Consider the following 57,671-nt stretch of genomic DNA (forward strand, 5'->3'; position numbering starts at 1 on the left):
CCGAAAGAGTGGATGGTGGCGGGTCGCCAGCCTGAAGCGCCTTTGCGATGTCGGCCGGAATGGTTCCGGGGAAATTGGTGTGGATGCCCAGCAATTCAGGTGGCGCCTGCCTGGCCATCTGGGTGCAGACACCTGCACCCAGATCCCCGCCCTGTGCCACGAATTGTGTGTAGCCAAGGCGCTTCATCAGCTCGGCCCAGGCCCGCGCGGTGCGATCCGGGCCCCAACCTGTCGTGGTTGGCCTCTGTGAGAATCCGTAGCCTGGAAGGGAGGGAATGACGAGGTGGAAAGCATCCGCGGCACCGGCGCCATGTGCCGTCGGATCGGTGAGCGGATCTATGATCTTGATCTGCTCGATGATCGAACCCGGCCAGCCATGGGTGACTATTAGCGGCAACGCCTTGTCGTGTTTCGAGCGAGCGTGAATGAAGTGAATGTCCAGTCCGTCGATCTCAGTGACAAATTGCGGCAGAGCGTTCAATCTCCCTTCGCATTTGCGCCAATCGTAATCCGTACCCCAATAGGCTATGAGCTGTTTCATCGTCGCCAAGGGGACACCCTGCGATTCATCCGCGACAGTTTCCTGGTCGGGCCAACGGGTTGCAGCCAAGCGCCGGCGCAGATCGACAAGCGCCGTTTGTGGAACGTTGATCCGGAACGGACGAATTTCCTCGCCTTCATTCGGCTGCGCCGCCTGCGCGGAGAGAAGGCCGATGGCGCCCGCGGTTGCAACGCCCATGGCAGCGGCGGTCAGGATGTGGCGGCGGCCCTGATCGATTATTTCCAAGTCTCGTCGTGCCCGCATCGCGGATCTCCACAGCTTGGTTTGGCGGTCTCCCTACGCCCAAGCTATTCCCGGGAAGAGCGGACTACCCGTTATATGTTATTAGATGTCATCAAGTCGCTGATGAGTGATCTTTCGAGCGGACTTTGATCCTGCGTGGCCAGCGAGACGTCGGATCGTGATAGTTTTTGATGTGAGAAAATACCTGAGCTAGTTTGCCGATTGCATGCAGGAACATATCCAAGGCGCGAAAGCGATGGCTGTGGATCAGATCGAGGGCTGCTTGTCATTTGGCCCCTTCAAATTGTCCGCCTGCGAGAGATTGCTTACAAAAGACAGTACATCCATAGAATTGGGTGCGCGTGCTCTCGATTTACTTATTGTCTTGATCTCCTCTCCCAACCAGGTCATCGGCAAGAATGAACTAATGTCACGCGTCTGGCTCGACCTCAACGTGGAGGTCGGCAGCTTGCGGTTTCATATGAGTGCGCTGCGCAAGGCGTTGGGCGATGGCCAGGAAGGTGCGCGATACATCGTAACTGTCCCGGGCAGGGGCTATTGCTTCGTGGCGCCGGTTTCGCGAGAGGGCAATCAGGCTCATGAACCAGCGGCAATCGCCGCCGACTTTCCGTTCGCGAAACTGCCAAGCCACCCGCGGTCCATGATCGGTCGCGCCAGCGATGTTGAAAAGATATCTGAACGATTAACCGCTTCGCGCTTCGTAACGATCGTTGGTGCGGGCGGCGTCGGCAAGACCACGGTTGCGGTCGCGGTTGGGCAGGAGCTGTCTGAGGCCTTTGCCGGTCGCGTCGTTTTTGTAGATCTTGGCACCTTGAGCGATCCCCGGCTGGTTGCGATGGCGCTGGCTTCGATTCTCGGGCTGACGGTCCACTCGGAAGATCCAACGCCCAACCTGATCGCTCACTTGCGCGAAAAGCGAATCCTTCTGATTTTCGATACCTGTGAGCATCTCATCGAGGCGGTAGCCATCCTGGCTTTCCGCATCTTCATGGCGTCGCCAGGTGTTCACATTCTGGCGACAAGTCGGGAGGCGCTACAGGTCGAGGCAGAGCACATCTATCGTCTGGATTCGCTCTCCTGTCCGCCGGATGACCCGACGATGACGGCGGCGGTCGCGCTGACCTTTCCCGCGATCCAGCTATTTCTGGAACGCGCAGTGGCGGGTGGCGCACATGTGAACGTCAGCGATGCCGAGGCAGTGGTGCTGGGGGATATCTGCCGCAAGCTTGATGGCGTGGCGCTCGCGATCGAGCTGGCGGCCCGACGTGTCGAGGCATATGGCCTCCAGCAGACCGCGGAGCTTCTCGACAAACGGCTCGCGCTGTTATGGGTGGGTCCTCGCACGGCGCCGCCGCGGCACAGAACCCTGCGCGCTACATTGGATTGGAGCTACAGCCTTCTTTCCGATTTGGAACAGTTCGTGCTCCGTCGGCTCGCCGTCTTCGTCGGGCATTTTACAATGGATGCAGCGCTGGCGGTCACAGCGAGCCCGACCGTGGATCAGGCACTCGTTTTCGCGGCAATCGACAGTCTCGTCGCCAAGTCCATGATCGCGACCAGACCCGTCGGTGCGATGATGCGCTATCGGCTTTTGGACACGACGCGCACCTACGTCCTGGAAATCTGTCTCGATGATATAGAGGCGGCCAAGGCGGCTGCAAACCATGCCAATTTTTTTCAGCAGTGGGCGCAGCAGGCCGTCGTCGAATGGCCTTTCTTATCCAGCCCAGCCGAGCGAGCGCTCCGCTTTACGGATCTGAACAATGTCCGCGCCGCTTTGGCGTGGTGCTTCGGCACGGATGGCGATACTGAGTTGGGCGTGCGGCTGGCCGCTGCCGGGGTGCCGATTTTCCTTGTCATGTCCCTGCTGCCCGAATGTCATCAGTGGGCTGATCGAGCCATTGCCGCCATCGCCGCCGACTCGCGCGGCGGCGTCGACGAGATGCGCCTTCAAGCAGCACTGGGAATGTCCCTGATGCTCACGCGCGGCAACAGCGAAACCGCGCGCCTGGCATTGCACAGAAGCCTGACAATCGCCGAGCACCATGGCGATGCGCTGGCCCAAATAAAGGTGCTTGGTCCCCTTTACTCGTTTCATTTGAGGATCGGGGATTTCAAGATGGCGTTGCATTATGCCGAGCGCAGCTACGCGTTGTCGGAAGACATTGACGACCCTAGCAGCACGGCATTGGGCCATTCGCTCCTGGGAATTTCATTTCACCTCATGGGTAATCTTGCGCGCGCCCGTCAGGAGATGGAGGCAATAAGGCAGCCTCGGCCGCATCTGCAGCGCACCAGCGCAATTTATTTCGGCTATGATCACTACAATTGGGCCCGTGGCGCTCTGGCGCGGACACTCTGGCTTCAAGGTCATCCCGCTGAAGCGCTGGAGCTGGCGCATGCGACGATAGAGGATGCCACCCGCTTGGGCCACCCGGTTACGCTTTCCTTCGTCCTGAACTGGGCGGTTTCCGTGTTTCTGTGGGCAGGCGACCTGGGCAATGCGCAAACGCATATCGACCACCTGATCGCCCATGCCGAATCTCATTCTCTCACGCCCTACCTTGCTCTCGGGCGCGGCTTTCGGGGTGAATTGGACATTCGGCAAGGCGATGCGAGGGGCGGCGTAGAAAGCCTTCGCACTTGTCTCAACAGCCTTCATAAGTCGCGTTACGAAGTGCTGACCACAGGTCTCAACATTTCCCTTGCGCAGGGGCTTTCCGCGCTGGGCGAGTTCGCGGAGGGCATGGCCGTGATCGACGGCACGATCCGTCTCGTCGAAGCCAATGGCGACGTTTCCTATCTGGCGGAGTTGTTACGCGTGAAGGCTGGCCTTTCCATCGCAATGCAATCATCTGCTTTCGCCGACGCTGAGACCATGCTCCTGCGCTCGCTTGCGCTCAGCCGTCACCAAGGCGCACGCGCATGGGAATTACGCGCCGCGACTGACTTGGCAGCACTCTGGGCTAATCAGGCACGTTTCGATGAAGCACACGCGCTGCTGCGCCCAATCTACAGGCAATTCGGCGAGGCCTCGGACACGGCAGACCTCAGGGCGGCAGCAGCACTGATAGCGGGGCTGAACCAAAGCAAAATGCGTTCAGGCAGAAGCGAGTCTCCAAGCTAACGCATTGGACTAAAACGCATTTTTCTCTACAGCGTAATGACATTAGGTTGGATCGCTGATCGCCGGGGCCGTCGTAACGCCATCACGCTCCAGCGCGTTTTACTTTCAGATCAAATCACCAAGAATCGCAAAATGCTTTTGATCCCAGTGGGTTAATTTCGAAATCCGCTCCTGCCAGAACGCATTTTGCTCTAGATGTGAGCTTTCAGGAGGTTGACGCAGAGTCAGCCCTTCGACAACCCCGATAATGGCTCGAAGGAAAGGGCTCAAGCAGCTACGCCGCTGCGCCCGACAAGAGCGGAGTTCGGATCTCTTCCAGCGCCCGCAGAATTTCATTGCGGAGGATGGCCTGCATCGGACCGCTCTGATGGACCGCGTCTGGCAAATGTTCAGCGCCGCCAATTTCCGCCGCTATGGCGTCGACATCGATGATGGCAATGTCGCGCGTTTCGGCGATGTCATGCAGCATCAGGTTCATTTCCTTCGCGGCGATATTGGCCAATGTATTGCTCATTGGCGCGTCGAAGGGAGCATAGCTTGAGATGTCCTCGTGGCCCTGCGTCGACATGCGATTTATGATCACGAGCTTCGCACCGGTCGTCCGCGCCACGGTGTCAATCAGTTTTTCATAGTCGCTGCGGATGTCATCAAGGGATCGTTTGACCGCCTCGAATGCGCTGCCAAGCCATTCGCGGATGGCTGGGCCAGCCGCCGTCTGATAGTGGCGCAGAATGTTGAGATGGTAGCCGAGTTTCTTGTGCCGCAGAATTGTTTGCGGCTCTGCGACCAGCGATAGAAGTATTGCCTCCGCTGGGGCCAGCCGAACAGAACCGGATGCTGAAAAAATCGGATAGGAATCCGTAATCGGAGATCGCTGCAATGCCTGCAACAAGGTGCCGGCGAACACCAGGTCGTCTGGTGAGGAAGTTGCCGCTGCTTCGGTAAGTACGGCTTGGATGTCTGCCGCAATGGCCTTGTACTGCGCCGGTGTTCGGCTCAACTGATCGAGCAACAGCTGCGTCGTATACGCTATTGGATGGTCCGGAACATAAACCATCTGCGCGGCCTGTGACGCCGCCTCGAATGTCTCAAGGAATGCGCCCTTATCTCCGGTAACGACACCCGCGGCATCGCAAACACCAAGGCTCAGCAAACTGATCGGAGTTTCGCCTTCGTCACACCACCAGCCACGGCTTCTGCCATGCCAACTTGGCAACAGCCCGGCGTGCTGAAGGTCGGCAAGACCTGTCATTCTACGTCCCGCCAGCATAAGCAGACGCACCTTGCCGACACCTTCCTGCTCGACTTCGACGCCCGTTTCCAGATGTGCGACAATGTCGTCCGCGTTCCAGGTTTCGACGCTATGCATGCTCAGATAGCCACCGCGAAGCAAATCCGAGTTGATAAAAATTCGTCCCGGAAGGCGTGGTGCAAAAGCTATCTGTAGTTCCTGCTCCTCCGCGAACGGAGGCGGGCCGCTCAGCCTCAGGCCAGACGGCTGTAAGGAAATATTGCAGAAGCCTATGACTTGATTGGCGCGGACTTCCTCTCCCTGCGCGCAAAGCCAGTGCACGCCTGACCGGAAGATCTTATGGCCGTCCACGGACAGCGGACCCAAATGCAATGCAAGGCTGCTCATGACGCGCCACCCGACCACATGCCAGGATAATGCATAATACCGGCTACCGTCGTCCGTACGCCTCGCGTCGCCGATTGATCCAGACTTTCCTGCGGTTCGGTGCTGAATACCGCCAACAACTCATCGACGGCACAAAGCTGTCCGGGAGCCACCTTGATCTCCCGCAAAAATGCGGGCTCGCGCATCACAAAGCGATAGTAAGAAACTGGCGGACAATCCTGCGTAAAGGCGCCGCCAAGATCGACGCTGATATCCATAATTTTGGCGCCAACCTTCAGGGCCGCAGCCTGTGAGTGAAGAAATTCCACGGTCGCGCCCGACATGTGCGGGCTAATCTTTGGCAATCTGAATTCTAAAATCATCTTGGGAGCCCAACAACCTTCCTCGATAGAGTGCGATATCATCAAAAAAAAGATAAGTCATTATTGCGGGTGTTTTCTAGAGCAATATTGAGAGAAAATGTCCGCCAAAAATCGCAATCTTAAAGGCATGCCTACTTTTGATAAGGGGTTGCGCCATCCAAATGAGGTAGAGCAATGCCAATAATTGGCATGACGCAACGTCTATCGTAAAAATAAATTCAAATATTCATTTATATTGCTTTGTGCCATAGAGACCAACCTCATAGCAAAAAATTTATACAGAGCTACTAGATAATTTACTCACTGCTTTCATGCCAATTGACAGGGTAAGACCGCCTACCAGTGACATGCCTCAAAACAGTCTGAGGTCCCCACAACATGGCAGCTTTGACTCGGCCCAGCCACATCGCCAATACCATAGGCAGGGCCACAGCCTGATCCGAAGTCCGCGGACGCGCATCTTCAAGCTAGCGCATTGGCATCAAAAGCATTTTACGATTCTTGGTGTTTCAATCCGAAGGTAAGTCACCTTAGGGGCCGTCTCGACCGTCCGCTCTGGATCAGCGAAGCTCGTGAAGAGGCACCCTAGGGTAAGCTATATGCAATTATGTAGTCACCGAATTTGGTGCCGAAGGAACCATGGCCGCCTGCTGCCGTGATGACGAACTGTTTCCCGTCCGCCTTGTAGGTCATCGGTGTGGATTGGCCACCGGCGGGTAGCCGATCTTCCCAGATTTTCTCGCCGGTGCTGACGTCATAGGCTCGAATATAGGCGTCCATGGTGCCGGTCATAAATGCAACGCCGCCCGCGGTAACGATCGGGCCCCCGAGCGCAGGCACTCCCAGCTTGAATGGCAGGGGAAATCTCGTGCTGTCCCGTACCGTGCCATTTCGAAGCTTCCAGATGATCTTGTGAGTACGCAGGTCGATGCCCGCAATGAAGCCCCAGGGCGGCTGATTGCACGGTAGACCCAGCGGTGATAGCAGCGGGCCTAGCTTAAGGCCAAAGGGAACGCCAAACTGGGGTTGAATGCCAATCTCCGAGCCCGGCAAATCGCTCGGTCCGGGCTTGTCCGGATTGCTCTCACTTCGCGGAATAAGGCGCGAAACGAAGGCAACTGAGATCGGATTGGCTATCGCAATCTGGCGCGTCGGATCGACGGCTATGCCGCCCCACTCGAAGATGCCGAGGCTACCGGGGAACACCAGGGAGCCTTTCAGGGACGGCGGCGTGAAGGGGCCGTCATAACGCAATCGCTGATAGATAATCCTGCAGGCAAGTTGATCCACGGGGGTGATACCCCACATATCGGCACCCGTCAGTTTCGCCTTGGGTCGGAAGGTAAGCTCCGAAGCAGGTTGTGTGGGCGAGGTATGATCGCCAGGTGCCGGATCCTGCGGTGCCGCCAATTCCGGAGCTGCAACGATAGGCTTGCCGTCGCGCCGATCGAGCACGAAGATGTCACCTGTCTTCGCCGGGGCATAGATCGCCGGCACCACATCGCCGTCGGGCCCCTTGATGTCAACGAGGCTTGGCTGGGCCGGCAGATCCATGTCCCACAAATCGTGGTGGACGGTTTGATAGGACCACGCCAGTTTTCCGGTATCCGCATGGAGCGCCAGCAACGAACTTGAATAGCGTTCGGCATCCGGCGTGCGGTTGCCGCCCCAGCTATCGGGAGTCTGCACGCCGGTCGGAATGTAAATCAGGCCCAACTTCGCGTCATAAGCGGAGATAGTCCAGGAGTTTGGCGAATTGGCGACGTATTGATGTGTCTCCGACGCCGGTTGATTGGGATCGGGATTACCCGGATCGAAGGCCCAGAGCAGCCGGCCCGTGTACACGTCGAAGGCGCGAATTACACCGGAGGGCTCCTTGGTGGAATAGTTGTCTATCACGGCACCGGCGACGATAACCGCCTTTGAGGTTACGACCGGCGGCGAGGTAGCTTCATAGAAGCCATTGGTTGTAACACTCATGCCCTCCTTGAGATTTATTGCACCCTTGTCGCCAAAACCCGGGCACGGAATGCCGCTGGAAGCATCCAGCGCAAACAAGCGTCCGTCATTCGTCGGCAGGAATATGCGGGCGGGGCAGTCGGCCGGGCCAGCGGAGCTATCCGGACGCACCTCTCCCGGAGGTGTTTCGAAATAGGATACACCGCGGCAGGTCATGTGCTGGAAGGCACGGTTGAAGACGATCTTGGGGTCGAACTTCCACTTGAGTGTGCCATTTGCGGCATTGAGCGCAAACGCGATCTGGTGGGGCGAGCAAAGAAAAAGCGTATCGTTGATTTTGATCGGAGTGACTTCGTCGGTCGTCTCGGTGGGATCATCCGGACCTTTGAGATCGCCCGTGCGAAATGTCCACGCCACTTTCAGGTTCGCGACATTCTTTGGCGTGATATCGGCCAGCGGCGAGAAACGATTGCCGAATTGTGTCCGTCCATAGGATCGCCAGTCGGCGTCAGGCATTTCGCGCGAGTCGGCGGCCTGCGGGTTGGACGGATCCGCCGGCGGAAGTACACCTGCGATTTCGTGGGGGTCCTGGAGCAATGAAGCAAGCAAGACGCCGAAGCTTGCTACAAGAGCCACAATGAGCGGTGCTGTCTTCGCAGCATTTGAAGATAGGGCGCCGGAATTCAGCTGCCTCACCATGAAAGGCAGCAAGAACCAGAGACCGAGAAGTACGAAGATATCCCCGCGCGGCACAAGCGCCCAGAAGTCGAAGCCGACCTCCCAAACAGCCCAGACCAGAGTGCCGAGCAACAGGATGGCATACACCCACAGTGCCAAGCCACTGCGACGCGCCATTAAGACGGATGAAACGAGTAGGAGCAGGCCGGCGGCGACATAGTAGGGGGAGCCCCCGATTGCCAGCAACCACGCCCCTCCGGCGATCAGGATCAGGCCGAATATAGCAACGCCAATATTAGTAAGTAGAAATAGGGCCTTTCCGAGCCAATTCATACAGATCTCCGGTCTCAAGGCGTCTGAATACTACTTAGTTATATTGAGATCTGCTAGCTCTTATTGCAAGCCCTTCGGCGTTTCACCGCGCGCCAGGCGAGTGTGGCACTTTGTCAGGTCACCTCGAAATCAACAGCCAATTCGGCGAGATCTTTATCGTCGGCAGGCGCCGACTCGTCCACTGAGTCGCTGAATACGGCCAGCGCGAGGCCAATTTCCTTCCAGTCCCCAGCCTCGGCAAGCACACGGCGCAGCACGCCTGACTGCCCCGCTCGAACCTCCACCACCGCCTTATGGGTCTCGAGTTCGACGATCAACTCGCCCTTGGCAAAGCTGCGGCCCACATCGCCATGCCATTCCAGCACTCGGATTTCATCGACGCCCTTGACGGCAGCAGGCACAGTCAATTGATAGATCATTTGAAGAAGCTCTCCAAAAAAGACAGTATGGGTGTGAACGAGGAGTCTCCGATCGCCTTCACCGAATCTCGATGGGACGACGTTCATTTGCCAGCGCTCGGGCAGCCGACATGACACGTGCAGCGTCCGGGATACAAGCCGCTTCCAGGACCGGATTGGAAGAAACGGGCGCAGGCAGGGCGCCGAGCCGGGCGCTCGGGTGATATCCGATGCGCTCCGTGACACGAGCGGCAACCTCGACGCCGACGCCGCAAGTCAATTGGCCCTCTTCAACGGTGAGAAGCAAACCGGTGCGCTTCACCGATCCAGCCACAGTCTCGACGTCGAGCGGCGCAAGGCTGCGCAGGTCGATGACCTCGCAGGAGAAGCCTGATTCCTCCAGCTTCTGAGCCGCCTCGAGCACTACCCGCGCCATAAAGCCGTGCGTGGCAATCGTCAGATCCGTTCCGCTGCGGCGGATGATCGCCTTGCCAAACGGAATGACGGTTTCAGCAACGGGTACCTCCCCGGGGACAGGGAAAAGCCTTTTGTGGTCGATATAGACCACAGGGCCTTCCGACCGTAATGCTGCCTTCATGAGGCCATAGGCATCCGCCGGCGTCGACGGGGCCACGACCTTAAGCCCCGGCACGCTCATCAACCAAGCCTCGATGCACTGCGAATGGGCCACTCCCTGACCGAGGGCACCCGCGGTGGTCTTGACAACCAGCGGCGCCGAAAGCAGGCCACCGGTCTTGTACCGAAGCTTGGCCGCATAGTTGATAAGGGGATCGAAGCCCAACATGGTGAAGTCCATGTAGGTGATGCTGACCAGCGGGCGATATCCCGCCGCAGCCGCTCCCGCGCCTATGCCAACAGAGGCAGCCTCGGCAACCGGCGTGTCACGCACACGATCGGGCCCGAATTCGACGAACAGCCCGTCGAATTCCCTATACGAGCCACCGAAGGATCCAACGTCCTGGCCAAGCACGATCACACGAGGATTGCTCCTCATCTCCTCGCGCAGCGACTTGATGATGGCCTCTCGAAAAAACATCTTGGTCGTGGCAGGTGCGCCATCAGCCGACATTCTCAAGCACCTCGCTGGCATCCGGGAAGGGAGAAGCTTCAGCAAACGCAAGCGCGGCATCAACCTCCCGCTCGGCTTCGGCACGAAGCGCGCTCGTTTCCTCGGCACTGAGCGCCAGCCTGGCTATTTGCTTCTCGATTGGACAAAGTTCCCACAGTCGGGCGAGTTCCTCGCGACTGCGTGTCTCACGCGCCGTAGTGGAATGGGATCGAAGACGAATGGATTCGCATTCGACAAAAGCAGGGCCCTTCCCGGCACGCACATGCTGCGCTGCTTCCCCGAATGCCGCCGTAGTTGCCGTTATATCCATCCCGTCAATTGTTTGCGCCGGAAGGCCAAAAGCAAGCGCTATGTCGGAAATACGGGCCGGGGCCAGGGCTGCCAAGCGCGGCGTGGACACTGAGAGCTGGTTATTATTGCACACGAAAAGCAGGGGCAACTTCCAGAGAGCCGCTATGTTCAGCGTCTCGTGAAGCGCTCCGGCCCCAGCGGCCCCATCTCCGAACAGAATGGCAACTATACCGCCCTGCCCTTCCATTTTCCGCGCGAGTGCGACGCCCGCTGCGATGCTGATATTGCCAGCCACCACGGCATGGGCGCCGAAGAATCCGGACTGGGGATCCGCCAGATGGCCGCGGCCGCCGCGCCCTTGATTGACGCCCGTGCTGCGGGCGAGAAGTTCGGCCATTGCCCGCCGGGGATCGACGCCACGCGCGATGGCGGGACCGATGGATCGCCCGCCAGTGAGGAGCTGGTCGCCCCGCTCCAGTGCGTCGGCAAGTCCAACAGCAACAGCCTCCTCGCCAGTGGAAAGGAGCTGGAAGCCATGGTCGCGCCGCTTTGCCAGTGCTGTCTCGAAGGCGCGTATCAACATCATACGGCGTAGAGCGCCGAGGTGCTCACTCATCGCCGATTGCTCCGTACCATGCGCAGGAAAGCAGAGGCAAGAAGTGTGCCGCTCTCGACTGCTCCCCTGCTGCGGACGGCACTCATCAGCTTGGCTAATGCCTCGCTGGGAGCGATCTCACGCTTCAGTGCCTGACGCAACAGGCGCCCCACTTGGCTGCCACCGTCGGAATCCGTTATTGTGACAACGTTCTGCCTGCGCCGCCCCCTCCCGAACGCCATTACATTGGCTGGCACAAGGCTTGGGGGTGCCGCTGGGCCCACGTTCTTCTGCATCAGAATCTCACGTACCTTATCCTGGAGTTCGAAGGGTACAATCTCATCCAGACCGTTGACAATGAGCCCGACGGCAATCGCGTGTCCAGCAACAAATGCGGCGGCTTCGGAGTTGAGCCTATAGTCAGTCTGCAGATTGCGCCCGCCGATATCGGCGATCACCCGGTCCAGGTCGATGACGAAGGCGCCGGTCTCCCGCGAGAGTTCGGCCGCCAGAAGGTCGAGCCGTCGAATACGTACGCGGCGGCGATACAAGAGGTCAGCGTCCTCCCCATCACCCGCGAGACGGACTACCGTACAGATGAAAAGCGGATTTCCAGCCGCAGCCAGATTTTCAAAAGAAGCCCGGAGCCGTGCCTGTACCCCATCCCAGACATCATCGACGTGGTCGATCTCCGGCAGCAGCGAGGCGAGACGAATACTGCCGGGCGGACTTTGCGCAAGTGCCTCCAAACTGGCCACGAAGACGGGTTCGCAGATCGCCGGCGTTCCGGCGGCCTCGGCGAGGGCGTCCACGATAGCCCTTGCTGCGCTCCTCACGGCTGCGTGCTCGGAAGTGGCCATGTAGGCGTAAAGTGGGATGACCGTCATGGTGAACCTAATGACCATTTCATGTGAGCACTCCTGACAGCTTCACGGCTCGTCAACGAAGCACAGCGCGCCGCAGCCGCCTCGAGCGCAGGAAGGGAATGGATACGTCCAGCTTCGGGGATCGAACTGTCCCCAAGGCTCGCCCAAAGAATCGGCATCAACGCTACTTCAGCTGTGGGATGCTCGGCGTAGAAAGTGTCTTCCCAGTCCTTTTCGTGGAGCGGATCGCGCCAGCCGCTACGATGGATCATGTGGTAGGTGCGCGCTGGCGTTCCCGTCATCCGGCAGCCGTTTTGCGTGAGGCGCAGAGCGAGCTCGCGATGTTCATTGATGCTGAGATTGGGATGAAAGCCGCCAACAGCCAGAAAAGCGTCGCGGCGCAGCGATTGGTTCGAGCCTGACGCCGCCGCCCACAGGACCTTGCATTCGGGGGCATTGTTCAGCGCCTCCATTTCAAGCTCGAAGAGACGTCGCGGGCCATAGCCTGGGTAAATGCCTGGCTGGGCGCTGCCATCGATCTCCTCAAAGGCCTCGGCGATTTTCCGGCGAGTCACGAGTGCCCGTGCAAATTCCGCAGGCGGCATCCGGGCGACTTTTGCCTCCTCGCCCGCTCTTGGAGAACCCGTCTCCGGGTCAAGGAAAGGGCGAGTGCCGCGCAGGTGCCACGTCTCGCCGCGCACCACCAAATTGTCCTGCCCGATATGTTTGGAGAGATGCTGGGCCACGAGATCAGGGGCGGCCAGCGTATCGCCATCGAGAAAGAGAACGATTTCGCCGGTCGCGCGGGCCGCGCCAACATTTGCTGCGCCAGATCTCCCCGCCGGGGCGGCGTGATGGATGGCGATGATGTCGAGATCGCCCGCTGCCGCTGCAACGACATCCGCGGTATGATCGGTCGAGCCGTCGTTTACGACGACGACTTCCGGCCGTTCGGTCTGGCAGGCCAGAGATGATAGAGTCAGCCTCAGCCTGTCAGCCTCGTCCTTCGATCGGATGACGACGCTCACTCGCATAGTCAAAGCGGTCTCCCCTCGTGCAAATTCTCAAGGACTCCGAGATCGTCCAGGATGCGGACGACCTCCTCGGCCACAAGGCGATAGGCCTGGGGCGTCAAATGAAAAGCATCCAGCTTCATCGTGTCCGCGCCGTGACACGCCATCAACGTATCGACATCGACAATTGAGATGCCCGTACGCTCGGATAGCCTCACCAGACCAAGGTTAAAGCGGCGAATGCGGTTGGCAAACGTCTCATCCAGGCCCTGATAGCAGTGGATTCTCTCGCCCGGGATAACGGGCGAGACATTATAGACCAGGATCGGCACGTCGTTATGCTTGCGGATTTCATCGACGATCGCCTCGAGGTTGGCCATGGAAGTTTCAAGGTCGAGGAAACCCGTCGGAGTAAAGTCGGATTTCAACCAACCACGATCCTCCGCGGCCCAGCTATTGAAATCGGCGGCGTAGAACAGAAATCCCTTCTGCTTGTGCCGCACTAAACCCGTGGCTATGTCCGGCAAGAGCGAGAGGACGACGGCGTCTACCGGTGTCTCGAAAACGGCGCGACTAAACTGGCTCGCAGCGGGATAAACGCCCAAAGGCAGGTCGCGCTCAGATACCGCCTCAGGAACTTCACCCGTGCTCGACACGAGAGAATCCGAGCGCGTCCACGTTTCATGTCGGATGCGGGCCGTAACCCCAGGATGGCTCTGCCTCAATATGTCATTGACGCCGTTCCAAAGCAATTGGCCACCGACTCTGCATGAATGTAAGGAATCGTGGACGTCGACATTACCTTTGATGAATAGCCTCAGGCGCTTCGCCACTTAACAAAACCTTCGATGTTGCTCTAGTAACAGGATAAAGAAAAAAGCATTGCGGTAAATGGAGGCGGCGCCTATTTTTTAGGCAACACTCCAGGCAATCCTCGATGGCACAAATCGTTCTTCTTTGAGATCGGCACCTTCTGGTCCGAGCTTTGACACAACCTCCGACATATTTTTGCCCGCGCCCACAGACAGGTAATTCAGCTACTGTGGATCCCGCGTTTTTGGTAGCCTGCGGGATCCTGTCGACCCTGATCGACTTGCGCACAAGATTGTGCAGCTATTTGCGATGTAGGCAAGTGAGTCCTCCGGCGCATGGCGATGTCGTAACCAAGCACAAACGGCTCAAGGTCACCTGGCCAACTTTCACACTGGGCGCCCCTCTTTTACAACCACAGAATTAGATGCAATGCTCGAAAGAGACGTTGATGGCAAGCCAGGAACTCCGGCCAACAATCCTCTACGCCATAGGCACGAAGTGCAAAATCTAAGTGACGTTTATGCGTATCTTCCACGTAGCCGGAATGCGTAGCCGGCACTGTGCAGCGGGGGGTTGACGCGGCCGAGCGTCCATTGTTCCTTGAGCGAGAAAAGCTCGGCGAATGGCGCCGACCGAGGACCGGAAATAGAACGCGATGATGCGTGGCATTTCTTTTCGCGATCATTATCGAAATTTCCCGGAACAATTCATCGTCGATATGCTGATATTGAAGGGTTGGGCCCACGAAGCGGATCTTTCGCTGGCTGAGGCTGCGACGCGCGAGGCGCTTGAGGGTTGGATAGATATCGGGCTTGGTGTCAGGCACAGTGACCAGGGGCGAATGTTTGACCCGGTCGAGGTCACCAACTTCCTCAAATGGGCCGGCGTGAACGAACGTGATGCATTCTGGGCCGACCGATATGTCACCACTGAGCGAAGGTTGACAGACGATCTCGCCTCCCTGGGTGAAAGCGAGACCTACAAAGTCGTTTTTCGGCGAAGCTTCCATATACGCGAGGGGGCCGAGCGCGCGCGTCTGCGAATGCCGCTCCCGCTCGCGAGTCCCCATCTCGTCGACCTTGTGATTTCGCCGTTCGCGGAAGCAGCCGGAGACATAAGCTTGCACGTTAGTGCCGGGCGCCTCGAAGCCCGGGTCTCCGCGCTGAGACCGGGCGACCTGACGTTTGGCGCAGAACTTTCGTTCAAGGCCCTTCGCAGACCTGAAGGCACCACCGAACAATTGAGCGAAAAGGAGTTTGAGCTTTATCTCCGCCCCAACGAGGGCTTGATCGTCGTGACGGAACGCATCAAAGCGCTCGCGCGATCGCTGGCGGAGCGGGCGCGCACTTCAGAAGAAGCTCTCCATTCTTTCTGGGATTTCATACTCGACGAGTTCCTCATCGGGCTTATCCACTATGACCAAATTGATGTTCGACAGCCGTGCGACTGGGCTTTGGAAGCCGGATTGTGCGACTGCCAGCTCGCCTCTGCGCTCTTCGTGGCATTGTGCCGTGCGAACAATATCCCGGCCCGGCTGACGGGAGGCTATATGCTCTATCGCCCGGCACCGGCCAATCATTATTGGGCCGAGGCCTGGATTGACGATCGGGGCTGGACGCCGGTTGATTTCCTAAGCTGGGATCTCTCAAGGGGTGGCCGCGACGCGCAATGGCGCGACCGATGCTTCGGACGCCTGGACCCCCGCATGACGACACAGGCTATGCCGTTGGCATTTACTGGTGCGTTGGGAATTCCAATGCCCGCCGATTTCATTGTCGTGCCAACGGCCAGACCCGGTGGGTTCCAGATCCCGCTGTTCGGCGCCGATGGCAACGCTGTGTACAGCGATCTCATCGAGTTCAAAACCTAAAGCAAAAGGCATTCGGATTGGAGCCGATTTTCGAGTTGGCGCGTTGGCATCAAGAGCGTTTTGCGATTTTTGGTGATCTCTTCAGGCTCGCGATAGCGCGCGATCTGCGCCTCGTGCGGGAACTTTTCAGTGGCTTCCTCGACCGACATGCCGTGAAAGCGGCGCCAAATGTTCGAGATAGGAGCGAGGCCGACCGGTCATGACCGGACCGGGCAGGACGCTGTTCACCTGCACCCCGTCGGCAATGCCCCGGTCGGAGAGTGCCTTCGCCAGGGCGATGATGGCCGCATTGATCGTGCAAACCACGGCATAGGAGACCTTGGGGAAAAGCGCGGAACTGCCCGACATCAGCACCACCGAGCCCTTGGCAGCCTTGAGGGCTGGCCCGAAACGGAAGTCATGCCGCCTTCGAATTTCAGCAGTCTGGGCCGCCCCCGGCGACGATCAACTGGAATGGCTATTCATATGATTTCAATTGGGGGAGCTCTTTGCTGCTGGTCTACTATTTCGGCAGCGGCTCCGTCGGGACCGATATCCCCAAGGCCGGGGATGCCGCACCCGCGTTGACATTGGTGTTGCTTTGACCATCGACGCAGTGATGCATTGATGCATTGCCACGTGCTTCAAAGAAGTGCCATCTCTCGCGCAGTCTCGGCAATATCGGAATGGTTATGTGTGGATCCTGCACACAACTGTGATTTTGCATGGACCAATTCTTTGATAGATTGATCGCCTATCGCATGTTAGCTTGTCACAAATATAACAAAATTAACAGGAGCCGCCAGGATTCGTATAAATCTGATCGTAGATACATTCTTACAGTTTTGGTGAAGTAAATTTCTTAAAATTCCAGTTTATCGATCTGGACATGTTTTCGGATCGAGCGCACTATCCTTTTCGAGCACAATCTAGAGTCAAGGCGGAGGGCTGCCCATGTCGCGTGGCGGATCGATGGTGCGTGCACGTTTTTTTGCGGCTGTCTTCGGCGGTGGCCTGGGGGCGATGGCGGCATTGCCCGCAGCGGCCGATATCCTCAATCCCCCGGTGCTGCAGGACGAACGCGCGCCGATTGCAAAGCCTGCGCTGACGGGGCTCGCCCCCGCTGCGCCATTGCCCGGCAACACCGCGCCGGTGCGCGGCGACCGACTGCTCGATCTCAAGATCAACTATATCGACAACCAGATCTACAACCCATCCACGGGCGGGTACGACAAGGTTCACCTGCGCGGCTACACCGGCAAGGGCGTTGATCCCAACGCTCCCTATGTCTCTCCAACGATCGAGGCGACCCCGGGCGACACGGTGCGCATCACCCTCGACAATCAATTGCCGGCAGGGCCTCAGCCCGGCGATCCCGGCTGCATGCCCGCCGGACAGATGCCCGATATCCCACACTGCTTCAACGGAACCAATCTTCACACCCACGGGCTGTGGGTGAGCCCGTCGGGAAACAGCGACAACGTGCTGCTCTCGATCAACCCGCAAACGAAGTTTACATACGAGTACAATATTCCATCGGACCATCCGTCGGGCACCTTCTGGTATCATACGCACCGTCACGGCTCGACAGCGCTGCAGGTGTCAAGCGGCATGGCCGGAGCGCTGATCATCCGCGGCAACCGCTTTCCAACCCCGAATGCGCATGGCGACATCGATACGCTGATCCCTGCTTCAGCGATCCCCGAGCGAGTACTGGTGATGCAGCAGATCCAGTATGCCTGCCGCGCTCCGGCGGCAAAACCGGGAGATCTTGGCCCGATCAAACAGGACGTCAACGGCCGTTATCTTTGCGACCCGGGCGACGTCGGGGGCATCGAGGGCTATGACCAATTCGGACCGGGCACCTGGCCCGCTTCGGGGCGTTACACCTCACTCAATGGCAAGGTGTTCAATCCCAACGAACCGCTGAAGGCGACGCAGGGCCAGATCGAACGCTGGCGGATGATCCATGCCGGCGTGCGCGACACGATCAGCCTGCAATTCTTCAAGGTACTTGACGGAAAGCTGAAGCCGGGCGTGAAAACGCTGGTCAATCCCGACACCAGCGCAGCGTTCATCAAGGATACGTGCAGCACCACGCCAGTACCTTACACGCTGATCGCAGCCGATGGACTGACGATGGCGGCGGCACAGCCGACCAAACTTGCGACGTTTCAGCCTGGCTATCGGTTTGACGCGCTGGTTGTCTTTCCGGAAGCCGGACGTTATTGCGTGATCGACTCCTCCGCACCGAAATCGGGTGTCGTCAGCGGCCTCGACGTGGGACCGCAACTGCTGGCGCTGGTCGATGTGGCGCCGGGAACGCCAGTTGACAATGTGCAGGCCTATGTCAACCGCAAGCTGATTGCATTGGCCGAGGCCAATATGCCCGCCGACGTCAAACCGACGGTGGTAGCCGATCTGCAGGCCGGGATGAAGTTGACAAGCTTTACGCCGCACCCCGATGTCACCGACGATGAAGTGAAGGGCAATGGCACGCAGGAACTGACCTTCTTCATCGACACGACGACGCCCAACACCAAGTTCGAGGTCGCCAACACGCTCAATACGGCGGACGCGAGGCCCTACGACCCCACGCGTATTGACCGTTATCTGCCTTTGGGGAAGGCGCAGGAATGGACGCTCCAGTCGCATTTCGTGAGCCACCCATTTCATATTCATGTCAATCCGTTCCAGATCGTCTCAATCACGGACCCCAATGGTAAGGACGTGAGCGCTCCAGACGCGATAGATGACGCCGGCGGTGAGCCTTACGACCCACAATATCAAGGGCTCAAAGGCGTGTGGAAAGATACGCTGTGGATCAAGAGCCTGATCCCGCAAAGTCTACCCGCTGGTTTCTCGGGTATCTACACAATCAAGATCCGTACCCGCTACGAACGCTACATTGGCGAATACGTGCTTCACTGCCACATCCTCGACCACGAGGACCAGGGCATGATGCAGAATGTTGCCGTGGTGCTGCCCGACCAGGTGGGCGATACAACCCTGCAAGTTGGGATGCAGATGCAGATGCCGATGGGGGCCCAAGATGGCGGTAAATGAGGCGCAGCCAAAATCTGCCGCCCCGTTCACCTGGGGCGACGTCCAAGCAATCCTCGCCGCCGCGGGCGGCAACGAGGGACCCGGCAGCCTGACGGGGTTGACGCTGCCGGAATTCCTGACGCTCCAGTTGCACGGTACGCCGCTGATCGCGCCGCTCTCGACCACATGTTGTGGCGACAGCGATGCCAAGGGGCGCGGCGCTCGCTCGGCGCTGATCCGAGGGTTGCGCGGACTGCCGCCGTTCGACGGCAAGCAATTCCCCCGACTGCCCTGGGGTGGTTCGCCGGTCGCCGACGAGGATATCGATCGGATCGAAACCTGGATCGAGGAAGGATGCCCCGGAGAACTGGTCGAGTCGATTGCGCTCGCCGGCGAGGTAAGTGTGGCGACCGAGGCCCGCGTCGAGGTCAAGGGACTGCCGGGTCCCGTCTTCGGCCCGGCATCCGATCCGGCGGCATGGCGCTATGCCAAGGGCGAGTTGCGCCAGCGAATGGATGTCGATGTGCTTGGCGACCCGCAGAAGGAGCGGCTACGCTATGCATTTCGCGAGCTTTACAAGCTCAACAAATGGGTTGGCGACAAACGCAGCTACAACAATCTGGCCCTGATCCACCAGAACCACTGCCAGCATGGCTGGGAACGCTTCCTGCCGTGGCATCGCGTGTACCTCTATGAATTCGAGCAGGCACTGCAGGACTTCTGCCCGGATGTGACCATGCCGTGGTGGGATTTCCCGGCCGAGCGCTACAAGCCCGAGGATCCGGCCAACGGCGCGATCCTTCCCGATGCCTTCAAGGGTTTTCTCACCGAGGCCGCGGCGCGTTTCCTGCGCGATCACGGATTCCCCGCCAAGATAGACGCGCTGGTCGGCCAGCTCTGGGCCAATCCGACGCAAGTCTACGATGCGGTCAGCAAGGCATGCGGCAAGGATTATGTGGAGGGCGAGAACCGCAAAAGGCTGATCGACGCTCTACTCGAGGCCAATTCGCTGTGGTACCCGCTACGCTATTCCGGCCAGTTCGGCAAAGGCACGATCAACACCGTCATCAACTACCACTACCCGGCAAAAGAAGATATCGACGAGATCCTTTCTCTGCGCACATTCCGTGATTTCGGCGGCGGCAGCCTTTATGTCGACAGCTTCGGTTTCCTGGACCAGAACCCGCACAACACCATGCATATATGGACCGGGGGCATGAACCCCGCGTTCAAGACCGACGCTCCCGCCGACCGCAACAGCGCAGTGCGTGTTGCCGGCCGCAAGTTCCACCAGCGCGACGATCTCTACTCCGAGCCGCAGTTCGGGGACATGTTCTCAAACCTCACCGCCTCCTACGACCCGATCTTCTGGCCGGTGCACGCCAACATCGACCGGCTCTGGTGGCGCTGGCAGCAGGACCATCCCGACGGACTGCCTGCAGACCTCGATTCCGCGCTGACGCCGTGGAGCTACGCGGTGCGCGATACGCTCGATATGAACCGCTTCGGCTATGAATATGTTCGTGGCGGATGCCTCATGCCGGTCGGGCTGACCAATCCGGTCGGCCGCTTCGTCTCGGCACCGATCGCGGTGCCCCAAGCGACGAAGGGCTTTCGCTCTGCCGAAGTGCGGCTGCACCGGGTCCCTCAGTTGCCGCGCTCCTGTTTCATCCGCGTGTTTCTCAACACGCCGGATGCAGATGCCGGCACGCCACTCAATGTAGCAGGCTATGCCGGCTACGCTGCGATCTTCGGACATGGCGAATGTTACGGCGGGCCGGGACATTGCGAAATTCCGCCGGCGGAGAACCGCAAGTTCGATCTGCGCGAGCGCAGCATGAACACGCCGCGCAACCATCGCATCGACGTGAAGCGCGCGGCACGCCGGTTGATCGCGGCGGGAGCCACCAGCCTGACAGTGAGCCTGGTGGTAATCGGCGCCTCCTACGAGGAAGACCGTGAGTTGCTGCGGCTCGACGGGGTCTCTCTCAACTTTCTCGACTGAACCAGAAAACGCGGCCGGCGCAGGCGTAGGGGAGATCAGATGGCCGACCCAACAACCTATCGCATCCATCCGGCCGTCGGCATCGCCCGGCTCGGCGACAGCCCCGAGGGCTTCTGCATCTCGCCGGAAAAGCCGGCACAATTGCCGATAGAATGCGACGCCAACGGCAATGCCGCCAAGGGCGACGCACCGATCAAACACTTCAAGGACAAGAAGGGTCGCATCAAGCGCCAGGCCGCGCGTTTCCAGATCTTCGTCTACGACGAGGCCAACCCCGACGGCACCCCGCTCAAGATCGGCGACCATGTCGAAGGTGGGGGCAATCGCGGCAAGCTGGTCGATATCCAGTGGCGCGTTCAGCTCGCCAACAAGAAGGCGGCATGGTTCACCTTCGACGGGTTGCGTGGCGAGGCGGGCTATCCCGCCGATACGCCCTTGCGTAATGCTGGCATCACCGATCCGGTCGAACGGCAGAAGCTGATCATCGACGCCGGCCCACAGGCCATCGACTGCACCAAACGGCGCAAGGCGAGCTTCGGGCGCGAGACCAACCCGGCGTATGCCGTCACCTTCCCGCCGACAGGGATGGCGCCGAACGACATCGATACGCTGGGCGACATGATGACGGACGACAGCGGACGGCTGCTTGTGCTCGGCGGGCATGGCAACAGCGGCTCGTTCCTCAGCGGCTTCGGCCAGCCGCGCATCGAGACCTATGCCAACAGCGATGGCTGGTTCGACGACATCTCGGATGGGCCCGTAATGGCGCGACTGGTGATGATGGAGGAGCGCGTCCAGCAGCTGCGCTACATCGATGTCGAATATCCCGCCTGGGTGCTGGTCGGCTATCCCCGCTATGCGCCGGAGGTGCTCGACATGATCACCCTGGAGGACGTGGTCGAGGACATGTCGATCCGCGAATTTGCCTATCGCACCGATATGTACGGCACCGCCGGAACGTTCGACGCGCCGCAAAAGATCGATCCGACCGATACGGCGGCCCTGCTTCACTGGCAAGCGGGACCGGTGGAGTGGAACCCTGCCTATCGCCCATGGTTCTGGCGTGACATCTGGCCGATCATTTTCCGTGCCGACGAATTCTCCTATTTCACCAACATTCTCCAGCAGTCGAACTTTCCGCACAACCAGTCGAGCCGGGGCACGTTCGATCCCTATCGCCTGTGCATCCCGCCACGGATTGCGCCTCGTGCGCTCGCGCAGAAGGAGGGTCGGGCGAAAGACGATCATGTCGGCGGGCGGCTGCTCGAGGCAGCGGTTGAACCGAGCCTGATGCTGCTCGATGCAACACAGGCGCCGGGCGCGGCGAAAGATGCCGTGGTTGGCGATGCCGCCGCCACTCTAAGGGCGGCGGCGGCGACTTTCACGGCGGCCGTTTGCCCGCCCGAGGATGGTGAGACACCACGTGCTTATGCCGCGCGCTGGCGAAAGATATTTGGCGACAACGACACGGTGACCGATCCTGCCTATGCCGAAGCGCGCGGCGCCTTCGACGCCGATGTCACCGGCGTGATCGAGCGCATCGCCGCCGCCTCTGCGCCGCCGCCGAAGCGATTGCTGACGCTGGCCCGATCCTCGTCGCGGCAGGAGCCAGGCGAACCGGACCGGACCACCGATCCGGATGAGCCGATCGAGGCCGCGCTGCGCCGACTGGCGTTCGAATATCGTTCCGGTCAGTTGCTGGATCGCGCACTCACCGCCGCGGCCAAGGACGCAACGACCGATCCGGGTCGCTCCGCACGGCAGTATCTGTTTGATCTGCTGAGGAAACCTGGTGAAGAGAACCTGTTCCGTCTCGACGCCAACCCGGCGACACGAACCTATCACCTGCCGCTGATGCCGCTACTGGCGGGCGACAACCCGATCACCAACAAGACAGTGAGCAAGTTCCTGCGGCTGACCGACACGCAGCTGTTCCTGTTGCGGCAATGGGCGGCAGGCATCTTCATCGACGAGGCGGATGCGGGCTTTGCCCCCGCCATCGATCCGTGGCAGCCCTACAAGGACTGGAACGTGCCAGGCGGACGCGGCCTCGACCGAGGTGTGCTGTCGAACGGGCTGGGCGGTGCCTTCTGTCCTGGGGGTGAAGTGACGTGGATCATCCGCAACCCGGCGATCTGGCGCGAGCCCTATCGGATCAAGGCCGACCCCGAATGGTACAGCTTTGCCCTGACTGCGGCGCAGGAGAATGCCAACCGATGGGGAGCGGGCGTCAGCGAGGAGGGCTACATCGCCTATGCGTCCGACCCGCTGTCGCTCGGCAGCAATCTGGACGTGGGACTGCAGCCTGGTGACCTGACCAAGCTCAGCGGGCTGCCGTGGCAGGCTGATTTCAACGAATGCTCCACCCAGACGATCGACGTCACCTACGAGGAATGGAACGTCCTTTATCCCGACAGCGTCGGCAACACGCTCATGGAGCGCGAGCGGCGTGTATGGGAGACCCTGTGGTGGCCAGCGCATCGGCCAATGCAGGTCTACTATCCCATCGGCAAGAAATTTCAGTTCCGGAACTGGGCGCGCGGCATTCCGCAGACGCTCGCCGGCGACCTCAAGATGGTGACCGAATGGTCGAAGCTCGGCTTCGTCATCCGTAATCCTGGCGGCGGCCTCGATCAGCCCTCGCCCCAGACCAAATACATCTGCGTCGAAGATTCGGGAGAATCGCCATGACCAATCCCTTTGTCGGAAACTGGAGCTATCGCAGCTTCAACAACGACCCCGACCTCAGCAAGGCGGCCAACGACCTCTTGTTCGGCGAGGGCACGCTGGCCATTGCCGAGCAGTCGGTGACCGAACTTTCGGGAACGATCGGCGGGCCGGGTTGGTCGCTCGATCTGCGCGGCAGCTTCGGCTACGGGTCGCCGATGCAGGTCCGCTTCCAGGGCAAGGGCGTGGTCGGCGGCGAAGAGTGGATCTACGACTATATTGGCTGGCTCGTGCCTGTGTGGCCCAACAGCACCGACCGGCTGGAAGTGCCTGCGATCGTCGGCTCGGTGGTACGCACCATCCCCCATTCGGGCGGGGGCGGCAGCACCAACCCGGCGGGAGTGGTGGCGTCCTTCTATGCCGTGCGAGCAGGCTGACTTCGTCGTTATCGGCGGTGGGCCGGCCGGTGCATCGGCAGCACTGACGCTGCGCCGTCATGCGCCCGGCCGGAACGTGGTCCTGCTCGAGGCAGGGCGGCACGACCGGGAAAAACCGGGCGAGATATTGCCGGCGGTGACGCGGGGGCTGCTGCGCCAGCTTGGGGTCTGGACGCCGTTCCTTGCAGCGACTTTCGTGGAGAGCCGCGCGGTCGTTTCGGCCTGGGCCGACGAAGCGCCAGACGAGAGACCCAGCATATTCTCAGCACAGGGCGCCGGCTGGCAACTCGATCGGGCACGGTTCGATCGGCTGCTGGTGCAAGCGGCAGCGGCGGCGGGCGCGCAGGTGCGGCTTGGCAGCGTCGTGCGTTCAGCGGTGCGTCAGGACGAGGGCTGGCTGCTCGAACTGGCCGATGGGGACATCATTGCCAGTGCGGTAATCTGGGCGACCGGCCGCAGTTGGAAGCTGGCGCGATCCTTCGGCGCGAAGCTCAGGGTGCACGGGCACCTTGCGGCATACACCCGCTTTTTCGACCGCGCGCCGGGCGATTGTCGAATGGTTATCGAAGCGCGCCCCGAGGGCTGGTGGTATAGCGCTGACTTGCCCGGCCAACGACGGGTCGTGGCGTGCCTGACGGATCCCGATCTGGGGAGCGAAGTGCGCGATCCAAAATCCTGGTACCGCGCACTGGCGGCGACCCAATTCATTGCCCCGCTCCTGCCCCAAGGCGCACGTGAAACCGCAACCTCGGTGAATTTCGCGGGAACGGCCACGATCGATCCGGCCGCGGGTCCGCGCTGGATCGCGGCGGGTGACAGCCTGTTCTGCGCGGATCCGCTGTCGTCACGCGGAATTGTGCACGCGCTGCGCTCAGGCATCCTTGCCGCCTATGCCGCGTCGGACATGATCGATGGACGTGGCGAAATCGCCCGCGCGCGATACGCCATGATCGCATCGCAGGGCTTTGCCGACTACACCCCCGCGCTTGCTGCCCATTACGCCACCGCCGCACGGTGGGACACGGCTTTTTGGCAACGACGCCGGCCTCGACCCGAACAGCAGGCGGCGATTGGTGCTGAGTTTACCGATGTCTCGGATCAATTGCCTATTTCTCCCGGAATGCTCGCATCAACTGATCGCGCAACGGTTTGATGAGATATGACAGCATCGTCCGATCGCCAGTTTGCACAAAGGTCTCCACCGGCATGCCTGGAATGATCTTGAGGTCACCAAGGCGCGCGATCTCCTGCGGCGGTATCGAAATGCGAATGGTGTAATAGCTCTGGCCGGTACGCTGGTCGGTCGTGGTGTCCGGCGAGACCCTGCTGACTGCGGCGTTCAGCTCCGGCGTCGTGCGCTGGTTGAAAGCCGAAAACCGGAGCAACGTCTTCTGGCCGATCTGGACCTGGTCGATGTCCTGCGGATTGACCTTGGCTTCGACCGATAGATTGTCGCTTTGCGGAACGATCAGCATGATGGCGTCACCGGCGCTGATGACGCCGCCAACGGTATGCACCGTCGACTGCAGCACCATGCCGTCCTGCGGCGCGCGAATATCGACACGTCGCAACTGGTCTTCTGCGGCGATCTTGCGCTCGACGGCCTCGCCGATCTGATCGTTGGCCTCACGCAGATCCTTGGAGACCTCGCTCACCACGTCCTTATCTACCTGTATGATTTGCAATTCTGTTTCGGCGATCTTGCCCTTGGCCTGCGCTCTCGCGGCAATGAGCTGTGCGCGTTCGCCGCTCAGCCGCGCCGCCTCGCGCTCGACCGAGGTTATGCGCGAAATCTCCACCAGCTTTTTTGCATACAATGTGCGAACGGCCTCAAGCTCCTTTTCCACCAAGCCGATCTCCTGGGTCTTCGCGTCTTCCTGGGCCGCAAGGCCGCGAATCTCCTCGTTGAGCTGCGTGATGCGCTCGCCCAGCTGAGCCTTCTGGCCGCTCCGTCCGATGGAACGCACGTCGAAGAGTTTCGTCTCACTCGCCATGACGGCGGCGACCTCAGGATTGGCACGTTGATCGAGCAGCACTGCAGGGAATACGATCCTGTCGGCACCTTGTTGCTCTGCTTCCAGCCGGGCCTCTCGCGCCCACAATCCGTTGAGATTCTTGCTGACGATAGCAAGGCTTGCCTTGGTCAGGGTATCGTCCAGCCGCACCACGATATCCCCGGATTTGACCACATCGCCGTCGCGTACCCTCACCTCCCCGACCACGCCGCCGGTGGGATGCTGCACTTTCTTGATGTTCGAATCGACGACGACCGATCCGGAAACGATCAGCGCGCCCGAGATCTCTGCGGTCGAGGCCCAACCTCCCAGGCCACCAGCGAGAACAAGAACGATCACGAGGCCCACCGCCAGATGCAGGCGGATGGAACGAAGAGATTGTCCGGCCGTGACGTGGGTCATGGCTTTGCCACTCCGCCATCGGACACGATCTTGATGGGGGTTGGTATCGGTTGCGGCGGCCGAAGCACCTGCCCGAGTATCGTCTCCTTGGGTCCGAAGGTCTGCGCCCGGCCGTCCTTCATCACCAAAAGCAGGTCCACTCCCTCGATCGCAACCGGGCGATGGGCAATCACCACGACGACTGCACCACGCCCACGTGCCGTCCGAATGGCGCGGGTGAGTGCTTCATCGCCCTCGGCGTCGAGGTTGGAATTGGGCTCGTCCAGTACGATCAAGAACGGCCGACCATAAAGGGCGCGCGCCAGGGCGATGCGCTGGGCCTGGCCCGCCGACAGAATATTGCCGCTCTCGCCAATCTGCGTGTCGTAGCCATTGGCCATTCCGACGACCAATTCATGGACCCCCGCCTCTTTCGCCGCGGCGATGATATCCTCGGAGCCTGCCTCGGGATCGAAGCGGCAGATATTCTGTCCGATCGAGCCTGCGAACAGTTCGACGTCCTGCGGCAGATATCCGATGTAACGGCCGAGAATGTCGGGCCTCCACTGGTCAAGCGCCGCTCCGTCGAGCCGAACCTTGCCCCGCATCGGTGGCCAGACCCCGACCAGTGCCCGCGCCAGCGAGGATTTGCCGGACCCGCTCGGTCCAATGATGCCCAATCCATGTCCGGCATCGAGCGAAAACGTCATCTCGGAGACGACAACTCTTTGGCTGCCGGGCGGTACCAGGCTGACATTCTCGACCAGCAAGCGCTGCGACGGCGCCTGCAGTCGAACCTGCTCGCGTTGTTGCGGCAGGATATCGAGCAGTTTATTGAGCCGCTGCCAGCTCTGGCGAGCGCCCGTGAAACTCTTCCAATGCGCGATCGCGAGATCCACGGGCGCCAGCGCCCGCGCGCTGAGGATCGAACCGGCGATGATGATGCCGCTCGTTGCCTCCTGATGGATGACCAGATAGGCACCCACGCCCAGCATGGCCGATTGGAGCATCATGCGCGCGACCTTGGCGGTGGCGCCAAGGCCACCGATCACATCGCTGCTGCGACGGCTCTCTGCGAGATAATCGTCGTTTACCGCACTCCAATTTCGGGTGTGGTGGCCCGTCATTCCCATGGCGACCACGACCTCGGCGTTGCGGCGGCTGGCGGCGGCCAGGGCATTACGGCGTACAGCCAAAGCCGTGGCCTCGTGCAAGGGGCTTCGAGCCAGAAATTCCGTCAAGACGGTAATAACAATCAGGATGATCGCTCCGATCAAGGCGACCACCCCCAGCATGGTGTGGAAGGCGAAACAGATTGCCAGGTAGAGGGGCAGCCACGGCAGATCGAACAGGGCGCTCGGTCCCATTCCTGACAGGAATGACCGGATGCTGTCGAGGTCGCGCAGCGGCTGGAGGCCATCATTTCCGCCGCCGGCGATCAAAGGCAGGCGGACGACGGATTCGAATATCCGGCTGCCGAGTGTTTCATCCAGCGAAGTTCCGATCCTCACCAGGATTCGGCTGCGGATAAGTTCAAGGATGCCTTGGACGATGTAGAGTCCTCCGGCGAGAACGATCAGCCCGACCAGCGTCGGTACGCTGCGGCTCGGCAGAACCCGATCATAAACCTCAAGCATGAACAGCGAACCGTTGAGGTACAGCAGATTGATCATGAAGCTCATGATGCCGACGCCGATGAAAGCACCGCGGCAGGCGCGCAGTGCGTCACCCAGTTCGGAATGCCGGTGGCCACGTGCAAGATTTGAAGCCATACCCCGAACACTGGCCATCAGCCCTGCTCTCTCGGCACAAACATGGGATAAAATCTATGTCTATTCTTACTCATCTTCATCCCGTTCGTCTAATAGTGCCGCCTGATTATAGATCAGCTATGTTGGCGATGGCGCTTCAGTTCGAGGTGTGGCTACTGACTCCGCCCTCCCAGTAGCGCCAAGGCGAATTGCCTCAAGTTTATGGTAGTGACTGTCGAGCCATGTCTTGACCAAGTCTCTCGCGTTTGCGCTTGCTTCGTGTTGCTTGGCCACGCTGTCGTTTACGAAGGCTAAACCTGGAATCTTCGCATTCCGAGACGCGATTTCGGACAGAGTAGCGCGCGCGTTATTGTCGGCGACGATGCCGAAGTGTGGCATGATGGACGTCGATACTGCAGCCGGCAGCTGCCGATAATTGATCAGGAGCCCGCCGTCGAGCACCTCCAGCTGCGAGATGGGTTCACAAATCCGCGCAAGCACCTGGACGCAGTACGTCGCTGGCGCCTGCCAGGCATCCGATGGATTCAGACCGAGGCGTTCAGCCCCGACCAGGGCCGGCACCATCTGCATGCCCGTCCGTCGCAGATGCGAGACCAGCACCTCCACAGGATCGCGGTAAAGGAAGATCCACGGCACGTCGGGGAAGGCTCGGCGGAAAAGTGCAAGGTTACGCGTATGCCAGGAGTCGAGCTTGACGATGAAAAGCCGCTCATCACCACTCCGCGCCTGACCAAACGCACAGATCATCCATCGCAACCAGAGCGCGTGCTCATCCTCACTCAGATCGCGATATGTCCCACGGGCATTGACCACGGCGTCGATCGGTCCGGCTTCCGAGACGACGATGCTGCCAGGCAGACCACCCAGCATCTGCGATACCAGCGTCGAACCGCAGCGCGACATATGAAAGATGAAGCCATCGGGCTGCAGGTGCCGCGTCAGCTTCAGGAAGTCCGGCATATGGGCGATGGGTGTCGCATAGCGAAACAACCGATTGAAGGGTCTATGCAGGCAATTCTGGACTTCATCGTCAAAAAAGGGCTCACTCAGCGGGCGATCGCCGAAATGCGACCAATCCACCCACAGCATGTCGTCACGCCAGGATGCAGCGACAGGAAGCCAGCCGGCAGGAGGTAGGCGTATCTCGTTCATGAAACCAGCAACCGGGCGCAGAACACATGACGGGTCGTCTGCATCGCGGCACGGATGTCGCTGTCGGTGAATATGAAACCGCGAGCCTCCCCCATCTTGAGCACCAGCGCGATGAACACCTCCATGTCCTCGATCGCAGCAAGACCGTCGTGGAGCGTGACGTCCTCAAGGACCGCAGCGCAAAATCGGTCGAGCTGAACGCTGGGCAGATCCGCACGCCATCTGTGTGTGCAGCGATCATCCATCAATGCGCCACCGCCATGGAAGTCGACAAGGCATCAGCAAGCATTGCCTCGACCCAGCCATTGGCGACGGCATCGATGACCAGATGCACCCGGCTGCAGGCACCGCGATTCGCCACGCTGTGCGGGTCGGACAACCGCAGATACCAGGCGCTGCCAGGATTCATGACGATGCGCTGCCCATTCAGCCGGAAGTCGACTTCTGCATTGGTGGTGATGGGGATGTGAAAGCGCACCGCACCATCCTCGAAGCGAAGGTCGTGATCCCTATGTTCCCTGATGACCGAGCCCGGAGCGAGTTGCATCAAACGCACCGCGAGCAAAGGACATGCGAACGTCGCCAGCACTTCCCGAAAGTAGGGACGGGCCTCCAAAACCGGTGTGTTCTCGAAATCGCGCGCCGACGGATCCGAATAGATCATCATGATGGGGTGGCGAGCACCGGCCGGAGCGCGTAGCGCAATCACGCTCCATTCGCCGTCATAATTCTGTTTGACGAAATGATCGATCCACTCGGTGTCGGACAGGCTCTGCAGATCGCGCTGCAGCAGGCCCGCGTCGAAGTCGACCGGCAATTGCAATCGGTCGGGGAAGCGCGTCGGCGTCGGGCTTGTGGTGTCTGTCATCACTCACGCCCCCTCGACAGCTGGCCGCCATCGCAGTTCGAGATAGACGCCATCCTCATGGTTGGTCTTGCTAAAACCGAGTCGGCGGAACATGCGCAAAGACGCCTCGTTGCCGGTCATGACCATGGCTCGGACACCGCCGCGGACGGCGCCGTCGGCCATCACGGTTCGCATCAGCGCGCTGCCGATGCCTTGTTGCTGATGGCCAGGATTCAAGGCGATGTCGACGACATAGAGGGCGTCGGGCTCCCCGGCCACAATCAATTCCCCGATCGGCACGCCAGCAGACTCGATCACTGACCACCAAGCGTCCGGAAACTGGTCCCGAAAGCTTTGGGCGCGCGCGCGATATTGCATGATGACAAGCTGCTCGATCACGCCTTCTGGCAATCCACCGATCCGCAGCCTGCTGCTGGTATGTTCGCGAAACAAATCGAACAGAAATGATGCGTCCGTCTCCTCGGCGCGGCGCAAATAGACAACGCCGCCAGGAACGGCAATTCTTCCGGCCTCCCGATTGTCCGCGTTATCTGCCTGCGTGTCGTCGAACATGGGCCTGTTGCCTTTATGGGCCTTACGGGTGTGTCCAATTCCGCCTAAAACATGCTGGAATTTCTGGCATCAGCCTTTAGATTATCGCCAGTTCAGGGAGAGACGCAGTGAACGGCATTGAAGCTGACAAAGGTGGCGGCGAAAGCACGGGCGAGGCCGCCGGTGTTCTGTCTGTCGACTATTTTGAACCGCACGTCGGTAAGATCTTCAGCTTCAGAGGCACCCGCTATGCTTTCCCCCTCAATAAGATCGTCAGTGACGACAGGGCCTTCCCAGACTGGATCAAGCGCCGACCGTTCATGCTGATCTTTCGTGGACCGAAGGAGGCTGAGGTGCTGCCCGAGGGCCTATATGTCTGCGAGATCGCCGGCGGTCCGGCCGTCACCATGCACGTCGCACCAATTTTCACACCGCAGCCGGACTGCCAGGAATATCAGGCCGCGTTCAATTGAATCGGCGGGCGATCATTTACGCCCTCCTCTAATTCCGACTCGGGAAAACACCCTGCAATGCGATGCAGGCATTCAGCACGAGATAAGGCATGCGGTTTTCGTGCGGCTGAGTGCCCCCACTGGGAGCGATGACGGCCGGATTCAAGGTCTTGGTGGCAGCCGCACTGCTGTAGATCTGCACCGCAAAACCGCCTGATGGCTGGGTAATAACCCCCACCGCGTTGCCAAGCACTGTATTGTTGCCCGGAGTACCGCCATTGCTGTTTGCAGCGGTCGTCGAATCCGCCATCAACGAGTGATTATGGGACGGCATTTCTGTAGTTAAGAGCGTCTCCGTCTCCTGGCCGTCAACCATTCCCAAGATATAGGATGGCGAGACGCCCAAGGGGACCCGGCCCCGCAGATCGGGCAAGGCAAACGTAGTCTGTCCATTGCCGCCATAGCTGACGCCGAGCAAGGCGAACAACGCCTGATTCTGCGCAATCGACATGATCTGCCCATTGCACAACGCCCAACCTTTTGGGGCAAAACTAAAGGCAAAGATCTCGATCTGCCCAAGATAAACTGTGGTCATCGGTCTCGGCTCCTCGGGACATCTAGAGCAAAACGCGTTTAGGCGTAAACGCTTCTCTGCTCTAACTCTTTGTTTCGATGCGTCTTTGCGATTCTCGCCGATTTCGTCAAATCGCAAAACGCCTTAGTTTCGCGCCGGGAAAATCCCACTCAGTGCGATGCAATAGTTCAGCACGAGATAGGGCTGCATATTGTTATGCGGTTGATTGCCGCCGACCTGGCTGATCGACGGTGGCGCCAGTCCGGTCGTGGCGCTGCCCGGATTGGGGCTGTAGACTTTGGCTGTAGTCGACGGTCCCTGCTTGCTGCTGCCGAGTTGACTGATGCCGAGCTGGTTTCCGGCGGCCGTTATGGTCGTCCCGGCGGCGGACGCCGCCATGAAGTTATGGCTGTGCGGCGCCAATTCGTTATAGGCGAGGGTCACCGACGTCGAGCCTCCGGTCTGGCCCGGTTCATAGTCGGTCAATCCCGGTCCCTGCCCCACCCCGACGACAGCGGTCCCCTGCAGATTCGGGAGGCCGAAAGTCGTCTGTCCATTGCCGCCGTAGTTCGTGCCGAGCAGAGAAAAAAGCGCCGTATACTGTTGAATGGGCAGGATCTGGCCCTGGCAGAGCGCCCAGCCTCTCGGTGCGAAGTTGAAGGCAAAAAGCTGTACCTGTCCAACATATGGCTCCGTCATCTGTCTCTCCTTGCTCTCGACCGCCCGTTCGACTCAGCCCTGGCTTGGATAGACGCCGGCTATCGCGATGCAGTACAAAACCGCCTGGCAGGGTTGGATATTGTTGTGCGGCACGCCCCCGCCGGCGACCTTGATGGTGTTGGTGGCCAGGGCAACCTGCGTATTGTTGCTGGAATAAGGCAGGTAGTTGTAGGCGGCCGTGGCCGGGTTTTGATATCCGTCGGCCAGATAGGTCGTGCTGCTTGGCGTGGAGACGGAATTGGTGCCCTGCCCGGTAACGACCGTGACCTGATGATTATGCGCTGGAATCTGCGCGCTGATGAGTGCAACGCTTTCAACACCGGCGGCCGTGCCGATGATGTAATTCGACAGGCCAGGCCCTTGCCCTTGATGAATGGGTACACGGCTACGCAAATCCGGCACCCCGAAAGTGGTGGCACCGTCACCGCCGTAGGTCGTGCCGATCAGATTGTACAGCACTTCGTATTGAGAGATCGGGAGCAATTGACCGGCGCATAACACATAGCCCCTTGGCGCGAATGTGCCTGCAAAAGCAAGAATCTGGCCAACATAGGTGTCGGACATGCCACTCCCCTTTTCATCGTTACATTAACCGCGTCATATTAGTCGGCAAATCTAACGCAGAAAACCGCCTCCCATTGCCGCCTGAAGCAATCTGGCAGCAATCAATATTATGTAATCGTTTTTAGATTCTTGATTTCAAGTGCAAACTGATCGCAGCTTACGATTCTCACACGACGAGCACAATGGGTTTTTGCATTCGAATGCCTTTTGGCTCACTTTGATTAATTCGATTCTCGCCGGAGGGGTGCAACGTGATGAAATTTTTGCGACAAGCTAATGAGATCTTGGATCTGAGACACAGAAATTTGAGGACAGTGACTGCGAGTTTCAAACGGATGGCGTGGGTATTGTGATCTTGGGCGACGGCTATATTACCGACATCGGCTACACCTCGGACTTCTATTCGGAGATGGCGCCGAGCCACCTGGCCTTTTCGTCGCTTGTCGCTGGCTGCGACCCCGGCGGCACATTGCGGCCGGGGCGCGTCCTGGAACTGGGCTTTGGTCAGGGATTTGGCCTTGCGCTGCTCGCCGCAGCCAATCCGGACATTGTTTTCGAAGGTTGCGACTTCAATCCCGCTCACGTCGCGCATGCCAGGGATCTCGTCGAGTCCGCTGGCCTCACCAATCTTTCCGTCGCTGAGGCAAGCTTCGAGGCGATGGCGGCGCGGGCCGGCGATGGCAACGTCGATATCGTCCTTCTCCATGGCGTCTTGAGTTGGGTGGCGAAGGAGGCGGAAGAGGCAATTCTGCAGATCTTGCGCCAACGCCTGCGCCGGGATGGCGCTCTTTACATATCCTACAATTGCCTGCCGGGCTGGGCCCCTCTCGTGCCCATTCGGCAGCTCATTATCGATATCAAACGTCGCCACGCGGGCAACTCGCAGAGCCAGATCGCCGCCGCGCTCGATTTGCTCGCCCAGTTGAAGGAGGGCAACGCCACTTACTTCGCCTGCAATCCAATGGCTTCCGTCCATCTTGAAGCAATGCTTGCCCAGGACCGCGTTTATCTGGCGCATGAATATCTCAGCGACCATTGGCGACTGTTTCAATTCTCGGAAGTCGCCGCGCGATTGGGCCAGGCCGACGGCCTTGGATACATCGCCTCGGCGACGCTGACCGAAAACTTCGACCAGTTCGCGGTGCCGGCAAACCTCCAGCCCCTTATGGCGCAGACCGGCGATCCGATCCTGCGTGAGACATTGCGCGACGTTGCTGCCAACAAGAATTTCAGGCGCGACATTTTTGGGCGTGCCAGCAGGATTCTGAGCAAGGCTGAACGACGAGAGTTCCTGGGGCAGATGCTTTTCGCCCCCGCTGTGCCGAGGCGCCGGCAACAATTCAAGTTCCGCGGTCCGCTCAACGAATTGATCGGCAAGGAGGACTTTTATAGTCCAATTGCGGATATGCTGGCGGAAAGGTTCGCAACCTTCGACGAGTTGCTGGCACTGCCCTCTTTTGGCGAGCATGCGGTGGACAGGCTCGTCGAATGCCTTGCGCTGCTGATCCATTCCGGACAGGTCGTACCTTTTGTCATGCGGCCGACAACGGATCCAGAGCCCGCGCGGCGCTTCAATCGCATGATCGTCGATCGGGCGAGAGGAGGACGGCTTTATGGCTATCTTGCCTCGCCGGTCGCAGGCACCGGCATCCGCATCGACGATTTCGGCCTCCTGACACTTGCGGCGGTCTTCGACGGCAAGGCCGATACGCCCCTTGCAGCAGCGCGCCACGGCCTGTCGATCATCACGGCGCTCGGCCGGCGCCCCTTCGACAACGCACGCGCCCTGACGGAGGACGATGAAGCGATAGAGTTCCTTTCTGCTCGAATGAAACCGGTCATCGAAGACGACATTCCCCTCTGGCGTCGTCTCGGCATGCTGTGATCGGACACGCGCTGATATAAAACCTTCACATGAAGTGAAGTATTATCTTCTCGCCCTCCACTTGTGAGAGGGCGTCGGCAATGCTACGCTTTCAATTAATATAGAATACTTGACACGCCCCCGGGTCCATTTCGTTCTAACTGACTCTCAGTGAACGACTGTTTCGGCCACCAAATTGATCAAGACATTGATCAGAAGTATGCGAAAAAATTCAAAGTAAAAAGAAATAATTCGTGAATTTTTCGCGCATACCTCTGCAATGTTGGGGGGAATATTTATGTCTACTTCCAATGCCACGAGCGCTGATCCGGTGCAAATCGTCTTCATCGATTCTCGTGTACCCAACATACAGGCCCTGATCGACGGCGCGGCGCCGGGCGAGCAGGTCTTTGTGCTCGATGCTGCCAGTGACGGCATTCAGCAGATCGCCGACATTCTGGCGAGCGACAACCTTGGTGGTCTTGCCTCTATTTCGATCGTCGGCCATGGCGCTCCGGGCGAGATCGAGCTTGGTTCGAGCTGGCTCGACGACACCGATTTGGCAAGCCACGCGACTGCATTGTCGACCATTGGTGCCGCCCTGGCGCCGGGCGGTGATCTTGCACTCTACGCCTGCAACACGGCAGCCGGCGCTGCCGGCCAGCAATTCATCACCGACCTCTCCCATTATGCCGGTGGTGTCGACGTCGCAGCAGCGACACATCTTGTGGGTAGCGCCGATCATGGCGGCTCATGGACGCTCGATGCGTCGACCGGCGCGATCGAGGCTTCGACACCCTTCACCGCGTCGACGCTCGCCGATTTCCAAGGCGAACTCGCAGGCACCGTCACCAGCCAGATCTGGTTCGGAGCCGACCGCGATACGTTAACCGGCAACCAGAATCCGTTCGGATATGTCAATTCCGACGGCAGCGGCCGCACCCAGGTGGGAGAGAGTCCCAGTGACGGCTCAGGGCAGACAACCTTCAGCGACATCGCACTCGATACGGCCGCCGGCCTGTATTTTGCACTCAATCAAGGTGAAGCTGCCACCCAGAATGTTCATCTCGTCGTAGGCCACACCAGCGGTGGTGCGCCGATCAGCAGCACACTCACCCTCAATCCGAACGATTATGTCATCCAAGGAATAACCGCCGACCCTCAAAACCACTTCATCTACATCGGTGTGTGGGGCGACGGCCAGGCCGATAGCGGCATCATCAAGCTTTCCTATGACCCGGCTACCGGCGTCGTCAACAATGGCAACCCCATCACCTCCGGCGGCGTGATCTCGCCATCATATTTCATCTCCACGAGCGGCGCAGCCTTCACCAATCCGAAGGATCTGTACCTCGACGTTGCTGCGCAGAAGATCTACTTCGCCGCCAACGATCTCAAGACCGACGGCAGCGGCCCCTTCGGTGGAGGTTTTGCGGACACCAACGGCGTTTGCGTCACCGATCTCACGACCCACGTCACCACGCTGCTTTCGAGCCAATCGCAGTTTCCGGCGACTGCGGCAGGCTCCGGACTTGCGATCTCCGCCCTGACGATCAACACGACGACGGGGATGATCTATTTCGCGACGGAGGACCAGAGCAACGGGTCGGGCACCACGCATTCCACCATCTGGGAAATGCCGATCGGTGGCGGCACCGCCGTTCAGATGACGCTGCCCGCATCACTGGCCTTTGTCGCGCCTGGCGGACTGGCCTACGACGCCGATTCAAACCAGCTTATCGTAAGCGACGGGGGTGACACATTCCACACACCCCAGATCGCCCCAGCAATACATGTATTTTCGCTCAACGCCGCCGGGACGACTTTCACCGGCGACACCATCTTGGCGCATGGCGACGAGGGTGCATCGAGCAATGCCATCACCAGGGCTATCGCTCTCGATGAACTGGCACATATCGGTACGTTCACGGGTACATCCACCCAGGCGCTGCAGGGGAGCTCGTCGCCCTTGCTGTTGCTGGGCGCGACACCAATCGGCGTTACCGATTCCGACAACGGCGGATTTCTTGCCAGTGCGTCGGTCCAGATCTCGAACGCCCAAACGGGCGACCTGATCGGCATCAATTCGAACTTCAGCTTCAACAATACGCCGCAGACGGTCAATGTCGGCGGTGGTTCTTTTTCAGTGAGCTTCGATGCAAGCTCGCACACGCTGACGGTTGCCAACGCGACCGGCACTGAGAACACCTATGCCGAGTATGAAGCCCTTCTTGCACAGGTTTCCTTCAAGGACACCGGCACGGACACCAGCACCGGAGCTCATCCGACGCGTACCGTCACCTGGCAGGTGAACGACGGGGCGGCTGGCAATCCGGTCGGCCCGAACAACGTCACCACCACGACGGTGACCATCGATCGTGCGCCGGAGCTGACGGCCGACACCAAGGCGGCTCTCGCCGGCGGGTCCGCCGCAGCCGGCAATGTGATCGGAAATGATCTCGACCGGGATGGCGACACTCTTTCGGTGTCGGGCTTCACGGATGGTACGGCAGGCACTGTCGGCACCTTATTTCATGGCACATACGGGGACCTGACGCTTAACAGCAATGGCGCCTACACGTACAGCGCAGGCGCCACGGGAGGCGAGCAGGCGGCCATCAACAATGCCGCCGCCGGGAGCCATCCCACAGAGGTGGTTACCTACACGGTATCCGACGGTCATGGCGGCACGTCTTCGTCGACGCTGAGCATCACTGTCGATCGTGCGCCGGCCACGGTTGCCGATACCGACAGTGCCCTTAATGGGGGTATCGCTGCGACCGGCAACGTGCTGACCAACGACACGGACTCGGACGGCGACAGTCTCACCGTGACCGGCTTCACGGACGGCACGGCCGGTACCGTCGGCACGTTATTCCACGGCGCGTATGGCGATATCACGCTTAACGCCAATGGCACTTACACCTATACGGCCGGCGCGACTGGGGGGCAGCAAACGGCGCTCGACAGCGCCCCCGCCGGCAGTCATCCCACCGAGGTGGTCACCTATACTGTATCCGACGGCAATGGCGGAACCTCGACATCGACGCTGACGGTCACGATCGACCGCGCGCCTGTCAGCGTGGCCGATGCCAACAGTGCAATCTCGGGCGGCGTGGCCGTCACAGGCAACGTGCTGAGCAACGACACGGACAAGGACGGCGACACTCTCACCGTGAACGGCTTTACGGACGGTACGGCCGGCACCGTCGGTACATTGTTCCATGGCACCTATGGCGATATCACGCTCAACACCAACGGGACCTACACCTATACGGCGGGCGCCACTGTCGCCCAGCAGACCGCGCTTGCCGGGGCCGGAGGCCATGCAAGCGAAGTCATCGATTACACGACATCGGATGGCCGCGGCGGCGCGGCGGGGTCAACGCTGACGATCGACGTCACGGGCGCGCCGACGATCACCTCCATCGCAGCCTCCGGCCCTGGCATCGGCGCCGATGGCAATGGTGACCTCAATGCCGGCCATGTCGTCACGCTGACGGTGAACATGAGCACCGCGGTGACGGTCGATACGGCCGGGGGTATCCCGACATTGACTTTGAACGACGGGGGAACGGCCACCTACACAGGCGGCAGCGGCAGCGCCGCCCTGACCTTTACCTACACGGTTGCATCAGGCGAAAACATCGGCGATCTCGGAGTGGACGCGGTCGTACTCCACGGCGGCACCATCCGGGATACCAACTCCCGCGATGCCGATTTCACCGGGACGATCCCGGCACCGGCCGGTACGCTGCAGATCGACACCACCGTGCCGACGGTATCCTCTGTGACGACCTCCGGCCCGGACATCACCGCAGGCAGCGGCGACCTCAATGCCGGCCATATCGTGACGTTTACGGTCAACACCAGCGAGGCCGTCCTCGTCGACACCAGTGGCGGCACCCCGACGCTGACGCTGAGCAATGGCGAGATTGCCACCTATGCCGGCGGCAGCGGTGGCACGGCCCTGACCTTCAGCTACACCGTGGCGGCCGGCCATGACACCGCTGACCTCGCCGTGTCCGCGGTCCACCTCAATGGCGGCACCGTGAGGGATGCGGCGGCCAACGACGCCGATCTCGGCGCCGCCGTCACCAATCCGGCCGGCACGCTGCTGATCGACACCGCCGCGCCGACGGTGTCCTCGGTGACGACCTCCGGCCCAGGCATCACCGCAGGCAGCGGCGACCTCAATGCCGGCCATGTCGTGACGTTCACAGTAAACACCAGCGAGGCCGTCCTCGTCGACACCAGCGGAGGCACGCCGACGCTAACGCTCAGCAATGGCGAGATTGCCACCTATAACGGCGGCAGCGGCGGTACGGCACTGACTTTCAGCTACACCGTCGCGGCCGGTCATGACACCGCGGACCTGGCGGTATCCGCGGTCCACCTGAATGGCGGCACCGTGAGGGATGCGGCGGCCAACGACGCCGATCTCGGCGGCGCCGTCACCAATCCGACCGGTACGCTGCAGATCGACACCACTGTGCCGACGGTGACTGTGGCAGCGACGGTGTCGAACAATCACCCCACTCTGATGGCCGGTGACACCGCCGCCGTGACATTCACCTTCAGCGAGGCGGTGGCAGGCTTCACGCTTGACGATGTCGTGGCAAGCGGCGGGTCTCTCAGCAATCTGGTGGCTCATGGTGTCGACGGTTCGGGTCACGATATCTACACGGCGAGCTTCACACCGGGTGCGACCAATAACGAGAATGGCACGGTCCAGGTTACGGGAAGCTATACCGATGCGGCCAACAACGCCGGAGCGGCCAGCAATGTCGTTACCTTTACGGGCGACACGCTGGCGCCGGATCTCGTTACGGCCACGGCCGATCCGCCGGGTGGCGTCGAAGCATTCGGCCAGACTGTCAAGTTCACGCTGGCCTTTACGGAAGCCGTCAAGTTTGACGGAGGAACGCCGACACTCACCCTCAATGACGGGGGCGCCGCCACCTATGACAGCGATGCAACGGCGGCGCTGAGAGATCCGACCAAGCTGGTGTTCAATTACACCGTCGGTGCAGGCGACAGCAGTACCCACGATTTGGCGATCACGGGCGTTACCCACGGAAGCATCACCGATCTGGCCGGCAACCCCGCCACCAATGTGACCGCGACGTTCCCTGGGCTTTCGGTAGTGGGGTCGGTGATCACGGCCAATCCCGACAGCAACAGCGTCATTGCGGGCCACACGGTTACGGCCAACGCCGCTCACGGCGTGCTCGCCAACGACACCGACACCAATCCGGCTGACCATCTCGTGGTCAGCACGGTCAACGGATCGACTGCGGGCGTGGATCATGCGATTGCCGGAACCTACGGTTCGCTGACGCTGCATGCTGATGGCAGCTATTCCTACACCGCCAACGCATCGTCCAGCGTTTACGCCGTCGACAGCTTCACCTATACGGCGAGCAACGGCCATAGCCCGACTTCGCCGACGACATTGAACATCAGCGTTGTTGGAGGCAACTATGCCTATGTTCAGGTGCCATCCGGTGGATCAGCGGCTACTGGGTATGGCAATACGATCCTCGACGGCAGTGCCGGCAATGCCACGCTTACTGCCGCAGCGACCTTCAATGCCCATGAAATCCTGATCGGCGGCCCGGGTGATGTCCTGAATGCAGGAAATACCGGGCAGGATATCTTCGTGTTCGCCGGCGATTTCGGACACAACACCATCAATAACTTTCACACTAAGCTGGACACCATCCAGCTCCAGCAGTCGCAGTTCGGTTCGATCGCCAACGTCTTGACCAATCTGCATCCGGCTGGTGCCGACAGCGTCCTGACCCTCGACAGCACGCACGTTGTCACCATTACCAACATGCAGGTTGCCAGCTTGACCGCTTCGAATTTCCACCTGGTCTGATCAGATAACAGCCCGTCAATACTCGTTGGCGGGCTGATTGCAAGAACTGGCGGTGGGCGCAAAATTGCCGGGTGAAAGAGGCCATTCGCTGTATGACAAGGCCTCACTCGAAATGATAATTCAGGCCTAGGCGAACAATTTGTTCATGAAAGTGAGCTGACGAATGAAACACGATCGGGGAAGTGAAAGAGGCGATATTGGCTGATTTCTTGCCCAGGTCGACATAGAGATATTCGGCCTTGACGCTCCAATTCTGCGTCAGCATCGCCTCGACACCGCCCCCGACAGTCCACCCCACCCGTGTACTGGAGGACGATCCGTCCGCGCAAATAGTACCGCCGACTACACAGCCAGTGACATCAACGGTACTGAATTTTATGGTTGTGTCCCCATAGGCCAAGCCCGCTGTCGCGTAGAGCAACCACTGGGGCGTAATGAGATAACCGGCGCGGCCCCGCACCGTTCCAAACCAGCCAATCTTCTTGGTGACAGTCGTCAATGTGGGGTCGAACCCTGCAGGAACACGACCCGCCGTTGACGAGTCGTCGATACCGGAGGCTTGCAGGTCGGTCTCCGCTCCCAGTAGCCAGCCGTCGGACAATTGCCAATTATAGCCGATCTGGCCGCCGCCGATGAAACCATGAACCGACGGCGACAGAGACCTGGGAAGACTGCCCGCCGCAAGCAATGCAGCCACCACTCCATCGGCGGTGGGGTCGGTTGCTCGCATCGATGACTTTACCGAGCCTGAATCCCAGCCATATCCGATATTGGCGCCGGCATAGAATCCAGTCCAGGACGGAGGGGTGGAAGCGGCCAGATCTGCCGCAGCGGCCGCGCCCGCGAACCCGACGCCAGCGCTGACAGCACTTGCGAGCAATACCTTTTTCAAAATCTTCATCGATATACCCCCAATTACCTTCTTATACTGGGCAATCGCCTCGAAATCCATCGCAATCTAGGGCTGCAACAATAAAGCATCGCAGGTGTGGCATATTTACAAGGCACGAGGAGAATCTGTTCTATGTAGGCGGCAAACTCTACCAACACTCAGCCGGAATTCAAAGAATCAATGGCCATAAATCAACAACATCAGAACCCAAGTTCCTGTTGAAATATATCATAGTCGGCACCTTCGCACTTTTTCTGTGCTGAAAAATCTTAATAATCGCCAAGACTGATTAGTCGATAAATCTATCTGAGTTGATGTGTCTCTTTCGTCAAAGTGCGGGAGGTGACGGTGCGAATTGCCTCGCTGCTGACACTTGATGAACTTGCGATGAAAGTCCCGTCCATTCGCCAGGCGCCGGCCTTTCTGACCGCTGAACTGCATGCTCATCGCGCCTACGGCAGCAAATCTTGTTCCGACCCCTGGAAGGTGCTCTGCGCTCAACTTTGGGGCAGCGGCATTGGGGGGTATGGCGAACGACAATCATACGCAAGACCAGTCGACCGGCGTCCCCATACCGCCCCACAATTTCTCATGCTTTCCTGACTCGGATATCTTTGGGATTTCTGATGATAATCAAGGACATCTTGTCGTTGTCGCTTCCCTGGAGATCGGGGTCAGCCGCCGGAGCATGTCAGCTCTTGATGAAAGCAAGGAGATCCGGGTTCACCACGTCGGCATGGGTAGTGAGCATGCCGTGTGGAAAGCCAGGATAGATTTTCAACGTGCTATTCTTGAGAAGCTTCGCCGAGAGCGGTGCGGAGTCGGCGATTGGTACAATCTGATCGTCGTCGCCGTGAACCACAAAGCTGGGCACGCTGATGATCTTCAGATCCTCGGTAAAATCAGTTTCGGAGAAAGCCTTGATGCCGTCATAGTGGGCCTTTGCACTGCCCATCATGCCCTGTCGCCACCAGTTTTGGATCACCGGTAGGATTGGCATCTTGCCAGGGCGGTTGAAGCTGTAGAATGGACCGGTTGGGAAGTCGATGTAGAACTGCGAACGGTTGGCCGCAAGCATCTTGCGCAGATCGTCAAACACCTCAATTGGCAGGCCGCCCGGATTCTTATCTGATTTCACCATGACCGGTGGTACTGCGCCGACGATGACGAGCTTGGCGGTGCGGCCCTGCGGTTGACCGTGCCGGGCGACATAACGAGCCGCCTCGCCGCCGCCGGTGGAGTGGCCGATATGGACTACGCTCCTCAAGTCGAGGTGCTCGACAACCGCCGCCGCGTCTGCGGCGTAGTGATCCATGTCGTGACCGTCACTAACTTGCGACGAGCGGCCATGCCCACGCCGATCGTGGGCGACGACGCGGTAGCCGTTCGCGAGGAAGAACAGCATTTGGGTGTCCCAGTCGTCCCCCGACAGTGGCCAGCCATGATGAAACATGATCGGTGGGGCGCTCTTTGGTCCCCAATCCTTGTAGAAGATCTCAACGCCATCATTGGTTGTGACATAGTCCATGGTTGCTCTCCGATTTTGTGAGGGAGATGAAGGAGTAGTGGTGACCGCTTGTGCGAGATCGGGCGAAAGCAGCGCAATTGCGGCCGCTAGCGCAGTGCCACCAGCAAGGAGCGTCCGCCGATCGATCATTGATTGATATGCTTGGGTCTCATTCATTGAATGCGTTCCCGAATGGGCGTGAGTACGTTGGCACAGTGACCGCATGCTGGACCGGGAGTCGCCAGCAGATATCACTGCAGTGGTCGATGCCGCCGCGAGCAGGAAATCGGGGACGTCGCGGCGTTCGCCGGAAGCGTTCCAGCGATTGAGATGCTAGTGCCAGCTACGGCCACCGTCGACTATCGAGCGGTATCATTCGCCCTGCGCCAAGGTATAGGCCCGCTGCTCCTCGTGACCAGGATTTGAGTCGCTAAATATAGTTGACGTGGCGGACGCCCGGTCGACCATTTTGATTTCGTTCGCATGGCAGCTGATACCGCTATCTTCGCTACCGGTTGGAGAACCACCGCACAAATTGCTGAAGACTCCGGCTAGATGTCCTTCGACATGAGACGATCGTGCTACAAATGCTTTTCATAAACTGCATGCTTTGACGGCGTTACGTCTCGTCGTGATCGGCCCTTACGTCAGCGGGCAAGCTGCTCGATCTATTGCCAGCGAGCGGCGCGATGGCAATGCACCCGCGGTCTATGCCCAGGCATAGGTTACCCCCTGCCTACGGCTAAATAGACCGCGATCCGCCCGCGGAGGTACGATTACGCGGAACACCGCGTGGAAAGCCGCCAATGCCAATCAGAGATAGAAAATCGCTCATAGCGGCCAGGCGACGCGGGGGTGGACAAACGCCTCAGGTGCCTCATTGGCCAATCGGGTTGGCAGCGGTCAGCCATCCTGCAGGCTTTGATTTGAGATCAGGCGGACGGGGAAGTTTAGTGCAGACGTACCCCTGCCCGACCAAGCAATTCACCAGGCGCAGCTTCTGCCTAAGCACACTGCTGCTTGCGGTCAGCTTGCACGGTTCGTCAGCGGCCGTCCACGCGCAGGATGTTCTCCGCATACCTTATGTGGCCGATATTGGCACCTTCGATCCGGACAACGGGTTTGAGACCGGCGCGGTGAGCGCAATCAACAACGTCTATGAGGGTCTTGTCCAATACGAGCCGGGTTCAACCAAGATCGTTGGCCTGCTCGCCAAGAGCTGGGAGATCTCGGACAACGGGCTAACTTACACCTTCCACCTGGTCAACGGTGTCAAGTTCCATGATGGCACGGCATTCAATGCGGCGGCGGTAATAAAGTCGTTCGAACGCCGCCGCGACCGTGGACTGATCCTGAGCTACTTCCTGGCTAACGTGAAGGACATGAGGGCGCCCGACGATTCGACGGTCGTGCTCACTTTGGGCCACCCTCAACCTTCGCTCCTCGACGCCCTTTCCAGCCCGTGGGGGCCTAAGATCGTCAGTCCGGTAGCGCTCGCGCGGCATGACAACGGCGACTTCGCGACGACTTGGCTCAATGAGCATGCGGTCGGCACAGGTCCGTTCAAATTGGCTGAATTCAAACGCGGTCAGCGCTATGTCCTCGAACGCAACGACGACTATTGGGGCGACGAACCATTCTTCCGGCAGATCTTCATTTCGATCGTGCCCGATATCAGCCAGCAGATACTTCAATTGCAGGCGGGTGCGATCGATGCCGTGCCGATCAACTATCCGTTCGCACAACTCACCAGCCTACCGGCAGGCCTGGAGATTACTGCCGTCCCGAGCATGATACCGTACGATCTCTTCGTTAAGCCGAACTCGCCACTCGACGACGCAGACGTTCGCAAGGCGATTTTGGCGGCGATCAACCCGGCGCTGTGGGTCAAGGACGCCTTTGGAGAGTTCGCAAGCCTGGCGAGATCGGTCTATCCGAACGTGATGCTCGACCCGATGAATCCGATCCGGTTCCCGACCGATTTCGAGGCAGCGAAAGCCACGATCGCGAAACATGGCTCCGTCAATTTGGTCATTGGCCTCCATAGCGCGGCCCCAAGCTACGGCCGTATCGCCGACCTAATGATTGCACAACTGGCGTTGATCGGCGTAAAGGCAACGGCTTACGTGCTACCCTCCGGCGCTGCTTACAACTTGAAGCACGACCCAAACCCTCCCGATTTACTGCTCACGATCGCGGGCCCGGACGCCGCTCATCCAGAGAACCAGGCCAAGGTGTTCTTCACAAAAGACGGTTCCCTTAACTTTTTTGGCCGGGCGCTCCCGGAAGCCGATGCCATAGTCGACGAGGCCGGACAATTGACCGACGTCAAAAAACGCGACGCTCTCTACGAGAGAGCGGGGCAGATGTATTTCGATGCCGGCATCGTCATCCCGCTTGTCGATGTCGACGATGTGGTTGTCCACGTCAAGGGTCTGAAGAACCTTGGACTCCGTCCCGTGAACCCACCCGGCAACATCGACTTCGCCACCGTTCGCTGGGGACCCTGAATTCCAGCATCCGGTTCATACCGGAAGCGGGTAAGGCTCGTAACGCAGATGGTCAAGCTTTCGCATCCAATGTCGGAACCCGTGGCCGAGCCCGTCCTCGCCGTCAAAGACCTCTCAGTCATTCTCAGCCGCGAAGGTCGTCCTTTCCGCGTCCTCGATGGCATCAGTTTCGACATGCTTCCGGGCGAAATCATCGCGCTGGTCGGGGAAAGCGGTTCCGGTAAGACAAGCATCGGGTTGGCGCTTCAGGGGCTCCTGCCGCGCGAATACCTGCCACAGGTTGCAGGCTCCATACGGCTGGCGGGGATCGAGCTTGTCGGCGCGGGAAGGCGCACCTGGCAGTCGGCCCGCCGCCATCTTGTCCGCACCATCGCGCAAGATCCGATGGGCGCGCTCAACCCTACGATGAGCATCCGCCGTCAGATGCGAGAATCCAATGGGGAGCGCGAGGGATCGATCGAGGACTGGCTCAGCCGCACTGGCTTGCCTGACCCGGACCGCATCGCCGATGCGCTTCCGCATCGCCTATCGGGGGGCCAGCGTCAGCGAGTGCTTATCGCCATGGCGATGATGGCGAGGCCGAAGCTTCTCATCGCCGATGAACCGACCACTGCGCTCGACGTCACCACGCAGGCGCAGATCCTCGATCTTTTGCGCGGTCTCGCCCGTGAACAGCAGATGGCAATTCTGTTCGTTACGCACGATCTGAGTGTGGCGGCCTCATTGGCCGAGCGCGTCCTGGTTCTTTACGCCGGACGCATCGTTGAAATGGGCCGCATGCAGGAGGTGGCCCGCAATCCCACGCACCCCTATTCCGCCGGCCTGCTCGCCGCTCGGTTCGATCTGGACTCTGATCGACGGCGCCCGCTTCCCACTCTCCCGTCCGAGCGCCCGCAATTCATAAATTTCGAGAGCGCCTGCGCCTACGCGACTCGTTGCCCGATCGCCCAGGCAGATTGCACGACGATCCGCCCACCGCTGAAACCTGCTTCCGTCCATGGCGGCACAGTCGCCTGCCTTCACCACGAACAAACCCCGTTTCTCTCAGTGCACCGCGCCGATGCGAAACCATGGCCGGTCCAGGCAATCCAGGAAACCGCCGCCTTGAGGCTATCCAACGTCGGAAAAACATATCCGACAGGCCCCCGATCGTTTTGGGGACGCCGGCAACCACAGCCCGTTCTCAGGTCGGTCAACCTCTCGATCAAGCTTGGCGAGTGCGTGGGCCTGGTGGGCGAGAGTGGCGCTGGCAAGTCCACCCTTCTGAGGATTGCCGCCGGGCTCGTGGTACCTGACAGCGGCGCTGTTACTCGCTTCGACAAGCTCCTTCCGCAAGTCGTGTTTCAAGACCCCGTGGCAGCGCTAACGCCGTGGCTCACAATCGGCGAGCAGATCGGCGAGCGTCTGCGGGCCGTGTCGCTGGACTCAGACTACGGCCGCCGTCGCGTCGGAGAGGCAATAAAGCTGGTCGGCCTTGATCCGGTGCTGATGGACGCGCTGCCGGCCGAGATGTCGGTCGGGCAATGCCAGCGCGCCGTTTTGGCTCGCGCGGTAATCGTCCCCCCAAGGCTTCTGCTCTGCGATGAGCCGATCAGCGCCATGGACGTCTCGCTGGCCGCAACTACCTTGAACCTTCTTAGCGACCTGCGGCGGCGGCTCGACATGGCGATGCTGTTCGTGACCCACGATTTGGCGGCCGCCCGGATCATCGCCGACCGTATCGCGGTGCTGAAGGACGGCGAGTTGGTCGAGATTGCCGATCCGGATGCCATCATTGCCGCACCGCAGTCGGCCTATACGCGGTCTCTCATCGCGGCGATGCCGAGCCTGCAGGCGGCAGGCGGACGATGACCGGCCGGCCAAGCCTGGACACGCTGCCTGCGCGACCCCGGTTCAACTGGCGCGATTTCTTCCGGCGTGCCGGCCGGCTTGAAAGCATCGGCATCGTCGGCGTGCCGGTCGTCACCGTTGTGGCCATACTGGCGCCCTGGATCACGCCGTTCGACCCACAATTGCGTGTCGCCGGGGCCTACCTGCCGCCTTCAGCTGGGCATTGGTTCGGCACCGACGAGATCGGCCGCGACCTGTTCTCGCGCGCCATCCTCGGCGTTCAATATACGTGGCTGCCAGGACTTGCCGTTATCGGTTTCAGTCTCACTCTCGGCTCCCTGGTCGGACTGATTTCGGGCCTGATGGGCGACAAGGTCGATCTGGTCATTACGCGGATCATCGACTTATTCATCGTCCTTCCAGCAACGCTCATCGCACTCGCCGTCGTGGCTTCTCTCGGCCCTGGCCTGGTTAACACGATGATCGCGCTCGCCATTTTCTGGTGGCCCTGGTACGCACGCATTTCTCGCGATGAAATTCGTCGCCTCAAGGCCCGTCCTCATGTCGAGGCGGCGCGCATCGCCGGAGTCCGCGGCCCGCGCCTGCTGCTGCGCTACTTGTTGCCGGGAGTGGTTCCCGCCTTGCTCATCGGGGCCTCACTGGATGTCGCCAACGTCATCATGACGATGTCGCTGATGTCTTTCCTTGGCCTTGGACTGCCCGCACCGGCGCCTGAACTCGGAGCGATGACGTCGCGCACCCTCGACAGTCTCACCGTCCATTGGTGGCTGCCGATCTTGCCGGCCGCGATTATCTTTTTCCTCTGCCTCCTTGCCAACCTTGCGGGCGACGGCATTCGCGCCGCGCTGAGGGGGGCGTAGATGTTGGCATATGTCACCAAAAGCATCGTCGGCGCGGTCGCGGTTCTCCTGGTGATGAGCTTCATCGTTTTCGGTCTCCAGAGCATTATCCCCGCCGATCCAGCGCGGGCCATTGCCGGGCCTAACGCTCCGCCCGAAACCGTCAGGGCGATGCGCGTGCAGCTCGGACTGAACGACCCGGTTGTCGTTCAGTACGGGCGGTTCCTGTTGCGCCTCGCGCATGGGGACTTGGGGACGTCGGTAAGGACCCGGCAGCCTGTGACTGACGACATCCGGCAATTTCTTCCCGCTACGCTTGAACTCGGACTGGCGTCGATCGCTTTGGGAGTGGCACTCGCCGGCGTCATGGCGGCGCTTCAGTTCCTGATTCCGGGATCGGGCGGCATAAGGCTCGCTATGGTGGGCGCGGGCTCCGTGCCGATCTTTCTGTCGGCCTTGCTTCTCGCCTACTTTTTTTGGTTCCGACTCGACTGGTTTCCCGGAGCGGGTCGGCTTGCCTACCGCGACTTCGCAGGCCCTACGGGACTCAACGTCATCGATGGAATACTCGTCGGCCGGCCCGAAGTCAGCGGCGACGCGCTGCTGCATATGATCTTGCCAGCGCTTGCCCTGGCGTTGCCGATCGGCATCGCAGTTGGGCGAAGCCTGAATGGCGCGCTTCACGAGGTTATGAGCCAAGCGTATGTTCGGACAGCGCGCGGCAAGGGTCTCAGTGAGACAAAGGTGCTGTTGCACCATGGTTTGCGCAATGCCGCTACAGCCCCGCTGTCCATGCTCGGCCTGCAGGTCCGGCTTCTCTTCGGCAATTTACTTGTGGTCGAGCGCATTTTCGGGTGGCCTGGCCTGGGTCTTTACACGGTCCAGGCATTTGCCAGCGCCGATCTCCCGGCGGTGCTGGGCGTCGCCATCGTCTTCGGAATCTTGTACATCCTTGTCAACACGCTCATCGAGATCGGGCAGTCAATGGCCGATCCACGGATCAACCTCTGAAAGTGCCACTCAGGCGCTTACTGTCCCGGTAGTGGGCGTGCTGGCCTGGTCGGCAGCGCGGATAGGAAGGCTGAACGTTATCGCTGCCCCCCCCGTATCGACATTTTCCGCCCAAAGCCGTCCGCTGTGCGCCTCGACAATCGAGCGGCAGATTGCCAGGCCCATTCCCATTCCATCCGGCTTGGTTGTGTAGAACGCCTCGAAAATCCGTTCCGGATTCCTAAGCCCGCGGCCGTGATCTCGCACTTCCACCTCGACTGTTCCGTCACCCTGATGTCGCGACATTATCCGCAGGCATCGCACGTCAATACTGACGTCCTGCATCGCTTCGATGCCATTGCGCATAAGGTTGAGGACGACCTGCTCCATCTGAACGTGATCGGCAGCCGTAGCGGGAAGGCTGGGATCGAGGTGAAGGTCCAGCTTGACGCTGCTCGAGGCGAGCCTGTCACCCAGGAGATCGCACACTTCGTGGATCACCGCGTTCAGATCGATCGCATGCAATTCACCTTCTGTCTTGCTGAACAGCGCCCTGATGCGGCTGATCACCTGCGCCGCCGCATCGGCGTTTCTGGTGATTTTTTGAGCGACCCGGATGGCGTGATTGAAGTTTGGTGGATCGGCGTTCAGCCATCTCTGGAACGCGCCGGCGTTGGCCACCACCGCCTGCAGCGGCTGGTTGAGTTCGTGCGCAATGGACACCGACAGTTCGGACAGGCTGGCAAGGCGCAAGGCTCGCGCGAGCCGCTCGTCGGTCAGACGCAGGGATTCCCGGGCGCGGACCTCGTCGTCGATGTCAAAGTTGACGCCGTACCAGCGAAGAATAGTGCCATCTTCGTCGCGCAGGGGTTCGAAGCGCGAATCGATCCAACGATATTCGCCATCCCTCCGGCACAGCCGCCCTTTGTGCTGGAGTGACTCTCCACGGGCAAAGGACTTCTGAAACACTGCCTTGACGGCCGTCCGGTCATCGGGATGGAACAACTCCACGTGCGAGGCGAATTGCCGGGTGCCTCGCGGTTCCTCCTTGGCCGAATCGATGCCGGCCCAGTCGACGAAGCGCTTGTTGAAATAGTACGGCAATCCCGCGGGCGTCATCAGCCAGATCATAGTGGGAACCGTGTCGACCAGCAGCCTGAGCTCCCTCTCGCTCTGGCGAAGCGCGGCTTCCGCCTTACGGCGGTCGTCGATATCCTCGGTATGGCCATACCAGCCAACAATTCGCCCCCGCTCATCCCGCACGGCAACACCCGTATCGCGAAACCATCGATAGGTTCCATCGAACCGGCGCAAACGCCGTTCCGCGATCATCGGCTCGCCCGTCTCTAGGCTGTGGCGCAATTGCACCATGGTCGTCTCGACATCGTCGGGATGGACAAACCTCCGCCACCAGGAAAAATCGTCGGCATCCGTGATCTCGCGCATTTCTTCGGTCGTAACGCCAACGTACTCGAGGGCTGCGGAATTGAGGAACCGAAGGCGCCCATCTGGATAGGCGGACCAACCGAGGCCCGGAATGTCGGTTATATTGGGCCCGGCACCTTGATATACCCGGTCGTAGAAGCTGATCGTTCTGAAGATTTTGACCACCAGCCACAATCCAAGCGCTCCAGCAATAAACGCCGCGAGCTTGACCGGACTGTTTTCTGCCGCGTATTCCGGCGACAGCAGGATAAAAGCTGCAAGGAAGCTGGCCGCTGCAACCGCCGCCAATCCCGCCTTCCAGCCGACACAGATGCACACGGCAGTAACAGCGACTAGCAGGACCGATGGCTCGTTGGCGAACCATGCAAGCAGGACGCTTGCCGCTCCTATCGCCGCAGCCGCGATGCGGCGCTGATGCGATGACGTCAGTTCCATTCGAGACCTCTCGAGAACCGGCGTTCGGCTCGCTGTCGCGGTCCCGTTTAATGAGTTAATTGTGCCCCGGTCCCTGGTCGTGCGGCTGTCTTCCCCCCAGCGGAAGCCATCTTCAACAGGCACCGGATATCGGCTGGAAGCGACTGGCAGACGTTGAACAGATCAGAGAGGGACCGCGCTTTCATCTTCTTCATCATATTGCTGCGATGAAGCTTCACAGTGATTTCGCTGATACCCAGCTCGTAGGCGATCTGCTTGTTCATCGCACCGGATACCACAAACTTCAGAACCTCCCGCTCGCGGGGGGTAAGTATCTGATACTGGGCGGTGTTCTTCCGGGTTACGGCTGAGGCCTCTCTTCGAGCGGTGTCAGCCTCGATGGCTGTAGACACAGCATCCAGGAACGTCTGGTCGCGCACCGGCTTGGTCAGGAAATCCAGTGCGCCCGCCTTCATCGCTTCGACGCTCATGGCAATGTCACCATGCCCCGTCAAGAATATGATCGGCGTCAGTATGTCTTTGGTTGCAAGGAGCTGCTGAAGGTCCATGCCGCTCAGACCCGGCATTCGCACGTCTAGAACGAAACAGCCAGGACGGTCTGGTAGCTTCGCGTTGAGCACTTCCTGGGCCGAGGAAAACGATATCGAGTCGATCCCAACTGAACTCAGTAACTCTTGCAGGGAATCGCGAACTTCCGCGTCGTCGTCGACCAGAACCGTTAGAGGGCTATCTATGGTTTGCGAATTTGCCACGCCCATGGTCCCCCTCATGGCGATCTGCCGGATACGAATTGACCGTGTTCGTGCGGCAAGTATCAACCGCATATACGTCGCACGTCGACTGAACCGCGCTTGCGTCCGCCGCGAAAAAATGCGCCGAACCACCGAAAGCGAGGGGGAGCCCTCCGGTGTTATTGCAGTCTCCCACCCGCCTCGTGAAGTTACGGTGTGAGCACCGACCGTGCAAGATGATAAAGGATGATGGGGTCATAGAGAATTTGAGAGGCTGACCTAGACCTCGGTATAGGTTGCCGACCGTGGGTTGCGTGCTCAATCCCCGCCGAATTCAAAGCAGCGCATCGACATCAAGGGTCACGGGAGCTCGCGGCCAGAACGGACACGTATGGATCGCTTGAGTGCCTCGGCCCATTGATCGTTCTTGCCAATGGTTCATCATCTGGAACAAGAGCGCGACCCAGAGGTCCAAACGCCGGTCAATTCTCGATGGAAAAATCCCGCCCCACCCAGTCACTTCTCAACTGAAATCAACATGCGGGGCCGTCATCCGGTGCTTTCAGAGTCACCTACCACACGCAAAGCGTCACGATTACCTCCGTCAGGTGAGTATAGAGGTAGACGATAACTTTCCGGAGGCATTGCCAGCGCGAGATGGTTGTGTTTGCATTGAAGGTAAACTTGGTCGATCACTTCGTTTCTTGCCGGTGTCCGGCTGGCAGGATTGGCCACGGCGAACTGCAGCTCGATCTTGATGGCTGCGGCGTCTATCTCCTGCAATGCTACAACCGGCGGCGGTTCCATTACGATATGTCTGCAGGCCAGAAGCGCATTTCTCATCACATTTTCGATCACATTAGGCCTCTGCAAGGCGGCGATGCGTATCACCAGCGTCATTTGATGGGCCTCGTCGGGCCGGCTGCGATTGGTGAGGCCCAGCTTCGCTAAAACGCTATTTGGCAGGACAACGAGGTCGTAGGCACCGGTGAGCAGGTGCGTTGAGCGCCAGTTGGTCTCTACAACGCGTCCACTGGTGCCATCACCCAACTGAATCCAATCCCCGAGCGCGTATGGCCGCTCAAGGGTTAGGGCGATACTGGAGAAGACATCGCCGAGAGTGTTCTGCAGCGCCAGACCGATAATGACGGCGACGACGCCGGACGTCGCCACAAGCGTGCCAATCGGGGCATCGAAGACAAACCCAACTATCGAAAGCGTTACGCTGAGATAAACAACAGCGCTGACCAGATCGAGGAGCAGATGCGCCTCTCTCGGCCTGTGACCGTAGGCCATGTAGAGGCGCACAGCGCCGATAATGGTCCAGGCAAGGTGCATCCACCACAAGACCAGCGCCGATCTTCCGAGGAGTGCGCCGATCTCGTCAGCATTCGTTTGGTCAAGCCTATAGGGTGAGACATCGCCGACAACCAACGCAAGCGTCATGCCTGAGAAGAAAGCGATCTGCACCAGGAGGCGAGCGGTGTGGCGCCTTCGTCCCTGGAGGAGCCAGACCAGAATCCCGAAGAGTCCCATTGCGTTGATCAGGATGAGTGTCAGCTCGTGTTGGTCTCCAGGCATGGGGGTGTCTCTGACAGGAACGATTGCATGAAACCGGGCGCCAAACTTCCGCGGGGCGATTGCTGGGGTCTGCTATTGCCGAATGCGACTAGCGGGGTATCTATATGCAGCCTTAAAACGCCGGTGTGAGTGTCTCGGCAATCGCACGTCGAAGCCAGTCCTCGAACCGCGTCGGTGCGATGCGCGCACGGTCGTCCGGCTTGAGAGTGTTTTCCTGCAGAACCGCACCGAAATAGAGAGCCTCAGCATCCGCAATGACGGGTCGGGGATCCTCATTGGCCGCCAGGATCTCCCGGGCAAGGTCGCTGAGACGAAAGCGGTCCGGTCCGACCACCTCGATCTCCCCGTTCTGGGCACGCCCCAGCACGACATCCCGAAGGGCCAACGCCACATCGTCCGCAGCTATGGGCTGCACGTAGGCTGGCGACACCCGCAGTGTGTCGCCATCCGCATGGGCTTCCACAATGCCGTTGATATACTCGAAGAATGGTGCCGATCTGAGGATAGTGAAGGGAGCATTCGACGCACGAACCAAGTTCTCCTGTGCCATCTTCGCCCTGAAATATCCGTTCTCGGGAAGGCGATTGGTGCCGACCACAGACAGGACCACGTGATGCCGCACGCCGGCCGCCGCTTCCGCGGCCAGGAGATTCCGGCCCGAGATCTCGAAGAAGGCCAACGCGGCATTCTTCTTCAGCGACGGCGAGTTAGAAACGTCCACGACGATCTCGGCGCCGCTTAGCGCCTGGGCCAAGCCCTCGCTGGTGATCGTGCTGACGCCGGTCGAGGGTGAAGCGGAGACTACGTTGTGGTTATCCAGCCTCAGGAGAGTGACGAGCTTGGCACCGATCAAGCCAGTGCCTCCAACGACGACGATTTTCATGTTGTGCCTCCTGAAGGGTTCGATCTCGACAAGAGCGGACGCGCCCGCCTCAAATGTGGCTCGGCAGCGGCGCGGTTCCTTCGATCAAATTGTCGCGAGCGCTCCGGCGCAAGGCCCACAGGCACAGCAGGATGCCGAGCAGCGCTGGCAGGGTCACGCCAACAAAATCACGGGGGATCGCAGAGACGGGGCTGATGCAGACGGCAACCTCCCAGAAGTGGAAGAGGGCATGTGCCGAAAGCCAGACCGTGGCCGCCATCCACAAATCGATCCTCCTTGAGGGCTTGGCCATGCCGACCAGGAAGGCCAGCCCGAGGAACAGCTGGATCATGCCGATATCGCGGACGAAATGCTGGTTGAAGAAGCCCGTATCGGTCACGCCGGGAACAAGTTCGTACCAGGTGTACGGCACGATGATCATGACCACGCCGTTAACTGTCAGGAGGATGACATTGAACGAGACCATGGCATAGACAGCCATCCTCGTCAGTCGGCTGCTCAGCTGTGAATGCATGGGTAAATCCTCTCAAGTTCAATGGTTTCTGACAAGCACCTGCATAAGTTCCCCGGACTCGTGTTTGTGCGGCATAAAGGTCCAATAATGCTGAACATTGATCTTGCTCAGATCAGTCGTACGGGCACGGTTTTTTAGTTTAGGTGACGGTCAGAAGATAACAGAGGGGACACACTGCGGTCGATATATTGAATGGTTCAGCGTTGACCATACCAATGTATAGGGTAATCGGTTGCCTAGTCTTAGCCATCTCTAGAGAATATCAATGGCTCCTACCTTCGACGGCTGGCTATGGAAACAGCGAACAACCTGCCGGTAGTCATGGCGTCGGCTGCTCCAACAGCCGACGCCATGAGTATGGTCTCAGTTCCCAAGGGGGGTCGTCAGCTCTGTCTCGTTCGTGTCCACCACGAATACCGCGAGGAGCTTGGCCGGCTTGGTTTTGCTGGCATTGGCGCTAATGACGTGGCGCTCGCCGGGCAGTTCAGAGAAACTCTGTCCGGCCTGGTATACGGTCGCTGGTCCATCATTGACCTGGCTACGGATCGCCCCCTCAAGCACGGTCGCGTAGATGAAGGCTGATTTGGGATGCGTGTGGCCGGGAGAATAGCCGCCCGGCCCGTACTCGACGAGCACGCCCTTGATGCTCTTGCCGGGAATGTTCGGTAGTTCGTGCTGGTAGACGAGGGCCACTTTGGCGCTCTTTGACTGCGGCGCGGCCGCGAGCACGCTGCCGAACGGCAAGGTGGCAATAAGCAGCGAGCAGAGGATGCGTTTCATGGAGCCTATCCTTCGGGTTGCTGACGCGGGATCACGCTGCTGCCCGTGAGCGGCGAAGCCATTCGTCGAAACCGATATGGCCGAGGCGAGCCACACCCAGCGGCACAAGTGACAGTTCCTCGACCCGGCCGCCCCAATATCGGGCCTCAGGGTCACGTATCACCTCGCGCGGGTCGCCGACCGCCTTCAGATAGCGGGCAACAATTTCATTGAACGGTGCTCGCTCCGGGCCGGCGATCTCAACGATGCCGTTTCGCGGCGCCGCGAGAGCCGTATCTGCAACGACAAGCGCAACGTCGTCCGCGGCGATGGGCTGGAACAGACCCGGGGGAAGCCTGATCTTGTCTCCATCCATACTTGCATCGGCGATGCCGCCGAGGAATTCCATGAATTGGGTCGCGCGGATGATGGTGTAGGGGATACCCGACGCCTTGATTAGTTTCTCTTGCGCGACCTTTGCGCGGAAATAGCCATTGTCTGCCGTCCGGTCGGTTCCGACGATAGAGAGCGCGATGTGGTGCCCGGTGTCCGCTGCGGCCTCGGCGGCGAGAAGATTTCGCCCGGAGGTCTCGAAAAATTCGAGGACTGCCCGGTCTTCAAACGAGGGCGAATTGGTAAGGTCGATTACCACCTGTGCACCGGAGATGGCCTCCCTGAGCCCCTCACCGGTAATACTGTTGACCCCGCTCTTGGGCGAAGCCGCGACGACCTCATGGCCGCGCTGGCGCAGATTGGCGGCAGTCTTGGAGCCGATGAGGCCGCTTCCGCCGATGATCACGATCTTCATATCTAAACTCCATTTCTTGTTTCGCCTGGTGTCAATTGAACGCAGTTACGACTATCGTAAATTAGTGTAAAAAACCGATTCGATATTTGAAAGACTGTAAACAGAAATTACGGCTACAGACAATTTTACAACAATACTATGACTTCATGTTGAAATCGAATAGATCTTTCTTTACAAAGATGGTTCAAATTTGTCAGAACGCGTTCTCTGGATTGTCAGATTATCTAATTTGACACAATAATACGGAGGTTTAGGTCCTTATATCCACCCGGATGGGGACCGGCGCGGGTCTGACCCCCGAAGAGTTGGCTCGGGCTGTCCAACTGCCCGCCCCGGGCGAAAGCCGCTGCCTCGCGGGTGGTCGGAGATGTGCCTTTGCGCTCTTGCAGCCACCCGTGCTCGTAGCTTTGCTGTCTTGACGGCTTCAAATCCGGATCAGAAGCAGTTCGCTGTACTAAGGCCCAGGTAGTCCCAACTCGGCGATCGCCCCACTCCCACCCGATCGGCGGATGGTCAACAAGTCGATAACCCATGCCAGACACGCGCAACTTCCTCGTCGCTATCAGGCTGGCTGCAGCACGCATCTGGATCAAGTCGTTGCGGGTCGTGCCCCAGCAAGCCGTCAGTAGTCCCAGGAGGCCGGTACCCAACGAAAGTGGTCGCCGTCGACCGCCACGTGGCATACGCAAGGGAACGGCAGGTGACTGGCCACTAGGGGTTCGCGGGTCGCCGCCAGCTCCCGCATAAGTTTGACCCGCACACGGGCCGCCTCATCGGGGTAGTGCTCGAAGCCGTTGTGCCAGTCTGGGTGATCGAACCCGACCGCGAACACGAGGTCCCCGGCGAAAGTCAGCCGGTCACTGCCGGAGGCCAGGCGGACCACGCTGTGTCCAGGGGTGTGGCCGCCAGTGCGACGGACAACCACGCCGGGCGCCACTTCATACTCTTCATCAAACGGCCGCAGGTGACTCTTGTACTCGTCCATGAACCGCTTGGCCGTGCGCCGAAGGACGTCCGGTATTGGCGGCGGCATGGAGGCCTGGGAAAAATCGGGCGACTCCCAGAACTTGAGCTCGGCGGCGGCCACGTGGATCCGTAGGTCTGGACGTAGCCGGTCCTTCACCCCGTCGACAAGCAGCCCGCCAATGTGGTCCATATGCATGTGGGTAAGCACCA

44 protein-coding genes (2 of these 44 running past the window's edge) are annotated in these 57,671 nt (G+C 59.8%); 14 read left to right on the forward strand and 30 right to left on the reverse strand.

What is annotated here, in order from left to right; genetic code table 11:
- Positions 1-805, reverse strand: the 5' portion of a protein-coding gene (locus ACMDCR_RS23660) for an epoxide hydrolase family protein (protein WP_413988977.1). The gene continues 536 nt to the left of window position 1, outside the view; 805 of the gene's 1,341 nt are visible here — the first part of the coding sequence; it begins with the start codon at positions 803-805; its stop codon lies beyond the left edge, outside the window.
- A gap of 205 nt (positions 806-1,010) precedes the next feature.
- Between ACMDCR_RS23660 and ACMDCR_RS23665 the strand changes: the two genes are divergently transcribed.
- Entirely contained in the window at positions 1,011-3,932 is a 2,922-nt protein-coding gene (locus ACMDCR_RS23665) for an ATP-binding protein (protein WP_413988978.1), read from the forward strand.
- Positions 3,933-4,206: 274 nt separating this feature from the next.
- Here ACMDCR_RS23665 and ACMDCR_RS23670 read toward each other — a convergent pair whose 3' ends face one another.
- From ACMDCR_RS23670 to ACMDCR_RS23710, 9 genes are all read right to left on the reverse strand, one after another.
- Positions 4,207-5,571 (reverse strand): hypothetical protein, encoded by a 1,365-nt coding sequence (locus ACMDCR_RS23670; RefSeq protein ID WP_413988979.1) that lies wholly within the window; start codon positions 5,569-5,571, stop codon positions 4,207-4,209.
- Entirely contained in the window at positions 5,568-5,933 is a 366-nt protein-coding gene (locus ACMDCR_RS23675; RefSeq protein WP_413988980.1) for a hypothetical protein, read from the reverse strand. The genes ACMDCR_RS23670 and ACMDCR_RS23675 overlap by 4 nt, the downstream gene beginning before the upstream one ends.
- Positions 5,934-6,518: 585 nt before the next feature.
- Positions 6,519-8,903, reverse strand: coding sequence for a glucose/quinate/shikimate family membrane-bound PQQ-dependent dehydrogenase (locus tag ACMDCR_RS23680; RefSeq protein WP_413988981.1), 2,385 nt, complete (start codon positions 8,901-8,903; stop codon positions 6,519-6,521).
- 113 nt (positions 8,904-9,016) lie between these two features.
- Positions 9,017-9,322, reverse strand: coding sequence for a lipoyl domain-containing protein (locus ACMDCR_RS23685; RefSeq protein ID WP_413988982.1), 306 nt, complete (start codon positions 9,320-9,322; stop codon positions 9,017-9,019).
- A gap of 58 nt (positions 9,323-9,380) precedes the next feature.
- Positions 9,381-10,298, reverse strand: coding sequence for an alpha-ketoacid dehydrogenase subunit beta (locus ACMDCR_RS23690; protein ID WP_413988983.1), 918 nt, complete (start codon positions 10,296-10,298; stop codon positions 9,381-9,383).
- 82 nt (positions 10,299-10,380) lie between these two features.
- The gene (locus ACMDCR_RS23695; RefSeq protein WP_413988984.1) at positions 10,381-11,298 is read right to left on the reverse strand and encodes a thiamine pyrophosphate-dependent dehydrogenase E1 component subunit alpha; all 918 of its coding nucleotides are present in this window, start codon (positions 11,296-11,298) and stop codon (positions 10,381-10,383) included.
- Positions 11,295-12,089, reverse strand: a complete 795-nt coding sequence (locus tag ACMDCR_RS23700; RefSeq protein WP_413988985.1) for a hypothetical protein — start codon at positions 12,087-12,089, stop codon at positions 11,295-11,297. The genes ACMDCR_RS23695 and ACMDCR_RS23700 overlap by 4 nt, the downstream gene beginning before the upstream one ends.
- A 71-nt stretch (positions 12,090-12,160) precedes the next feature.
- Positions 12,161-13,171 carry a glycosyltransferase family 2 protein gene (locus ACMDCR_RS23705; protein ID WP_413988986.1) on the reverse strand — a complete coding sequence of 337 codons (1,011 nt, stop codon included), beginning with the start codon at positions 13,169-13,171 and terminating at the stop codon, positions 12,161-12,163.
- A gap of 8 nt (positions 13,172-13,179) precedes the next feature.
- Positions 13,180-13,812, reverse strand: a complete 633-nt coding sequence (locus ACMDCR_RS23710) for an SGNH/GDSL hydrolase family protein (RefSeq protein ID WP_413988987.1) — start codon at positions 13,810-13,812, stop codon at positions 13,180-13,182.
- Positions 13,813-14,624: 812 nt separating this feature from the next.
- On the opposite strand from ACMDCR_RS23710, the gene ACMDCR_RS23715 reads away from it, so the two are divergent.
- Positions 14,625-15,839, forward strand: coding sequence for a transglutaminase-like domain-containing protein (locus ACMDCR_RS23715; protein ID WP_413988988.1), 1,215 nt, complete (start codon positions 14,625-14,627; stop codon positions 15,837-15,839).
- A gap of 126 nt (positions 15,840-15,965) precedes the next feature.
- Here ACMDCR_RS23715 and ACMDCR_RS23720 read toward each other — a convergent pair whose 3' ends face one another.
- A complete protein-coding gene (locus ACMDCR_RS23720; RefSeq protein ID WP_413988989.1) occupies positions 15,966-16,187 on the reverse strand; it encodes a hypothetical protein in 222 nt (73 codons plus the stop codon).
- 585 nt (positions 16,188-16,772) lie between these two features.
- On the opposite strand from ACMDCR_RS23720, the gene ACMDCR_RS23725 reads away from it, so the two are divergent.
- From ACMDCR_RS23725 to ACMDCR_RS23745, 5 genes are read left to right on the forward strand one after another with little or no spacing between them, the layout of a single operon-like run.
- Entirely contained in the window at positions 16,773-18,884 is a 2,112-nt protein-coding gene (locus tag ACMDCR_RS23725) for a multicopper oxidase family protein (RefSeq protein WP_413988990.1), read from the forward strand.
- Positions 18,871-20,868: a tyrosinase family protein gene (locus ACMDCR_RS23730; RefSeq protein ID WP_413988991.1), complete on the forward strand. Its 1,998-nt coding sequence runs from the start codon at positions 18,871-18,873 to the stop codon at positions 20,866-20,868. Before ACMDCR_RS23725 ends, ACMDCR_RS23730 begins: the two co-directional genes overlap by 14 nt.
- Before the next feature lie 39 nt (positions 20,869-20,907).
- Positions 20,908-23,559, forward strand: a complete 2,652-nt coding sequence (locus tag ACMDCR_RS23735; RefSeq protein ID WP_413988992.1) for a LodA/GoxA family CTQ-dependent oxidase — start codon at positions 20,908-20,910, stop codon at positions 23,557-23,559.
- The gene (locus tag ACMDCR_RS23740; protein WP_413988993.1) at positions 23,556-23,972 is read left to right on the forward strand and encodes a hypothetical protein; all 417 of its coding nucleotides are present in this window, start codon (positions 23,556-23,558) and stop codon (positions 23,970-23,972) included. The genes ACMDCR_RS23735 and ACMDCR_RS23740 overlap by 4 nt, the downstream gene beginning before the upstream one ends.
- Complete coding sequence (locus tag ACMDCR_RS23745) at positions 23,953-25,125, forward strand: NAD(P)/FAD-dependent oxidoreductase (protein WP_413988994.1); 1,173 nt, start codon at positions 23,953-23,955, stop codon at positions 25,123-25,125. Before ACMDCR_RS23740 ends, ACMDCR_RS23745 begins: the two co-directional genes overlap by 20 nt.
- Here ACMDCR_RS23745 and ACMDCR_RS23750 read toward each other — a convergent pair.
- The 6 genes from ACMDCR_RS23750 to ACMDCR_RS23775 all read right to left on the reverse strand — a co-directional run bounded on the left by ACMDCR_RS23750 (position 25,079) and on the right by ACMDCR_RS23775 (position 30,712).
- Positions 25,079-26,389: an HlyD family type I secretion periplasmic adaptor subunit gene (locus ACMDCR_RS23750; RefSeq protein WP_413988995.1), complete on the reverse strand. Its 1,311-nt coding sequence runs from the start codon at positions 26,387-26,389 to the stop codon at positions 25,079-25,081. The genes ACMDCR_RS23745 and ACMDCR_RS23750 overlap by 47 nt on opposite strands.
- Positions 26,386-28,140 carry a type I secretion system permease/ATPase gene (locus ACMDCR_RS23755; RefSeq protein ID WP_413988996.1) on the reverse strand — a complete coding sequence of 585 codons (1,755 nt, stop codon included), beginning with the start codon at positions 28,138-28,140 and terminating at the stop codon, positions 26,386-26,388. The genes ACMDCR_RS23750 and ACMDCR_RS23755 overlap by 4 nt, the downstream gene beginning before the upstream one ends.
- Before the next feature lie 117 nt (positions 28,141-28,257).
- On the reverse strand, positions 28,258-29,292 hold the full coding sequence (locus tag ACMDCR_RS23760; RefSeq protein ID WP_413988997.1) for a hypothetical protein: 1,035 nt from the start codon (positions 29,290-29,292) through the stop codon (positions 28,258-28,260).
- Positions 29,289-29,537 (reverse strand): hypothetical protein, encoded by a 249-nt coding sequence (locus ACMDCR_RS23765; protein ID WP_413988998.1) that lies wholly within the window; start codon positions 29,535-29,537, stop codon positions 29,289-29,291. The genes ACMDCR_RS23760 and ACMDCR_RS23765 overlap by 4 nt, the downstream gene beginning before the upstream one ends.
- Entirely contained in the window at positions 29,537-30,160 is a 624-nt protein-coding gene (locus ACMDCR_RS23770; protein ID WP_413993702.1) for an aspartyl/asparaginyl beta-hydroxylase domain-containing protein, read from the reverse strand. The genes ACMDCR_RS23765 and ACMDCR_RS23770 overlap by 1 nt, the downstream gene beginning before the upstream one ends.
- A 3-nt stretch (positions 30,161-30,163) precedes the next feature.
- The gene (locus ACMDCR_RS23775) at positions 30,164-30,712 is read right to left on the reverse strand and encodes an N-acetyltransferase family protein (protein WP_413988999.1); all 549 of its coding nucleotides are present in this window, start codon (positions 30,710-30,712) and stop codon (positions 30,164-30,166) included.
- 107 nt (positions 30,713-30,819) lie between these two features.
- On the opposite strand from ACMDCR_RS23775, the gene ACMDCR_RS23780 reads away from it, so the two are divergent.
- Positions 30,820-31,164, forward strand: a complete 345-nt coding sequence (locus tag ACMDCR_RS23780; RefSeq protein ID WP_413989000.1) for a DUF6916 family protein — start codon at positions 30,820-30,822, stop codon at positions 31,162-31,164.
- A 28-nt stretch (positions 31,165-31,192) separates the two neighbouring features.
- On the opposite strand, the gene ACMDCR_RS23785 is transcribed toward ACMDCR_RS23780, so the two are convergent.
- From ACMDCR_RS23785 to ACMDCR_RS23795, 3 genes are all read right to left on the reverse strand, one after another.
- Positions 31,193-31,738 (reverse strand): phage tail protein, encoded by a 546-nt coding sequence (locus tag ACMDCR_RS23785; protein WP_413989001.1) that lies wholly within the window; start codon positions 31,736-31,738, stop codon positions 31,193-31,195.
- A gap of 123 nt (positions 31,739-31,861) precedes the next feature.
- Positions 31,862-32,416, reverse strand: a complete 555-nt coding sequence (locus tag ACMDCR_RS23790; RefSeq protein ID WP_413989002.1) for a phage tail protein — start codon at positions 32,414-32,416, stop codon at positions 31,862-31,864.
- A 33-nt stretch (positions 32,417-32,449) separates the two neighbouring features.
- Entirely contained in the window at positions 32,450-33,001 is a 552-nt protein-coding gene (locus ACMDCR_RS23795) for a phage tail protein (protein WP_413989003.1), read from the reverse strand.
- Between the two features lie 340 nt (positions 33,002-33,341).
- On the opposite strand from ACMDCR_RS23795, the gene ACMDCR_RS23800 reads away from it, so the two are divergent.
- Positions 33,342-34,886, forward strand: coding sequence for a methyltransferase regulatory domain-containing protein (locus ACMDCR_RS23800; RefSeq protein ID WP_413989004.1), 1,545 nt, complete (start codon positions 33,342-33,344; stop codon positions 34,884-34,886).
- A 277-nt stretch (positions 34,887-35,163) separates the two neighbouring features.
- A complete protein-coding gene (locus tag ACMDCR_RS23805) occupies positions 35,164-40,749 on the forward strand; it encodes a DUF4347 domain-containing protein (protein WP_413989005.1) in 5,586 nt (1,861 codons plus the stop codon).
- A gap of 103 nt (positions 40,750-40,852) precedes the next feature.
- Here the strand turns inward: ACMDCR_RS23805 and ACMDCR_RS23810 are convergent, their stop codons facing one another.
- Together ACMDCR_RS23810 and ACMDCR_RS23815 are read right to left on the reverse strand one after the other, a co-directional pair.
- Positions 40,853-41,701, reverse strand: coding sequence for an outer membrane protein (locus ACMDCR_RS23810; protein WP_413989006.1), 849 nt, complete (start codon positions 41,699-41,701; stop codon positions 40,853-40,855).
- A 631-nt stretch (positions 41,702-42,332) separates the two neighbouring features.
- Positions 42,333-43,169, reverse strand: a complete 837-nt coding sequence (locus tag ACMDCR_RS23815) for an alpha/beta fold hydrolase (protein ID WP_413989007.1) — start codon at positions 43,167-43,169, stop codon at positions 42,333-42,335.
- A gap of 932 nt (positions 43,170-44,101) precedes the next feature.
- On the opposite strand from ACMDCR_RS23815, the gene ACMDCR_RS23820 reads away from it, so the two are divergent.
- From ACMDCR_RS23820 to ACMDCR_RS23835, 4 genes are all read left to right on the forward strand, one after another.
- Positions 44,102-45,658, forward strand: a complete 1,557-nt coding sequence (locus tag ACMDCR_RS23820; RefSeq protein ID WP_413989008.1) for an ABC transporter substrate-binding protein — start codon at positions 44,102-44,104, stop codon at positions 45,656-45,658.
- Positions 45,659-45,739: 81 nt separating this feature from the next.
- Positions 45,740-47,509, forward strand: coding sequence for an oligopeptide/dipeptide ABC transporter ATP-binding protein (locus ACMDCR_RS23825; RefSeq protein ID WP_413989009.1), 1,770 nt, complete (start codon positions 45,740-45,742; stop codon positions 47,507-47,509).
- A complete protein-coding gene (locus ACMDCR_RS23830) occupies positions 47,506-48,369 on the forward strand; it encodes an ABC transporter permease (protein WP_413989010.1) in 864 nt (287 codons plus the stop codon). The genes ACMDCR_RS23825 and ACMDCR_RS23830 overlap by 4 nt, the downstream gene beginning before the upstream one ends.
- Positions 48,370-49,359 (forward strand): ABC transporter permease, encoded by a 990-nt coding sequence (locus tag ACMDCR_RS23835; protein ID WP_413989011.1) that lies wholly within the window; start codon positions 48,370-48,372, stop codon positions 49,357-49,359.
- Between the two features lie 9 nt (positions 49,360-49,368).
- Here the strand turns inward: ACMDCR_RS23835 and ACMDCR_RS23840 are convergent, their stop codons facing one another.
- The 8 genes from ACMDCR_RS23840 to ACMDCR_RS23875 form a co-directional block, all read right to left on the reverse strand.
- Positions 49,369-51,219 carry a PAS domain-containing protein gene (locus ACMDCR_RS23840; protein ID WP_413989012.1) on the reverse strand — a complete coding sequence of 617 codons (1,851 nt, stop codon included), beginning with the start codon at positions 51,217-51,219 and terminating at the stop codon, positions 49,369-49,371.
- Between the two features lie 47 nt (positions 51,220-51,266).
- Entirely contained in the window at positions 51,267-51,977 is a 711-nt protein-coding gene (locus tag ACMDCR_RS23845; RefSeq protein WP_413989013.1) for a response regulator transcription factor, read from the reverse strand.
- A 522-nt stretch (positions 51,978-52,499) separates the two neighbouring features.
- The gene (locus tag ACMDCR_RS23850) at positions 52,500-53,531 is read right to left on the reverse strand and encodes a mechanosensitive ion channel family protein (RefSeq protein WP_413989014.1); all 1,032 of its coding nucleotides are present in this window, start codon (positions 53,529-53,531) and stop codon (positions 52,500-52,502) included.
- Between the two features lie 112 nt (positions 53,532-53,643).
- Positions 53,644-54,414 (reverse strand): SDR family oxidoreductase, encoded by a 771-nt coding sequence (locus tag ACMDCR_RS23855; protein ID WP_413989015.1) that lies wholly within the window; start codon positions 54,412-54,414, stop codon positions 53,644-53,646.
- Positions 54,415-54,463: 49 nt separating this feature from the next.
- Positions 54,464-54,928, reverse strand: a complete 465-nt coding sequence (locus ACMDCR_RS23860) for a hypothetical protein (RefSeq protein ID WP_413989016.1) — start codon at positions 54,926-54,928, stop codon at positions 54,464-54,466.
- A gap of 363 nt (positions 54,929-55,291) precedes the next feature.
- Entirely contained in the window at positions 55,292-55,708 is a 417-nt protein-coding gene (locus ACMDCR_RS23865) for a cupin domain-containing protein (protein ID WP_413989017.1), read from the reverse strand.
- Positions 55,709-55,739: 31 nt separating this feature from the next.
- Positions 55,740-56,495: an SDR family oxidoreductase gene (locus ACMDCR_RS23870; protein ID WP_413989018.1), complete on the reverse strand. Its 756-nt coding sequence runs from the start codon at positions 56,493-56,495 to the stop codon at positions 55,740-55,742.
- 622 nt (positions 56,496-57,117) lie between these two features.
- Positions 57,118-57,671, reverse strand: the 3' portion of a protein-coding gene (locus ACMDCR_RS23875; RefSeq protein WP_413989019.1) for an MBL fold metallo-hydrolase. 412 nt of this gene lie beyond the right edge of the window; the window shows 554 of its 966 coding nt (coding positions 413-966); its start codon lies beyond the right edge, outside the window; the stop codon is at positions 57,118-57,120.

It is taken from the genome of Labrys okinawensis (assembly GCF_047345005.1).
Classification (GTDB): Bacteria; Pseudomonadota; Alphaproteobacteria; order Rhizobiales; family Labraceae; genus Labrys; species Labrys okinawensis.

Bases quoted from the DNA above. Each gene is read 5' to 3' on its own strand.
- ACMDCR_RS23675 (WP_413988980.1), bottom strand. From the start codon at position 5,933: ATGATTTTAGAATTCAGATTGCCAAAGATTAGCCCGCACATGTCGGGC.
- ACMDCR_RS23665 (WP_413988978.1), top strand. From the start codon at position 1,011: ATGCAGGAACATATCCAAGGCGCGAAAGCGATGGCTGTGGATCAGATC.
- ACMDCR_RS23735 (WP_413988992.1), top strand. From the start codon at position 20,908: ATGGCCGACCCAACAACCTATCGCATCCATCCGGCCGTCGGCATCGCC.
- ACMDCR_RS23720 (WP_413988989.1), bottom strand. From the start codon at position 16,187: ATGTCGGGCAGTTCCGCGCTTTTCCCCAAGGTCTCCTATGCCGTGGTT.
- ACMDCR_RS23840 (WP_413989012.1), bottom strand. From the start codon at position 51,219: ATGGAACTGACGTCATCGCATCAGCGCCGCATCGCGGCTGCGGCGATA.
- ACMDCR_RS23775 (WP_413988999.1), bottom strand. From the start codon at position 30,712: ATGTTCGACGACACGCAGGCAGATAACGCGGACAATCGGGAGGCCGGA.
- ACMDCR_RS23670 (WP_413988979.1), bottom strand. From the start codon at position 5,571: ATGAGCAGCCTTGCATTGCATTTGGGTCCGCTGTCCGTGGACGGCCAT.
- ACMDCR_RS23745 (WP_413988994.1), top strand. From the start codon at position 23,953: ATGCCGTGCGAGCAGGCTGACTTCGTCGTTATCGGCGGTGGGCCGGCC.
- ACMDCR_RS23725 (WP_413988990.1), top strand. From the start codon at position 16,773: ATGTCGCGTGGCGGATCGATGGTGCGTGCACGTTTTTTTGCGGCTGTC.
- ACMDCR_RS23805 (WP_413989005.1), top strand. From the start codon at position 35,164: ATGTCTACTTCCAATGCCACGAGCGCTGATCCGGTGCAAATCGTCTTC.
- ACMDCR_RS23770 (WP_413993702.1), bottom strand. From the start codon at position 30,160: ATGACAGACACCACAAGCCCGACGCCGACGCGCTTCCCCGACCGATTG.
- ACMDCR_RS23750 (WP_413988995.1), bottom strand. From the start codon at position 26,389: ATGACCCACGTCACGGCCGGACAATCTCTTCGTTCCATCCGCCTGCAT.
- ACMDCR_RS23755 (WP_413988996.1), bottom strand. From the start codon at position 28,140: ATGGCTTCAAATCTTGCACGTGGCCACCGGCATTCCGAACTGGGTGAC.
- ACMDCR_RS23740 (WP_413988993.1), top strand. From the start codon at position 23,556: ATGACCAATCCCTTTGTCGGAAACTGGAGCTATCGCAGCTTCAACAAC.
- ACMDCR_RS23795 (WP_413989003.1), bottom strand. From the start codon at position 33,001: ATGTCCGACACCTATGTTGGCCAGATTCTTGCTTTTGCAGGCACATTC.
- ACMDCR_RS23855 (WP_413989015.1), bottom strand. From the start codon at position 54,414: ATGAAAATCGTCGTCGTTGGAGGCACTGGCTTGATCGGTGCCAAGCTC.
- ACMDCR_RS23790 (WP_413989002.1), bottom strand. From the start codon at position 32,416: ATGACGGAGCCATATGTTGGACAGGTACAGCTTTTTGCCTTCAACTTC.
- ACMDCR_RS23870 (WP_413989018.1), bottom strand. From the start codon at position 56,495: ATGAAGATCGTGATCATCGGCGGAAGCGGCCTCATCGGCTCCAAGACT.
- ACMDCR_RS23695 (WP_413988984.1), bottom strand. From the start codon at position 11,298: ATGAGTGAGCACCTCGGCGCTCTACGCCGTATGATGTTGATACGCGCC.
- ACMDCR_RS23860 (WP_413989016.1), bottom strand. From the start codon at position 54,928: ATGCATTCACAGCTGAGCAGCCGACTGACGAGGATGGCTGTCTATGCC.
- ACMDCR_RS23850 (WP_413989014.1), bottom strand. From the start codon at position 53,531: ATGCCTGGAGACCAACACGAGCTGACACTCATCCTGATCAACGCAATG.
- ACMDCR_RS23685 (WP_413988982.1), bottom strand. From the start codon at position 9,322: ATGATCTATCAATTGACTGTGCCTGCTGCCGTCAAGGGCGTCGATGAA.
- ACMDCR_RS23680 (WP_413988981.1), bottom strand. From the start codon at position 8,903: ATGAATTGGCTCGGAAAGGCCCTATTTCTACTTACTAATATTGGCGTT.
- ACMDCR_RS23810 (WP_413989006.1), bottom strand. From the start codon at position 41,701: ATGGATTTCGAGGCGATTGCCCAGTATAAGAAGGTAATTGGGGGTATA.
- ACMDCR_RS23865 (WP_413989017.1), bottom strand. From the start codon at position 55,708: ATGAAACGCATCCTCTGCTCGCTGCTTATTGCCACCTTGCCGTTCGGC.
- ACMDCR_RS23760 (WP_413988997.1), bottom strand. From the start codon at position 29,292: ATGAACGAGATACGCCTACCTCCTGCCGGCTGGCTTCCTGTCGCTGCA.
- ACMDCR_RS23715 (WP_413988988.1), top strand. From the start codon at position 14,625: ATGATGCGTGGCATTTCTTTTCGCGATCATTATCGAAATTTCCCGGAA.
- ACMDCR_RS23830 (WP_413989010.1), top strand. From the start codon at position 47,506: ATGACCGGCCGGCCAAGCCTGGACACGCTGCCTGCGCGACCCCGGTTC.
- ACMDCR_RS23785 (WP_413989001.1), bottom strand. From the start codon at position 31,738: ATGACCACAGTTTATCTTGGGCAGATCGAGATCTTTGCCTTTAGTTTT.
- ACMDCR_RS23730 (WP_413988991.1), top strand. From the start codon at position 18,871: ATGGCGGTAAATGAGGCGCAGCCAAAATCTGCCGCCCCGTTCACCTGG.
- ACMDCR_RS23835 (WP_413989011.1), top strand. From the start codon at position 48,370: ATGTTGGCATATGTCACCAAAAGCATCGTCGGCGCGGTCGCGGTTCTC.
- ACMDCR_RS23845 (WP_413989013.1), bottom strand. From the start codon at position 51,977: ATGGGCGTGGCAAATTCGCAAACCATAGATAGCCCTCTAACGGTTCTG.
- ACMDCR_RS23815 (WP_413989007.1), bottom strand. From the start codon at position 43,169: ATGGACTATGTCACAACCAATGATGGCGTTGAGATCTTCTACAAGGAT.
- ACMDCR_RS23765 (WP_413988998.1), bottom strand. From the start codon at position 29,537: ATGGATGATCGCTGCACACACAGATGGCGTGCGGATCTGCCCAGCGTT.